This is a genomic window from Klebsiella pneumoniae subsp. pneumoniae HS11286, assembly GCF_000240185.1.
Lineage (GTDB): Bacteria > Pseudomonadota > Gammaproteobacteria > Enterobacterales > Enterobacteriaceae > Klebsiella > Klebsiella pneumoniae.
This window is the reverse complement of record NC_016845.1, coordinates 1426323-1482855: the sequence shown is the minus strand read 5'-3', so window position 1 is coordinate 1482855 and position 56533 is coordinate 1426323. Positions and strand designations below refer to the sequence as shown.

57 protein-coding genes and 3 other annotated features (2 of these 60 only partly in view) are annotated in these 56533 nt (G+C 59.8%); of the genes, 34 read left to right on the top strand and 23 right to left on the bottom strand.

All coding sequences use genetic code 11. The features are described from left to right. The 7 genes from KPHS_14310 to KPHS_14250 all read left to right on the top strand — a co-directional run. Positions 1-451 carry the end of a sugar ABC transporter periplasmic sugar-binding protein gene (locus KPHS_14310; RefSeq protein ID YP_005225731.1) on the top strand. 485 nt of this gene lie to the left of the window's left edge, so only the last 451 of its 936 coding nucleotides appear in the window; its start codon lies beyond the left edge, outside the window; the stop codon is at positions 449-451. Positions 452-494: 43 nt separating this feature from the next. Continuing rightward, positions 495-1115, top strand: a complete 621-nt coding sequence (locus KPHS_14300) for a DUF2291 domain-containing protein (protein ID YP_005225730.1) — start codon at positions 495-497, stop codon at positions 1113-1115. Position 1116: 1 nt separating this feature from the next. Continuing rightward, complete coding sequence (locus KPHS_14290; RefSeq protein ID YP_005225729.1) at positions 1117-2661, top strand: putative ribose ABC transport system ATP-binding component; 1545 nt, start codon at positions 1117-1119, stop codon at positions 2659-2661. A gap of 17 nt (positions 2662-2678) precedes the next feature. Continuing rightward, positions 2679-3461 carry a sugar ABC transporter permease gene (locus KPHS_14280; RefSeq protein ID YP_005225728.1) on the top strand — a complete coding sequence of 261 codons (783 nt, stop codon included), beginning with the start codon at positions 2679-2681 and terminating at the stop codon, positions 3459-3461. Next, positions 2679-3747, top strand: a sequence feature (potential frameshift: common BLAST hit: gi|288936628|ref|YP_003440687.1| inner-membrane translocator). Its footprint overlaps the gene before it by 783 nt. Next, entirely contained in the window at positions 3463-3747 is a 285-nt protein-coding gene (locus KPHS_14270; protein ID YP_005225727.1) for a ribose transport system permease, read from the top strand. It overlaps the preceding feature by 285 nt. A 60-nt stretch (positions 3748-3807) precedes the next feature. Then, a complete protein-coding gene (locus tag KPHS_14260) occupies positions 3808-4605 on the top strand; it encodes a short-chain dehydrogenase/reductase SDR (RefSeq protein ID YP_005225726.1) in 798 nt (265 codons plus the stop codon). A 200-nt stretch (positions 4606-4805) separates the two neighbouring features. Beyond that, the gene (locus KPHS_14250; protein YP_005225725.1) at positions 4806-5591 is read left to right on the top strand and encodes a 3-oxoacyl-(acyl-carrier-protein) reductase; all 786 of its coding nucleotides are present in this window, start codon (positions 4806-4808) and stop codon (positions 5589-5591) included. Between the two features lie 52 nt (positions 5592-5643). Here the strand turns inward: KPHS_14250 and KPHS_14240 are convergent, their stop codons facing one another. Both KPHS_14240 and KPHS_14230 read right to left on the bottom strand, forming a co-directional pair. Continuing rightward, positions 5644-6249, bottom strand: coding sequence for a putative S-transferase (locus KPHS_14240; RefSeq protein ID YP_005225724.1), 606 nt, complete (start codon positions 6247-6249; stop codon positions 5644-5646). 141 nt (positions 6250-6390) lie between these two features. Continuing rightward, positions 6391-6504, bottom strand: a complete 114-nt coding sequence (locus KPHS_14230; RefSeq protein YP_005225723.1) for a hypothetical protein — start codon at positions 6502-6504, stop codon at positions 6391-6393. On the opposite strand from KPHS_14230, the gene KPHS_14220 reads away from it, so the two are divergent. Further along, positions 6503-7396, top strand: coding sequence for a glycine cleavage system transcriptional activator (locus tag KPHS_14220; RefSeq protein YP_005225722.1), 894 nt, complete (start codon positions 6503-6505; stop codon positions 7394-7396). The two genes, KPHS_14230 and KPHS_14220, sit on opposite strands and share 2 nt — an antisense overlap. Here the strand turns inward: KPHS_14220 and KPHS_14210 are convergent. Then, entirely contained in the window at positions 7393-8196 is an 804-nt protein-coding gene (locus KPHS_14210; protein ID YP_005225721.1) for a small-conductance mechanosensitive ion channel MscS, read from the bottom strand. The two genes, KPHS_14220 and KPHS_14210, sit on opposite strands and share 4 nt — an antisense overlap. Further along, positions 7393-8648 (bottom strand) — a sequence feature (potential frameshift: common BLAST hit: gi|152969159|ref|YP_001334268.1| putative transport). It overlaps the preceding gene by 804 nt. Next, positions 8229-8648 (bottom strand): small-conductance mechanosensitive ion channel MscS, encoded by a 420-nt coding sequence (locus tag KPHS_14200; RefSeq protein YP_005225720.1) that lies wholly within the window; start codon positions 8646-8648, stop codon positions 8229-8231. It overlaps the preceding feature by 420 nt. A gap of 224 nt (positions 8649-8872) precedes the next feature. On the opposite strand from KPHS_14200, the gene KPHS_14190 reads away from it, so the two are divergent. After that, a complete protein-coding gene (locus KPHS_14190; protein YP_005225719.1) occupies positions 8873-9319 on the top strand; it encodes an inhibitor of vertebrate lysozyme precursor in 447 nt (148 codons plus the stop codon). Positions 9320-9364: 45 nt separating this feature from the next. Here KPHS_14190 and KPHS_14180 read toward each other — a convergent pair whose 3' ends face one another. Then, positions 9365-11398, bottom strand: a complete 2034-nt coding sequence (locus KPHS_14180; RefSeq protein ID YP_005225718.1) for a choline transport protein BetT — start codon at positions 11396-11398, stop codon at positions 9365-9367. A gap of 128 nt (positions 11399-11526) precedes the next feature. Between KPHS_14180 and KPHS_14170 the strand changes: the two genes are divergently transcribed. The 3 genes from KPHS_14170 to KPHS_14150 are packed head-to-tail and all read left to right on the top strand — an operon-like array spanning position 11527 to position 15278. Then, positions 11527-12114 (top strand): transcriptional regulator BetI, encoded by a 588-nt coding sequence (locus KPHS_14170; protein YP_005225717.1) that lies wholly within the window; start codon positions 11527-11529, stop codon positions 12112-12114. 13 nt (positions 12115-12127) lie between these two features. Beyond that, the gene (locus KPHS_14160) at positions 12128-13600 is read left to right on the top strand and encodes an NAD+-dependent betaine aldehyde dehydrogenase (protein YP_005225716.1); all 1473 of its coding nucleotides are present in this window, start codon (positions 12128-12130) and stop codon (positions 13598-13600) included. Positions 13601-13613: 13 nt separating this feature from the next. Beyond that, positions 13614-15278, top strand: a complete 1665-nt coding sequence (locus KPHS_14150; protein YP_005225715.1) for a choline dehydrogenase — start codon at positions 13614-13616, stop codon at positions 15276-15278. A 120-nt stretch (positions 15279-15398) separates the two neighbouring features. Here the strand turns inward: KPHS_14150 and KPHS_14140 are convergent, their stop codons facing one another. Continuing rightward, the gene (locus KPHS_14140) at positions 15399-16094 is read right to left on the bottom strand and encodes a putative GCN5-related N-acetyltransferase (RefSeq protein ID YP_005225714.1); all 696 of its coding nucleotides are present in this window, start codon (positions 16092-16094) and stop codon (positions 15399-15401) included. Between the two features lie 205 nt (positions 16095-16299). Between KPHS_14140 and KPHS_14130 the strand changes: the two genes are divergently transcribed. The 6 genes from KPHS_14130 to KPHS_14080 all read left to right on the top strand — a co-directional run bounded on the left by KPHS_14130 (position 16300) and on the right by KPHS_14080 (position 21646). After that, positions 16300-17868 (top strand): putative ABC transport system periplasmic dipeptide binding component, encoded by a 1569-nt coding sequence (locus KPHS_14130; protein YP_005225713.1) that lies wholly within the window; start codon positions 16300-16302, stop codon positions 17866-17868. A gap of 119 nt (positions 17869-17987) precedes the next feature. After that, entirely contained in the window at positions 17988-19010 is a 1023-nt protein-coding gene (locus KPHS_14120) for a putative ABC transporter permease (protein YP_005225712.1), read from the top strand. After that, entirely contained in the window at positions 19010-19843 is an 834-nt protein-coding gene (locus KPHS_14110; RefSeq protein YP_005225711.1) for a putative ABC transport system permease, read from the top strand. Before KPHS_14120 ends, KPHS_14110 begins: the two co-directional genes overlap by 1 nt. Further along, entirely contained in the window at positions 19836-20672 is an 837-nt protein-coding gene (locus tag KPHS_14100) for a putative ABC transport system oligopeptide translocator (protein ID YP_005225710.1), read from the top strand. Before KPHS_14110 ends, KPHS_14100 begins: the two co-directional genes overlap by 8 nt. Then, positions 20659-21363 (top strand): peptide/opine/nickel ABC superfamily ATP binding cassette transporter, ABC protein, encoded by a 705-nt coding sequence (locus KPHS_14090; protein YP_005225709.1) that lies wholly within the window; start codon positions 20659-20661, stop codon positions 21361-21363. Before KPHS_14100 ends, KPHS_14090 begins: the two co-directional genes overlap by 14 nt. Before the next feature lie 145 nt (positions 21364-21508). Then, positions 21509-21646 (top strand): hypothetical protein, encoded by a 138-nt coding sequence (locus KPHS_14080; RefSeq protein ID YP_005225708.1) that lies wholly within the window; start codon positions 21509-21511, stop codon positions 21644-21646. 452 nt (positions 21647-22098) lie between these two features. Here KPHS_14080 and KPHS_14070 read toward each other — a convergent pair whose 3' ends face one another. After that, positions 22099-23436, bottom strand: coding sequence for an aspartate aminotransferase family protein (locus KPHS_14070; protein YP_005225707.1), 1338 nt, complete (start codon positions 23434-23436; stop codon positions 22099-22101). Between the two features lie 180 nt (positions 23437-23616). Here KPHS_14070 and KPHS_14060 point away from each other — a divergent pair, with 180 nt between their 5' ends. Next, on the top strand, positions 23617-24381 hold the full coding sequence (locus KPHS_14060; RefSeq protein YP_005225706.1) for a putative oxidoreductase: 765 nt from the start codon (positions 23617-23619) through the stop codon (positions 24379-24381). 53 nt (positions 24382-24434) lie between these two features. Here KPHS_14060 and KPHS_14050 read toward each other — a convergent pair whose 3' ends face one another. The 4 genes from KPHS_14050 to KPHS_14020 are packed head-to-tail and all read right to left on the bottom strand — an operon-like array spanning position 24435 to position 27409. After that, positions 24435-25196: a putative ABC transporter gene (locus KPHS_14050; RefSeq protein YP_005225705.1), complete on the bottom strand. Its 762-nt coding sequence runs from the start codon at positions 25194-25196 to the stop codon at positions 24435-24437. Beyond that, positions 25189-25854, bottom strand: a complete 666-nt coding sequence (locus KPHS_14040; protein YP_005225704.1) for a putative binding-protein-dependent transport systems inner membrane component — start codon at positions 25852-25854, stop codon at positions 25189-25191. The genes KPHS_14050 and KPHS_14040 overlap by 8 nt, the downstream gene beginning before the upstream one ends. Before the next feature lie 14 nt (positions 25855-25868). Then, the gene (locus KPHS_14030) at positions 25869-26510 is read right to left on the bottom strand and encodes a putative binding-protein-dependent transport systems inner membrane component (protein ID YP_005225703.1); all 642 of its coding nucleotides are present in this window, start codon (positions 26508-26510) and stop codon (positions 25869-25871) included. A 47-nt stretch (positions 26511-26557) separates the two neighbouring features. Next, positions 26558-27409, bottom strand: coding sequence for an amino acid ABC transporter substrate-binding protein (locus tag KPHS_14020; RefSeq protein ID YP_005225702.1), 852 nt, complete (start codon positions 27407-27409; stop codon positions 26558-26560). Between the two features lie 241 nt (positions 27410-27650). Between KPHS_14020 and KPHS_14010 the strand changes: the two genes are divergently transcribed. Continuing rightward, positions 27651-29114, top strand: a complete 1464-nt coding sequence (locus KPHS_14010; RefSeq protein YP_005225701.1) for a GntR family transcriptional regulator — start codon at positions 27651-27653, stop codon at positions 29112-29114. On the opposite strand, the gene KPHS_14000 is transcribed toward KPHS_14010, so the two are convergent. Continuing rightward, positions 29111-30445, bottom strand: coding sequence for a putative aminotransferase (locus KPHS_14000; protein ID YP_005225700.1), 1335 nt, complete (start codon positions 30443-30445; stop codon positions 29111-29113). The genes KPHS_14010 and KPHS_14000 overlap by 4 nt on opposite strands. Positions 30446-30569: 124 nt before the next feature. Here KPHS_14000 and KPHS_13990 point away from each other — a divergent pair, with 124 nt between their 5' ends. The 3 genes from KPHS_13990 to KPHS_13970 all read left to right on the top strand — a co-directional run bounded on the left by KPHS_13990 (position 30570) and on the right by KPHS_13970 (position 33482). Then, on the top strand, positions 30570-31478 hold the full coding sequence (locus KPHS_13990; RefSeq protein YP_005225699.1) for a DMT family transporter: 909 nt from the start codon (positions 30570-30572) through the stop codon (positions 31476-31478). A gap of 121 nt (positions 31479-31599) precedes the next feature. Further along, complete coding sequence (locus tag KPHS_13980) at positions 31600-32715, top strand: carboxylate-amine ligase (protein ID YP_005225698.1); 1116 nt, start codon at positions 31600-31602, stop codon at positions 32713-32715. A gap of 47 nt (positions 32716-32762) precedes the next feature. Continuing rightward, positions 32763-33482 (top strand): phosphodiester glycosidase family protein, encoded by a 720-nt coding sequence (locus tag KPHS_13970; protein YP_005225697.1) that lies wholly within the window; start codon positions 32763-32765, stop codon positions 33480-33482. Between the two features lie 138 nt (positions 33483-33620). Here the strand turns inward: KPHS_13970 and KPHS_13960 are convergent, their stop codons facing one another. The 5 genes from KPHS_13960 to KPHS_13920 form a co-directional block, all read right to left on the bottom strand. After that, positions 33621-34406 (bottom strand): IS3 family transposase, encoded by a 786-nt coding sequence (locus tag KPHS_13960; RefSeq protein ID YP_005225696.1) that lies wholly within the window; start codon positions 34404-34406, stop codon positions 33621-33623. A 56-nt stretch (positions 34407-34462) separates the two neighbouring features. Next, entirely contained in the window at positions 34463-34984 is a 522-nt protein-coding gene (locus tag KPHS_13950) for an IS3 family transposase (protein ID YP_005225695.1), read from the bottom strand. 295 nt (positions 34985-35279) lie between these two features. After that, a complete protein-coding gene (locus KPHS_13940; RefSeq protein YP_005225694.1) occupies positions 35280-38372 on the bottom strand; it encodes a putative acridine efflux pump in 3093 nt (1030 codons plus the stop codon). Between the two features lie 13 nt (positions 38373-38385). Next, positions 38386-39465, bottom strand: a complete 1080-nt coding sequence (locus KPHS_13930) for a putative secretion protein HlyD (RefSeq protein ID YP_005225693.1) — start codon at positions 39463-39465, stop codon at positions 38386-38388. A gap of 52 nt (positions 39466-39517) precedes the next feature. After that, the gene (locus tag KPHS_13920) at positions 39518-42241 is read right to left on the bottom strand and encodes an Mg2+ transport ATPase, P-type 1 (RefSeq protein ID YP_005225692.1); all 2724 of its coding nucleotides are present in this window, start codon (positions 42239-42241) and stop codon (positions 39518-39520) included. Here KPHS_13920 and KPHS_13910 point away from each other — a divergent pair. Both KPHS_13910 and KPHS_13900 read left to right on the top strand, forming a co-directional pair. Continuing rightward, complete coding sequence (locus tag KPHS_13910) at positions 42234-42368, top strand: aldo/keto reductase (protein YP_005225691.1); 135 nt, start codon at positions 42234-42236, stop codon at positions 42366-42368. The genes KPHS_13920 and KPHS_13910 overlap by 8 nt on opposite strands. Before the next feature lie 375 nt (positions 42369-42743). Then, positions 42744-42992, top strand: coding sequence for a putative inner membrane protein (locus tag KPHS_13900; protein ID YP_005225690.1), 249 nt, complete (start codon positions 42744-42746; stop codon positions 42990-42992). A gap of 17 nt (positions 42993-43009) precedes the next feature. Here the strand turns inward: KPHS_13900 and KPHS_13890 are convergent, their stop codons facing one another. Both KPHS_13890 and KPHS_13880 read right to left on the bottom strand, forming a co-directional pair. After that, on the bottom strand, positions 43010-43351 hold the full coding sequence (locus KPHS_13890) for a putative regulatory protein (protein ID YP_005225689.1): 342 nt from the start codon (positions 43349-43351) through the stop codon (positions 43010-43012). A gap of 30 nt (positions 43352-43381) precedes the next feature. Beyond that, the gene (locus KPHS_13880; RefSeq protein ID YP_005225688.1) at positions 43382-44497 is read right to left on the bottom strand and encodes a beta-lactamase; all 1116 of its coding nucleotides are present in this window, start codon (positions 44495-44497) and stop codon (positions 43382-43384) included. Between the two features lie 179 nt (positions 44498-44676). Between KPHS_13880 and KPHS_13870 the strand changes: the two genes are divergently transcribed. From KPHS_13870 to KPHS_13790, 9 genes are all read left to right on the top strand, one after another. Then, complete coding sequence (locus KPHS_13870) at positions 44677-45261, top strand: TetR/AcrR family transcriptional regulator (protein YP_005225687.1); 585 nt, start codon at positions 44677-44679, stop codon at positions 45259-45261. After that, positions 45258-45626: an MmcQ/YjbR family DNA-binding protein gene (locus tag KPHS_13860; RefSeq protein YP_005225686.1), complete on the top strand. Its 369-nt coding sequence runs from the start codon at positions 45258-45260 to the stop codon at positions 45624-45626. The genes KPHS_13870 and KPHS_13860 overlap by 4 nt, the downstream gene beginning before the upstream one ends. Positions 45627-45745: 119 nt before the next feature. Then, complete coding sequence (locus KPHS_13850) at positions 45746-46399, top strand: dihydropteridine reductase/oxygen-insensitive NAD(P)H nitroreductase (protein ID YP_005225685.1); 654 nt, start codon at positions 45746-45748, stop codon at positions 46397-46399. Positions 46400-46646: 247 nt separating this feature from the next. Next, entirely contained in the window at positions 46647-47081 is a 435-nt protein-coding gene (locus KPHS_13840; protein ID YP_005225684.1) for a putative transport protein, PTS system, read from the top strand. Continuing rightward, positions 47074-47544 (top strand): putative transport protein, PTS system, encoded by a 471-nt coding sequence (locus KPHS_13830; RefSeq protein ID YP_005225683.1) that lies wholly within the window; start codon positions 47074-47076, stop codon positions 47542-47544. Before KPHS_13840 ends, KPHS_13830 begins: the two co-directional genes overlap by 8 nt. A gap of 14 nt (positions 47545-47558) precedes the next feature. Continuing rightward, entirely contained in the window at positions 47559-48302 is a 744-nt protein-coding gene (locus tag KPHS_13820) for a putative inner membrane protein (RefSeq protein ID YP_005225682.1), read from the top strand. A gap of 2 nt (positions 48303-48304) precedes the next feature. Continuing rightward, the gene (locus tag KPHS_13810; protein YP_005225681.1) at positions 48305-49159 is read left to right on the top strand and encodes a putative transport protein, PTS system; all 855 of its coding nucleotides are present in this window, start codon (positions 48305-48307) and stop codon (positions 49157-49159) included. Positions 49160-49176: 17 nt separating this feature from the next. Beyond that, a complete protein-coding gene (locus KPHS_13800) occupies positions 49177-50238 on the top strand; it encodes a putative inner membrane protein (protein YP_005225680.1) in 1062 nt (353 codons plus the stop codon). Between the two features lie 64 nt (positions 50239-50302). After that, positions 50303-51289 (top strand): putative phosphosugar isomerase, encoded by a 987-nt coding sequence (locus KPHS_13790; protein ID YP_005225679.1) that lies wholly within the window; start codon positions 50303-50305, stop codon positions 51287-51289. Between the two features lie 52 nt (positions 51290-51341). On the opposite strand, the gene KPHS_13780 is transcribed toward KPHS_13790, so the two are convergent. The 4 genes from KPHS_13780 to KPHS_13750 form a co-directional block, all read right to left on the bottom strand. Then, positions 51342-53453 carry a putative inner membrane protein gene (locus KPHS_13780; protein YP_005225678.1) on the bottom strand — a complete coding sequence of 704 codons (2112 nt, stop codon included), beginning with the start codon at positions 53451-53453 and terminating at the stop codon, positions 51342-51344. Further along, positions 51342-54070, bottom strand: a sequence feature (potential frameshift: common BLAST hit: gi|152969117|ref|YP_001334226.1| putative inner membrane protein). It overlaps the preceding gene by 2112 nt. Then, positions 53645-54070, bottom strand: a complete 426-nt coding sequence (locus KPHS_13770) for a putative inner membrane protein (RefSeq protein ID YP_005225677.1) — start codon at positions 54068-54070, stop codon at positions 53645-53647. It overlaps the preceding feature by 426 nt. Positions 54071-54166: 96 nt before the next feature. Then, positions 54167-55201 (bottom strand): putative permease, encoded by a 1035-nt coding sequence (locus tag KPHS_13760; RefSeq protein ID YP_005225676.1) that lies wholly within the window; start codon positions 55199-55201, stop codon positions 54167-54169. A 665-nt stretch (positions 55202-55866) separates the two neighbouring features. After that, positions 55867-56533, bottom strand: partial view of a helix-turn-helix domain-containing protein gene (locus KPHS_13750; protein ID YP_005225675.1) — the 3' portion only. 200 nt of this gene lie beyond the right edge of the window; only the last 667 of its 867 coding nucleotides appear in the window; its start codon lies beyond the right edge, outside the window; its stop codon occupies positions 55867-55869.

Below are 56533 nucleotides of genomic sequence, written 5' to 3'. Positions count from 1 at the left end.
CTGCGTCACCCGTTCTAAATCTTTCCATCAGGTCATTGACCAATATCCGGATATGGTCAGCGTGGCGAAACAGGATGCCAAAGGCACCCTGATCGACGGCAAACGCATCATGGACAGCATCCTGCAGGCGCACCCCGACGTGAAAGGCGTCATCTGTGGCAACGGGCCGGTAGCCCTTGGCGCGATTGCGGCGCTGAAAGCGGCCAACCGTAGCGATGTGATCGTCGTCGGCATCGACGGCAGCAACGATGAGCGCGACGCCGTGAAAGCCGGCACCCTGCAGGCAACCGTGATGCTGCAGGCGCAGGCCATCGCCGCTCAGGGCGTCACCGATCTGGATAACTACCTGCAAAAAGGCGAGAAGCCGGCGAAGCAGCGCGTGATGTTCCGCGGCATTCTGATTACTCAGGATAACGCCGATAAAGTCCAGGATTTCAACATTAAGTCCTGAGTTCGGGTGGTTGCGCCCCTGCGGGGGCGCAGAGGAGAGCATTATGTTTAAGAAAACCTGTCTGACGCTGGCCGTACTGGCGCTAGGGGGCTGTCGCATCGTCTCGCAGCAGGAGCTGGCAGACCTGAAATCCCCGCCCAACCCGCATATGGCGAATATGGATAAAACCTGGCAGCAGAGCATCGTACCGCAGGTGGTGACGAAAGCGCGTCCGGCGGCGGAACTGATGAGCGCGCTCAAGGCGGCAAAAGACATTGATAGCGCCTGTAAAACCCTCGGCTACCGTGCGCAGGATGAAAACCCCTGCATCTTCTACGTCAAGGTTTCAGGTACCGTCAGCAAACTCGATACCGCCTCGCGCAGCGGCAAAATGACCTTGACCGACGCCAGCGTCGGGAAGGTGACGGTGCAGATTGGCCCTACCCTGCGCGGCACCCAGCTGCGCGACGGCTACAGCGGCGCCAGCTATCAGGACTTTAATGACCAGGTGCTGTTCGGCGAGTACAGCAAGAATATCAACAGTCAGGCGGTCAAAATGATTCAGACAGCCAACGTCAAAACCGGCGACAGCGTGGAGGTGTACGGCGTCTTCTCGGCCTGGGATATTCCACAAACTCTCCCGGAAATTACCCCGGCGAAAATCATTCATGCAGGGGGACAATAATATGGCGCCGCACGATCTCGTCGCTCCCCAGCCCGTTGAGTCCGAAGTGATTATCGAAACCCGCGGCCTGTCGCGCGTCTATCCCGGCGTAACCGCCCTGGATAATGTCAATTACCGGGTCTATCGAAATAAGGTCAACGTGCTAATCGGAGAAAATGGTGCGGGTAAATCCACCATGATGAAAATGCTTGCCGGTGTGGAAACGCCCTCCTCCGGGCAAATTATCCTCGATGGTGAAGCAGTTTCATTACAGTCGACGCATCAGGCAGAAAAACTGGGCATCAGTATTATTTTTCAGGAACTGAATTTATTTCCCAATATGAATGTGATGGACAACATCTTCATGGCGAATGAATTCTTTCAGAAAGGACGCATTAACGAAAAATACCAGTACGCGCTGGCCAAATCGCTGCTGGAACGGCTGGAGCTGGATGTCGATCCTTACGCTCCGCTGGGTGAACTCGGTATCGGCCACCAGCAGTTAGTCGAGATTGCCCGCGCCCTGTCGAAAGACACCCGCGTGCTGATCATGGACGAGCCCACCTCGGCGCTGAGCCAGTCTGAGGTCAAAGTGCTGTTCAAGGTGATCGCGCAGCTTAAGCGGCGCGGCGTGACCATCATCTATATCTCGCATCGCCTCGAAGAGCTGATGGAGATTGGCGACAACATCACCATTTTCCGCGACGGTCGCTTTATCAGCGAGCGTCACGTCAGCGACGCCAGCGTACCGTGGATCATCGAGCAGATGGTCGGTGATAAGAAAAAACACTTTGATTATCAACCGGCGCCAAAAGGCGACGCAGTGCTTGACGTCAAAGGGCTGACCGCGCTGCATCCCAGCGGCGGTTACAAGCTCAATGACGTCACCTTCACCCTCAGCAAAGGCGAAGTGATCGGTATTTACGGCCTGCTGGGCGCCGGGCGCACCGAGCTGTTTAAAGGCCTGGTCGGCTTGATGCCCTGCCAGCGCGGCGAGGTGCATCTTAACGGCGAAAGCATCGGCAAATCTCGCTTTCAACAGCGCCTGAAAAAGGGGCTGGCGCTGGTGCCGGAGGACCGTCAGGGCGAAGGCGTGGTGCAGATGATGTCGATTCAGGCCAACATGACGCTCTCTGATTTCAGCCTGCAGGGGTTCCGCCGCGCCTGGCGCTGGTTGAACCCGCAAAAAGAAGAGTCCTGCGTGAAAGAGATGATCCAGCAGCTGGCGATCAAGGTCAGCGACGCCACATTGCCCATCACCTCGCTGAGCGGCGGCAATCAACAAAAAGTGGTGCTGGGTAAAGCGCTGATGACCCAGCCGCAGGTGGTGTTCCTCGACGAACCGACGCGCGGCATCGACGTCGGCGCGAAAACCGACGTCTATCACCTGATCGGCAAAATGGCTCAGCAGGGGCTGGCGGTGATGTTCTCATCTTCGGAACTGGATGAGGTGATGGCCCTGGCCGACCGCATCCTGGTGATGGCCGATGGCCGCATTACCGCCGATTTACCGCGCCATGCGGTGACCCGCGAACAGTTAATCGCGGCTTCAACACCTCAAGATTAATCAGGCTGGAATCCATCATGAACCAGAAATATATGATTTATATGTACCTGCTGAAGGCCCGCACCTTTATCGCCCTCCTGCTGGTGATCGCGTTCTTCAGCGTGATGGTACCCAACTTCCTGACCGCCTCTAACCTGCTGATCATGACCCAGCACGTGGCGATCACCGGCCTGCTGGCCATCGGCATGACGCTGGTCATTCTCACCGGCGGCATTGATTTGTCCGTCGGTGCGGTAGCGGGGATCTGCGGCATGGTGGCGGGCGCGCTGCTGACCAACGGCCTGCCGCTGTGGAACGGCGATATCCTCTTCTTTAATGTCCCGGAGGTGATCCTCTGCGTGGCGATCTTCGGCGTGCTGGTCGGCCTGGTCAACGGCGCGGTGATCACCCGCTTCGGCGTGGCGCCGTTTATCTGCACCTTAGGCATGATGTACGTCGCCCGCGGCTCCGCGCTGCTGTTTAACGACGGGAGCACCTACCCGAATCTCAATGGCATGGAAGCGCTGGGCAACACCGGTTTCGCCACCCTCGGATCCGGCACCCTGCTCGGCGTCTATCTGCCGATCTGGCTGATGATCGGCTTCCTCGTGCTGGGCTACTGGCTGACCACTAAAACGCCGCTTGGCCGCTACATCTACGCCATCGGCGGCAATGAGTCTGCCGCCCGCCTCGCCGGCGTGCCGATCGTGAAAGCGAAAATATTCGTCTATGCCTTCTCCGGCCTGTGCGCGGCGTTTGTCGGCCTGATCGTCGCATCACAGCTGCAAACCGCGCACCCGATGACCGGCAACATGTTTTGAGATGGACGCCATCGGCGCCACCGTGCTCGGCGGTACCGCGCTGGCCGGCGGCCGCGGCCGGGTGACCGGGTCAATTATCGGCGCCTTCGTCATCGTCTTCCTTGCCGACGGCATGGTGATGATGGGCGTCAGCGACTTCTGGCAGATGGTGATTAAAGGCGTGGTGATTGTCACCGCTGTGGTCGTCGACCAGTTCCAGCAGAAGCTGCAGAGCAAGGTCATCCTGATGCGCCGCCACGAGGAAAAACTGGCCGCCATCCCCCCCAACGGCGCCACCTCCAGCTAACCGGCAACGATTCACATCTTCCGCCGGGCCTGGTGCCCGGCTCAGCGAAAGGGAAAAAATATGCAACGAGATTTCCAGAACAAAACGGTGGTGATCACCGGCGCCTGCCGCGGCATCGGCGCAGGCATTGCCGAGCGCTTTGCCCGCGACGGCGCGAATCTGGTGATGGTCTCCAACGCCGAGCGCGTTCACGAGACCGCCGAAACCCTGCGTCAGCGCTATCAGGCGGATATTTTATCGCTGCAGGTCGATGTCACCGATGAAGCCCAGGTTCAGGGGCTATATGAGCAGGCCGCCGCGCGCTTCGGCACCATCGACGTCTCCATTCAGAACGCCGGGGTGATCACCATCGATTACTACGACCGGATGCCAAAAGCCGATTTCGAAAAAGTGCTGGCGGTCAACACCACCGGCGTGTGGCTGTGCTGCCGCGAGGCGGCCAAATATATGGTGAAACAGAATCACGGCAGCCTGATCAACACCTCTTCCGGCCAGGGGCGACAGGGGTTTATCTACACGCCGCACTACGCCGCCAGCAAAATGGGCGTGATCGGCATTACCCAAAGCCTGGCGCACGAGCTGGCACCGTGGAATATCACCGTCAACGCCTTCTGCCCCGGCATCATTGAGAGCGAGATGTGGGATTACAACGACCGCGTGTGGGGCGAAATTCTCAGCACCGAGCAGAAGCGCTACGGCAAGGGCGAACTGATGGCGGAATGGGTCGAAGGGATCCCAATGAAACGCGCCGGTAAGCCGGAAGACGTGGCCGGGCTGGTGGCCTTCCTCGCCTCCGACGACGCGCGCTATCTCACCGGGCAGACCATCAATATCGATGGCGGTTTGATTATGTCGTAATCCCCGCGGGTTAGCGGGCCCCATCGCCCGAATAAGGCGTCCCGAATTGGCGCTACCACTCCGGGACGGCCCCCCGGTGGCGCTACGCTTACCGGGGCTACGTAACACCGCCGAAAGGTAGCCCGGATAAGGCGCGGCGCACCACCATCCGGGAAGCCAGGCTCCCGACGTTCGACACTATATTGAAGAGAATAAACATTATGATCGGTAAAGACTTTGCACAACACCTATTTAGCCTGCGGGATCGCGTCGCCTTCGTCACCGGCGCCGGCAGCGGCATCGGACAGACCATCGCCTGCAGCCTCGCCAGCGCGGGTGCACGGGTAGTCTGTTTTGATCTTCGCGACGACGGCGGGCTGGCGGAAACGGTCAGCCATATTGAATCCATCGGCGGTCAGGCTTGCTCTTATAACGGCGATGTCCGCCAGATTGCCGACCTGCGCGCCGCCGTCGCGCTGGCCAAAAGCCGCTATGGCCGCCTCGATATCGCCGTTAACGCCGCCGGGATCGCCAACGCCAATCCGGCCCTGGAGATGGAGAGCGAGCAATGGCAGCGGGTGATCGATATCAATCTCACTGGCGTATGGAACTCCTGCAAAGCGGAAGCGGAACTGATGCTGGAGTCCGGCGGCGGGTCGATTATCAATATCGCCTCGATGTCGGGGATTATTGTTAACCGCGGCCTCGACCAGGCGCATTACAACTGCTCCAAAGCCGGCGTGATCCATCTGTCGAAAAGCCTGGCGATGGAGTGGGTGGGCAAAGGGATCCGCGTCAATTCCATCAGTCCGGGATATACCGCCACGCCGATGAATACCCGTCCGGAGATGGTGCACCAGACCCGCGAGTTTGAAAGCCAGACGCCGATGCAGCGGATGGCGAAGGTGGAAGAGATGGCCGGCCCGGCGCTGTTCCTCGCCAGCGACGCCGCCTCGTTCTGCACCGGCGTAGACCTGGTGGTCGACGGCGGGTTTGTCTGCTGGTGATCCTCTCCTGCTTCAGGGCGCCACGCTGCGGCGCCCCTCTCCACCCCTGCCGTTAACCCAGCGGATACTGTTGAAACGCCGGCAGCGCCTCCCCTTTCTCCGCCAGCGCGCGAATATGCGGAAACGCCGCGGCCGACACCACCGCCGGGATCATCAACTGGATAAAGGACCAGACCACCGTGCTGGTGACCAGCACCTGATCCGGCTGCGCGGCGGCGGCGCGGTCTGCCAGCCGGGCGTCCCACTCCCGACAGGCGGCCAGCAGCTGGCCGGTCACCCGGGCTATCCACGGCTGATGCTGCTTCTCTTCCGGCCGCAGACGGTGCTCATAAACATGCTGGACCGCTTTTTCACAGGCGGCGAGGATCACCCCCAGCAGGTGCAGATCGCGGGCCAGCGCCTCGGGATGCACGGGAAGCAGCCGGCGCCCGGCCGGATTGGTCGTTTCGAAATAGTGGAGGATCAGCGTGGAGTCCATCAGCTGCGTCCCGTTATCGAGCACCACCGTCGGCGCCTTGACCACCGGATTAATGCGGGAAAATTCGTCAAAGCCGCTAAAGACCGATAGCGGCAGGCTCTCGAATTCCACGCCATAGAGCGCCAGAGAAACCGCCACGCGTCTTACATAAGGTGAATCCATCATACCAATGAGTTTCATCGTCACTCCTGCCTGCGATAAAGGGGTTGCGGCTTTACCTTACTGGAAAACCGATGCCGCGAATATCACGGGATACTTACCGCAATGGTTAGTCAAACTAACAGATTGGAGATTCGCGGTAGCCCTCCAGTTCCCCTTGTGCTATACCGACTGAGGCGGCATTTGGCTCCTTTTCAGCTTGTTTGCAGCGGCTTTAAAAGCCGCTAACCCGGTAGTAACGTTAACGTATCGACTCACTGACAGAGAAACCACCATGGCAGATTTTCCCCCTGTCGCCAGCCTGCGCAGCTTTGAAGCGGTGGCGCGCCTCGGCAGCGTAACGCAGGCCGCCCACGAGTTGAGCGTGACCCATTCGGCGGTCAGCCAGCACATCAAACAGCTGGAAGCCCTGGTCGGCGTCACGCTCTTTATCCGCCACGGCCGCGGAGTGCGCATCACGGAAGAAGGACGGCTCTATGCCCTGCAAATCCGCGAGGCGTTACAGCACATCGCCGACGCCACGCGCATGGTGCAGATCAAACCCCGCACCCTGGAAGTGACCCTGGCGACGCTCCCCTCCTTTGGCTGCCACTGGCTGCTGCCTCGGCTGGCGCGCTTTCAGACGCGGCATCCGCAGATCGCGGTGCGCCTGCTGACCAGCCTGGCGGTGGTTAACCTGCAACAGGAGGGTATCGATCTGGCCATTCGCATGGGGCAAGGCGATTGGGAGGGAATGGAAAGCCGGCATCTGTTTGCCGATGAACAGCTGGTGGTCGCCGCCCCCGGCTATCGCGGCGGTAACCTGCCGACCACCCCGCAGGCGATCGCCGCCAGCGATATCATTTTTTCCATGGAGTCCTGGAACGCCTGGTGCAGCCAGGCGGGGCTGGAAAAGCCGATCGTCCCCGCGGGCCTGCGCCTGAACGACTCCAATCTGGTGCTGGAGGCGGTCCGCCTGGGGGCCGGCGTGGCGCTGGAGCGGCGCTCCCTGGTGGCGGGGGCGATAGCCCGCGGCGAGCTGGTGCAGCTCACCGCCGTCACCGTCCCCTACCCCTGGCACTACTGGCTAACCGTCTCCCCGCAGGCGGAGAACCGGCCGGAAGTCGCCCGGTTCATCGCCTGGCTGGAGGAGGAGATCGCCCTCTGGCGCCAGCAGATCAGCGTTTAGCCTTCGGCCGACGGCGGCAGGCCCGTCCGGGCGGCGTGCTCCTGGGAGAGACGCCAGAAATCGTGCCCGGCGGGATACTGATAGAGGCGCAGGGAAAACTGTCCGGCCACCGCGGTAATGTACTCAAATATCGCCGACTGGGTGTTTTCGTAGTCTTTCCATAGCGTTGAGGTGGTGAAGCAGTAAATCTCCAGCGGGATGCCCGACGGCGAAGGTTTCAGCGTTCTCGCCACAATGTACATCTCCTTAATAATATCCGGCCGCTCGGCGAGATAGTGCATCAGATAGTGGCGAAACAGGGTCAGGTTGGTCAGCCCGTTATCGATAAACCAGCGGTCGGCCACGCCGCCGGGATCCCGGCCGTCAAGCAGCGTCGCCAGAGGCTCACTCACCCCGCGGATGGTCAGCATCGAGGAGAGCATCTCCTGGTCGAGAAAACGCACCGAGTGTTGATCGATGGCGATACTGCGCATGATCCGCCGCGCCCCGGAGGAGAACATCGCCTGCCAGTTGGTATAGGTCTCGGTGAGGAAATTCTTGGTCGGGATACGGGAGATGGTATTGTCCCAGTTACGGATGGTAATGGTGTGCAGCGCGATATCCGTCACCTCACCGCTGAGGTTCTTGTCAGGCATTTCAATCCAGTCCCCCAGCTGGAGCACGTCGTTGGACGACAGCTGAACGTTCGCCACCAGCGACAGCAGAGTATGCTGGAACACGATCATCAGTACCGCCGCCACGGCCCCCAGGCTGGAGATAATAATGATCGGCGATTTGTTCGACATCACGGCGAGGATCATAATCGCCGCCAGGATGTGGACTAAGATTTTGCCTATCTGGATATAGCCCTTAATGGAATGATTTTTACGTTTGGTCTTTCGCAGATAGGAGCTGTTGACAATATCCAGCATCTCGTTGAAAAACACCGACATAAAAATAAAAACAAGATCCCGCAGATAGTATTAATCGCCGTCACCAGCGATGCCGGCATCGCCGGCATAAACTGCAGAACGTAATAGACGATAATAACCGGAATGAAATTGGACAGCTTTTCGGCGATGCGTCGATCCTTCTCCAGCGGCACATCCTGTTTGTGGCTACTAAAGAAGACCTTACGCACCACTTTAATCAGCAAGAACTTGCATAAAAGATGGGCAAATATGCCGGAGAGCAGCAGCAGAATAAGATTAAACCCCACCGCCAGCGCCGGATTACTCTCAATAAACGTCAGTAGATGATTCACATACGCCATGCTTTATCGCCTGAATAACTATGCCACTTCGCTAACTGCTTTATCCCAAGGGCATATATTTGGAAAATAAATCAATCCGCATCATGGCATATCGCTTAGCGTAACGTCCATGCGCGCACCGCTTCTAATCATTCACAGAAAATATGTCAGAGTTTGCATTAATCATTCTCTACGCTCACTATAAAGAGGCTTGTTATGAGGACGGAATAAGTCCAGGAGGAAACATGTTTAAAGCTCTTACCGCTATCGTCGCCTTAGCCGCCTCCGCCAGCGTTATGGCGCAAGGCGATGTCACGCTGAACAGTCTGGCTCACGATGCCGCCACCCGGACGTCGTTTAACCAGATGGTCAAAGGCCATCAGCTGCCCGCCTGGGTGACCACCGGCGGCACCGGTTCGCCCGCGCAGACGGTGAAACTGGGTAGCGAATCCTGGCAGGTGTTAAGCGCCTGCAAACCCCACGACTGCGGCCATGAACGTATCGCGGTGATCTGGTCGGAAAAAAGCAAACAGATGTCCGGCGTTTACTCGGTGGTCGATGAAAAAACCGACCAGGAGAGGCTGACCTGGCTTAACGTCAGCGATGCCCTGTCCATCGATGGCAAAACCGTGCTGTTTGCCGCCCTCAGCGGCAGCCTCGACAACCATCCGGACGCCTTTAACTACCAGTAACGACCTTCGCCCCCGTCAGCCTTTCCCCGACGGGGGCTTCCCTGATTAGCCATCCGGGAACATCACGCTGTTCCCCGGCGCTTCCCGATGCAGATGGATAAAGTTCAGGTGCCGCTCGTACTGGTCGAGAATATCGGTGATCACCTGCTCTTTGCTGTAGTCCATCAGGTCGTTACCCTGACTGCCCTCCAGCAGGAAGGTCTCCAGCCGGTAATAGGTGGATTTCCCGCTGCGCGCCCGATAGGTAAAGCCCGGCACCGAGTACTGCTGCGGCCAGATCTTGTAGATAAAATTCTGCTCGTCGCCCATGTGCACCAGCAGATCGAGGTGGCCAAGGTTCTCACCCTCTTCCGGCGGCAGGCTCTTCAGTTCCACCGCGGCGCCGCGCAGCCGCAGCTCCTGGGCCACCTCCTCCATCGCCGGGTAGCACACCGTCTCCATCATCAGTTTGGTATAGCGCGTGCCGGGGTAATTCATCAGCCGCGACAGGCGCTTCTTCCAGCTCAGACGATCCTGGAGGCCCATCGGGCGCGGGGCGGTGTCGCGGCTGGCGCTGACCCGGCGGTAATCTTCCACTTTCAGAGATTTATACAGTCCGGCCATCACGAAGAAAATCACAAAGCTGAACGGCAGCCCCATGATCACCGTGGTGTTCTGCAGCGCCGAGATGCCGTTGGTCATCAGCATCCCGAGGGTCAACAGACCGATGGCCACCGACCAGAAGATGCGCAGCCAGTTCGGGGCGTCGCTGTTGATGTCCTTCAGCTTCGAGGTGAAATTCCCCAGCACCAGCGCGCCGGAGTCGGCGGAGGTAACGTAAAACAGCAGACCGGTGATGGTCGCCACCGACGCGCTAAAGGTAAACGCCGGATACTGCGCCAGCAGGCTGTAGAAGCCGCGCTCCGGGTGGGCCATCGCCTCCTGGGCAAAGGCCGCGTCGCCGTGGATGATCTCATACAGCGCGCTGTTGCCGAACACCGACAGCCACAGCAGGGTAAAGGTGAAGGGAATAATCAGGGTGCCCATCACAAACTGGCGGATGGTGCGCCCGCGCGAAATGCGCGCCAGGAACAGGCCCACAAACGGCGACCAGGCCACCCACCACGCCCAGAAAAAGAGCGTCCAGTTGTTCATCCATTCTACCGGCCGGTCGAAGGCGAAGCTGTTCAGCGTCATGCCCATAAAGCGATTGACGTAGTCGCCGACGTTGAGCACTAACGCATTGAGCAGGAAGGAGGTATCGCCCATGAACAGCACGAACAGGATCAGCCCCAGCGCGAGGGCGACGTTCAGTTCGGAGAGCACGCGGATGCCCTTGTCCACCCCGGAGGTGACCGAGATGGTGGCGATGATCACCGACAGCGCAATCAGGGCCGCTTTCGCCGCCAGCGAGTCCGGAATATCGAACAGCACGCTCAGACCGTAGTTGAGCTGCACGACGCCGATACCGAGGGTGGTGGCGATGCCGAAGATGGTGCCGATCACCGCCGCAATATCGACGCTGTGGCCGATGGGCCCATTGATCCGTTTGCCAAAAATCGGGTACAGCGCCGAGCGGATGGTGAGCGGCAAATTATAACGATAGCTAAAGTATCCCAGCGCCATGCCCATCAGGGCATACATTGACCATCCGGTTAAGCCATAGTGAAACAGGGTCCAGACCATCGCCTGGCGCGCCGCCTCGATGGTCTGCCCCGCCCCTTCCGGCGGCTGCATATATTGCGTCACCGGCTCGGCGACTGAGAAGAACATCAGGTCGATGCCGATGCCGGCGGCGAACAGCATCGCCGCCCAGCTCAGCAGGCTGAACTCGGGCTTTGACTGCTCCGGCCCGAGCTTCACTGAGCCGAAGCGCGAGCAGGCAATGCAGACGACGAAGACGATATACAGCGTCGCCGCCAGCAGATAGTACCAGCCGAAGGTTTTCGACACCCAGTCCAGGGTGCGCCCAATCCACTCGGCAGAAAAATCGCGAAAAAAGATCGTCATCAGGGAAAACAACAAAATCAGTCCGGCCGAGGTATAAAAAACCACCGGATTGATTTTGTCCTTTTCTCTGCTTTGCGAAAGATCTGTCATCCAGTATCCCCACTGTTTTTGTAACTATTAAAATCCAAATCCGCAACAATTAAGACACATTTTATATTGAACGTCCAATCAAAAACCGCTTTAATAGTTAACCAACGCTGATGAATGGAGTGGCAAAAATGCCCAAACTGGGGATGCAGCCGATCCGGCGCAGGCAGCTGATCGACGCCACGCTGGACGCAATAAATGAAGTCGGAATGCACGACGCGACCATCGCGCAGATTGCCCGGCGGGCGGGCGTATCGACGGGGATCATCAGTCACTATTTCAAAGACAAAAATGGTCTGCTGGAGGCGACCATGCGCGACATCACCAGCCAGCTGCGCGACGCGGTGCTCAACCGTCTGCACGCTCTGCCGGACGGCAGCGCCAGCCAGCGCCTGCAGGCGATTGTCGGCGGCAACTTTGATGAGACGCAGATCAGCAGCGCGGCGATGAAGGCCTGGCTGGCCTTTTGGGCCAGCAGCATGCACCAGCCGATGCTTTATCGGTTACAGCAGGTCAGCAGCCGTCGCCTGCTGTCGAATCTGGTGTACGAATTCCGCCGCGAGCTGCCGCGCGAGCAGGCGCAGGAGGCCGGCTACGGGCTGGCGGCGCTGATAGACGGCCTGTGGCTGCGGGCGGCGCTCAGCGGCAAACCGCTGGATAAAACGCTGGCGCAGTCGCTGACCAGCCACTTTATTCGTCAGCATTTACCGAACCCATAACCGAGGAGGCGTTATGTCCCGAATGGCAGAACAGCAGCTTTATATTAATGGTGGTTATACATCGGCCACCAGCGGTCGCACCTTCGAGACCATCAACCCTGCCACTGGCGAGGTGCTGGCGACCGTTCAGGCTGCCGGACGCGAGGATGTCGACCGCGCCGTCGAGAGCGCGCAGCGTGGGCAAAAAATCTGGGCGGCGATGACCGCCATGGAACGCTCGCGCATCCTGCGTCGCGCCGTCGACCTTCTGCGCCAGCGCAACGACGAGCTGGCGCGACTGGAGACCCTGGATACCGGGAAACCCCTCAGCGAAACCGCCGCCGTTGATATCGTCACCGGCGCCGACGTGCTGGAATATTACGCCGGATTGATCCCGGCGCTGGAAGGCAGCCAGATCCCGCTGCGCGACAGTTCCTTCGTCTACACCCGTCGCGAACCGCTGGGGGTGGTAGCCGGGATCGGCGCGTGGAACTACCCGATCCAGATCGCCCTGTGGAAATCGGCGCCAGCGCTGGCCGCTGGCAATGCGATGATTTTCAAACCGAGCGAAGTCACCCCGCTGACCGCCCTCAAGCTGGCGGAAATTTACAGCGAAGCGGGCCTGCCGGACGGGGTGTTTAACGTCCTGCCAGGGATCGGCGCGGAAACCGGCCAGTATCTGACCGAGCATCCGGACATCGCCAAAATCTCCTTCACCGGCGGCGTCGCCAGCGGCAAAAAAGTGATGGCCAACTCGGCCGCTTCATCACTGAAAGAGGTCACCATGGAGCTGGGCGGCAAATCGCCGCTGATTATCGCCGATGATGCCGACCTCGACCTCGCCGCCGATATTGCCATGATGGCCAACTTCTACAGCTCCGGTCAGGTGTGCACCAACGGCACCCGGGTGTTTGTCCCGGCGAAACAGAAGGCGGAATTCGAGCACAAGATCCTCGAGCGGGTGGCCCGCATCCGCCCCGGCGATCTGTTTGCCGATGACACCAACTTCGGCCCGCTGGTCAGCTTCCCCCATCGCGACAACGTTCTGCGCTATATCGAGAGCGGCAAACGCGAAGGCGCGCGCCTGCTGTGCGGCGGCGAGGCGCTGAAAGGCGACGGTTTCGATAACGGCGCGTGGGTCGCCCCGACGGTGTTTACCGATTGCAGCGACGAGATGACCATCGTGCGCGAAGAGATCTTCGGCCCGGTGATGTCGATCCTCAGCTATGCCGACGAAGCGGAGGTCATTCGCCGCGCCAACGCCACCGAATACGGCCTCGCCGCCGGCGTGGTGACGCCCAACCTCAACCGCGCTCACCGAATTATCCACCAGCTGGAAGCCGGCATCTGCTGGATCAACAGCTGGGGGGAATCCCCGGCGGAAATGCCGGTTGGCGGCTACAAACACTCCGGCATTGGCCGCGAGAACGGCGTGATGACGCTGCAGAGTTACACCCAGGTGAAGTCCATCCAGGTTGAGATGGGTAAATTCCAGTCCATATTTTAACCGGGAGGTTTTTTTGCAATTTGACTACATCATTATTGGTGCCGGCTCCGCCGGCAACGTTCTGGCAACACGACTGACTGAAGATCCAAACACCACCGTCCTGCTGCTGGAAGCCGGCGGCCCTGACTACCGGTTCGATTTCCGCACCCAGATGCCCGCCGCGCTGGCTTATCCGCTGCAGGGCAAGCGCTACAACTGGGCCTACGAAACCGAACCGGAGCCGTACATGAACAATCGCCGCATGGAGTGCGGACGCGGCAAAGGGCTCGGCGGCTCCTCGCTGATCAACGGCATGTGCTACATTCGCGGTAACGCGATGGATCTGGACAACTGGGCCAAAGAGCCGGGTCTGGAACACTGGAGCTATCTCGACTGCCTGCCCTACTACCGGAAAGCGGAAACCCGCGATATCGGGCCTAACGACTACCACGGCGGCGATGGCCCGGTGAGCGTGACGACGCCGAAGCCGGGCAATAATCCGCTCTTCGAGGCGATGGTTGAAGCCGGGGTGCAGGCGGGCTATCCGCGTACCGACGATCTCAACGGCTACCAGCAGGAAGGCTTTGGCCCGATGGACCGCACCGTGACGCCGCAGGGCCGTCGCGCCAGCACCGCCCGCGGCTATCTCGACCAGGCGCGCGGTCGCCCGAACCTGACCATCCGCACCCATGCGCTGACCGATCACATTATTTTTGCCGGCAAGCGCGCGGTGGGCGTCGAGTGGCTGGAGGGAGAGAGCACGATCCCGTCAAAAGCGACGGCCAACAAAGAGGTGCTGCTGTGCGCCGGGGCGATTGCCTCGCCGCAGATCCTGCAGCGCTCCGGCGTGGGTAACCCGGAGCTGCTCAGGCAGTTCGATATCCCGGTGGTGCACGATCTCCCCGGCGTGGGTGAGAACCTGCAGGACCATCTGGAGATGTATCTGCAGTACGAGTGCAAAGAGCCGGTATCGCTCTACCCGGCGCTACAGTGGTGGAACCAGCCGAAGATCGGCGCCGAGTGGCTGTTCGGCGGCACCGGCATCGGCGCCAGCAACCAGTTCGAAGCGGGCGGTTTTATCCGCAGCCGCGCAGAATTCGCCTGGCCGAACATTCAGTACCACTTCCTGCCGGTGGCGATTAACTACAATGGCTCCAACGCGGTGAAAGAGCACGGCTTCCAGTGCCACGTCGGCTCGATGCGTTCGCCCAGCCGCGGCCACGTGCGCCTGAAGTCGCGCGACCCGCACGCCCATCCGGCGATCCTGTTTAACTATATGTCCCATGAGCAGGACTGGCAGGAGTTCCGCGACGCCATCCGCATTACCCGGGAGATCATGAACCAGCCGGCGCTGGATAAGTATCGCGGCCGCGAAATCAGTCCGGGAATAGAATGCCAGAGCGATGCCGAACTGGATGAGTTTGTGCGCAACCACGCCGAGACCGCGTTCCACCCGTGCGGGACCTGTAAGATGGGTTACGACGAGATGGCGGTGGTCGATGGCGAGGGCCGCGTCCACGGTCTGGAAGGATTGCGGGTGGTCGACGCCTCGATCATGCCGCAGATCATCACCGGCAACCTCAACGCCACCACCATTATGATCGGCGAGAAGATGGCCGACGCCATTCGCGGCCGCCAGCCGCTGCCGCGCAGCACCGCGACGTATTATGTCGCTGGCGACGCGCCGGTTCGCCGCTAACAGGTCAATGCCGGGCGGCGACTACGCCTTGCCCGGCCTACCCTGAGGCGATGTAACGTAGCCCCGGTAAGCGCAGCGCGACCGGGGTGCCGTTCCGGGTTTTGACCCCATAGGTTGATGTTAGCGAAACGCCTCCAGGCGCTTAATCTGCTGACCGTCGGCAGTAAAGTTCTCCGCCGCCAGCCACGCCCGCAGCGCCGCATCGCGCGCAGGCCACTCGCCGTCGATGATGGACAGCATATCGCTGTCGCGCGTCCGCCCTTTACGCACCAGCCTCTGCCGCAGACGTCCTTCCCAGCTAAAGCCCAGCCGCTCGGCGGCGCGGCGCGAGGCGACATTCATCGAATCGCATTTCCACTCCAGCCGACGATAGCCATGGTCAAAGCCGTTTTTGAGCAGCAGCCAGACCGCTTCGGTACCCAGCGGGGTGTTTTTCATCCGTCGCGACCAGGTGACATGGCCGATCTCAACCGTGCCCATTTCCCGCTCGATCGCCATATAGCTGACGATGCCCACCGCCTGCTCGCTACGCAGGTCAACCACCGCATACGGCACCAGGGCATCATCATTCACCTTGCCCGCGATCCAGTGGGCGGTCGCCGCCACGCTCTCCGGCCGCGTAGACGCCAGCCACGTCCAGTCGCTGTTGTCGCCGAGCGCATAGGCGGCAAACAGATCCGCCGCATGACGGTCAACGTCCAGCGGCTCCAGGCGGCAAAAACGGCCATTTAACGCCGTCCGCCGCAGGACTTGCGCCCCCTGCCAGCCAGGGACCAGGTCGTTCACCTGCTGGCCATACTCATTAATTTCCGGCACACCCACCTCCTCGCAATAGACAATGCGTTATAGCAAGAACCCCGCAGCGGAGAAAGGCGCTTCTGCGCGACCGGCAATAACCTGTCGTTCTTGAATATGCGTTTTTAGCATAAGGATATCCTTATTTTGACTTTACGCCTTATGGCAAGCGGCCTAACGTAGCGAGGCATAAAACAATAAAATAACCATTCTTCAGGGATTGCACATGACCAAAAAACTGTTGCCTTTACTGCTACTATCGGCGTTCTCCGCCGCCGCGCATGCCGCCACGCCGCCCAACACGCTGGTGGTCGCCCAGGGTCTCGACGATATCGTCAGCCTCGACCCGGCGGAAGCTAACGAACTCTCCAGCATTCAGACGGTCCCCAGCCTCTATCAGCGTCTGGTGCAGCCGGACCGCAACAACCCTGAAAAAATCGTACCGATCCTCGCCGAAAGCTGGCAGGCCGATCCGGCGGCGAAAACCCTGACCATTAAACTGAAGCCGGATGCCAAATTCGCCTCCGGTAATCCGCTGCGCCCGGAAGATGTGATTTTCTCTTACACCCGCGCGGTGACGCTGAATAAATCGCCGGCGTTTATTCTCAACGTGCTCGGCTGGCAGCCGGACAACATCGCCAGCCAGCTGAAAAAGGTTGATGACCATACCCTGACGCTGCACTGGACCGCCGACGTCAGCCCGGCGGTGGCGCTGAATATTCTCTCCACCCCCATCGCCTCTATCGTGGATGAAAAACAGGTGGCGCCGAACGCGAAAAATAACGACTTCGGCAACGACTGGCTGAAGATGCACTCGGCGGGCAGCGGGGCCTATAAAATGCGCGTCTACCAGCCGCATCAGGCCATCGTGCTGGAGGCCAACGCCAGCTCCCCAACCGGCGCGCCGAAGATCAAGAGCATCATTATTAAAAACGTCCCCGACCCGGCTTCCCGCCGCCTGCTGATCCAGCAGGGCGATGCCGACGTGGCGCGCGATCTCGGCGCTGACCAGATTGCCGCTCTGCAGGATAAACCCGGCGTGAAGGTGCTGAGCATCCCGTCCGCCGAGCAGAACTACCTGGTGTTTAATACCGCCAACAGCGCCAACCCGCTGCTCAATAACCCGGCCTTCTGGGAGGCGGCGCGCTGGCTGGTTGATTATGAGGGCATCACCAAAAATCTGCTGAAAGGCCAGTACTTTATTCACCAAAGCTTCCTGCCGGCCGGCCTGCCGGGGGCGCTGGAGACTAATCCGTTCACCTTTGACCCGCAAAAAGCTAAGGCTATCCTTGATAAAGCGGGCATTAAGGATGCCCACTTCACCCTCGATGTGGAGAACAAACCGCCCTTTATCACCATCGCCCAATCGCTGCAGGCCAGCTTTGCCCAGGGCGGGGTGAAGGTGGATCTGCTACCCGCCGCCGGCAGCCAGGTCTATGCCCGGGTGCGCGCGAAGCAGCACCAGGCGGCGATCCGCCTGTGGATCCCAGACTACTTTGATGCCCACTCCAATGCCAGCGCCTTTGCCTGGAACGATGGTAAATCCAGCACCGTGGCCGGGCTCAACGGCTGGCAGATCCCTGAGCTGAATAAAGCCACCCTCGCCGCGGTGGCGGAGCCGGACCCGGCGAAACGCCTCGACCTGTACAAAACGATGCAGGAAACCCTGCTCCAGCATTCGCCGTACGTCTTTATTGACCAGGGGAAAACCCAGATCGTGGTGCGTGACAACGTGAAGGGCTATCAGCAGGGACTGAACGCCGACATGGTCTGGTACGATAACGTGACCAAGTAAGCGGGTTTTGTCACCGGGTACGGCGGCCTTGTCTGCCCGGATGACCGACTCCTCACCCGGGCCCGGTCGGCATCGCGCCGCCGGGTACAATGCTGATATACCAGGAATTTCCATTCTCCATGCCATCGTTTTCCACTCACCTTACCCGCCTGCTGCAGGGGCTGTTTACGCTGCTGCTCACGCTGTTCGGGCTGTTGCTGGTCACCTTCTCGCTCTCCGCGCTGTCGCCCGTCGACCGCGTACTGCAGATCGTCGGCGACCATGCCAGCCAGTCGACCTATGACCAGGTTCGCCATCAGCTGGGTCTCGACCAGCCGCTGCCGGTGCAGTTCTGGCACTACCTGGTCAACCTGGCCCATGGCGATCTTGGCATCGCCAGCGCTACCGGCCAGCCGGTGCTCCACGACCTGCTGGCGGTCTTTCCGGCGACCCTTGAGCTGGCGACCCTGGCGCTGATCGTCGGCGCGGTACTGGGCATCGTCGCCGGGGTGCTGTGCGCCCGTTACGCCGGTTCGCCGTGGGATCTGGCGGTTCGCACCTTTACCCTGTTGGGCAACTCGGTGCCCATTTTCTGGCTCGGCCTGCTGATGCTGGCCCTGTTTTACGCCCGGCTGCAGTGGGCGCTGGGCCCGGGTCGCCTCGACGATATTTATCAGTACACCGTCGAGCCACGCAGCGGTTTTGCGCTGATCGACACCTGGCTCTCCGGCGATACCGCGGCGTTTAAAAATGCGATCGGCCATCTGGCGCTGCCGGTGCTGGTGCTGGCCTATTACTCGCTGGCGAGCATCACCCGCCTGACCCGCTCCGCCTGCCTGAGCGAGATGAACAAAGAGTACATTCTGCTGGCGCGGGCCAAAGGGGCCGGAGAGATGACGATTCTGCTGCGCCACGTCCTGCCCAATATCCGCGGCACTCTGCTGACGGTGACCGCTCTCGCCTGGACCTCCATGCTCGAAGGGGCGGTGCTCACCGAAACCGTCTTCTCGTGGCCGGGGATCGGCCGCTATCTCACCACGGCGCTGTTCGCCGGGGATACCACGGCGATCATGGGCGGCACGCTGCTGATCGGCGTGAGTTTTGTGCTGATCAATAACCTGACCGATCTGCTGGTACGGTTAACCGATCCGAGGGTGCGCTGATGCCGACTTATCTGTTTTTACGCCGTCTGCGCCGCTCACCCGCCGCCTTCAGCGGCCTGACCCTGGTGATCCTGCTGGTACTGACCGCGCTGTTTGCCCCGTGGCTGGCGCCGCACGATCCCAACTGGCAGGATGCCGCCGCTCGTCTGCAGGGGCCCGGGGCGGGACACTGGCTCGGCACAGACAGCTACGGCCGCGACCTGCTGTCGCGCTTGCTCTACGGCGCCCGCCCGGCGCTGGGTCTGGTGGCGCTGGTGACCGCCATTACCCTGCCCGTCGGGCTGCTGGTAGGTATCCTCTCCGGTTACTATGGCGGGTGGCTGGAGCGGATACTGATGCGCTTTACCGACGTGGTGATGTCGATGCCGCGCCTGATCCTCGCCTTCGCGTTCGTGGCGATGCTCGGCCCGGGGCTGGTCAATGGCGCGCTGGCGTTAGCCCTGACCACCTGGCCGGCCTACGCCCGTCAGGCGCGCAGCGAAATTCAGCGCCTGCGCCATAGCGACTACCTCGCCGCGGCGGAGATGCTGGGCATCCGCGGCGGGCGGCTGCTGATCGGCCATATTCTGCCGCTGTGTCTGCCGTCGGCGATTGTTCGGCTGGCGCTCGATCTGGCGGGTATTATCCTTGCCGCCGCCGGGCTCGGTTTTCTCGGCCTGGGCGCCCGCCCGCCGATGGCGGAGTGGGGAGCGATGATTGCCGACGGGATGCAGGTGATTTTCGACCAATGGTGGATCGCCGCCATCCCCGGCGCGGCGATCCTGCTCGCCAGCCTGGCGTTTAACCTGCTGGGCGATGGCCTGCGCGATATTCTGGAGCCGCAACATGACTGACATCCGACTGACCGTCCAGGGACTCGCCGTCGACTATCCCACCGCCCGGGTGGTGGACAACGTCAGCTTCACCCTCGGCAACGAGCGGCTGGCGCTGGTGGGCGAATCTGGCTCCGGCAAATCGATGACCGCCCGGGCGCTGATGGGCCTGGTGCGCAAGCCCGGGGTGGTGAGCGCCGAACGGCTGGAGGTGCTGGGGCGCGATGTGCTGACCCTCAGCGCTCGCGGCTGGCGCGAACTGCGCGGCAACGATATCGCCATGGTGCTGCAGGATCCGCGCTATGCGCTGAATCCGGTGCAGTCCATTCAGACGCAGCTGGAAGAGGCGTTAACCCTGCATCAGCGTCTGAGCCGCCGCGCGCGCGCCGAGGCGGTCAAAGACGCCATCGCCGCCGTCGGTCTGGATCTGCCGGTCCTCAGCCGCTATCCCGGCGAACTCTCCGGCGGGATGGGACAGCGGGTGATGATCGCCCTCGCGCTGCTCAATAACCCGAAGGTGCTGATAGCCGACGAGCCAACTTCGGCCCTCGACGCCCGCCTGCGCAACCAGATCCTCGAGCTGCTGGTGGAGCAGTGCGCGCAGCGGCAGATGGCCATGTTACTGATCAGCCACGATCTACCGCTGGTAGCCGCGCATTGCGATCGCGTGCTGGTGATGTACCAGGGAAGACAGGTCGACGAGATGCCGGCGCGGGCGCTGCCGAGCGCGACGCACCCTTACACCCGCACCCTGTGGACCTGCCGGCCAAGTGCGCATACCTACGGCCAGATGCTGCCGACCCTCGACAGAACCCAGGACTTTACGGAGACAGCCCATGGCGATCGTTAATCTTCAGGATTTACAGGTTACATTCGGCGCGAAGACGGCGGTCTCCGCCGCCAGTTTCCGTGTCGACGCCGGGGAAACCTTCAGCCTGATCGGCGCCTCGGGCTGCGGCAAATCGACGATTTTGCGCGTGCTGGCCGGATTGCAGCGCGAATGGCGCGGCAGCGTGGATCTGCTCGGCCAGGCCATTATGCCGGGCGCCCGCTTTCAGGGCGATCTGCGGCGCAACGTGCAGATGGTGTTTCAGGATCCGTACGCCTCGCTGCATCCCAACCATACCCTGTGGCGCACCCTGGCGGAGCCGCTGCAGATCCACGGCATCCGCGACGTTGCCCCGCGAGTAACCACCGCCCTTGAGCAGGTGGGGCTGGCCGCCGACGCCGTCCGCCGCTATCCACACCAGCTCTCCGGCGGGCAACGGCAGCGCGTGGCCATTGCCCGCGCCCTGCTGCTGCGCCCGCAGATCCTGCTGCTGGATGAGCCGACCTCGGCGCTGGATATGTCGGTGCAGGCGGAAATTCTCAATTTGCTTAATCACCTGAAACAGGAGCACGGCATGACCTATCTGCTGGTCAGCCACGATGCCGACGTCATCGCCCATATGTCCGATCGGGCGGCGTTTATGGCGGAGGGCGTGATCCAGCGCTTTTTCGATCGCGAAGCGTTGGTCAACGGAGAGCACCGGATGAGGTGAGGCCAGCGGATGCGCGGTTGTTTTGTCGGGTGGCGCTTCGCTTATCCGACCTACAGGATCCACTCACAGGCTCACACCCCGTAGGCCCGTGCAAGCGCAGCGCCGCCGGGCAAGATATCAGGCACGGTATCCTTGATTTCGCCGGGTGGCGGCTGCGCCTTACCCGGCCTACAGCCCCAAATCACCACTGGCGCTGGGGCTGCTGAAACTGCCGGGGCTGGCGGCCTCAACATCGCTGAGACGTTCCCGGAAGGCCGGGGCAGCCCGCATGGATGCGGGCTGAGGGCCGTGTTTTGCACGGACGCTGCCTCGGCCCGACCCGAAGCCTGCAGGGATAAGTCGAAGGCACCGCGCAGCGGCGATGTTGCTGGCCGGAGCCCGGGGGTACAGGGGGCGGCGGCGACTGGCCGCCCCCTGTGCCGCTCCCTGCGCCAGGAGTGACATAACGCAGGCGATTAACCGGGAGCGCAAACTACGCTGAAGCCACCGATAACATAAACAACCACACTGCAGTGCTTCCCCTCACCCTGGCCCTCTCCCGGAGGGAGAGGGAACCGTCCGGCTGGCGTTTAAGCCCGTGCAAGCGCAGCGCCGCCGGGCAAGATATCAGGCACGGTATCCTTGATTTCGCCGGGTGGCGGCTGCGCCTTACCCGGCCTACAGGATCCACTCACAGGCTCACACCCCGTAGGCCCGGCAAGCGCGCCGCCGGGCAACAGTATCCGGCCCCCTCCCCTACTTCGCCAGACTGGCAAAGCGAGCGAAGACCGCATCAAAAATCGCCAGCCCTTGCGCCACCTGCTCAGCAGTAATGGTGCACGGCGGCACCACGTGAATGCGGTTCTCCACCACAAAGGCCAGCAGCCCGGCTTCGGTCAGGGCCCCTTTGATCGCGGCCATGTCGGCGGCGGTCAGCGGCGTTTTTTGTTCACGGCTGCTCACCAGCTCCAGCGCCTGGAACAGGCCGCGACCGCGCACCTCGCCGATAATGGCGTGCTTCTCCGCCAGCGCCTCGAGACCGGGGCGCAGCACCTCGTTGCCGATAGAGGCCGCGTTCTCAACCACCTTCTCCTCTTTCATCGCGTCGATGGTGGCGACAATCGCCGCCATCGCCAGCGGATGGCCGGAGTAGGTCAGCCCCCCGGCAAAGAAGTGGTCGTCAAAGTAGCGGGCAATCGGCTCGCTAATCAGCACCCCGCCCGCCGGCACGTAGCCGGCGTTAACCCCCTTGGCAAAGGTCACCAGATCCGGCACCACGCCATCCTGCTCGAAGGCGAACCAGCTGCCGGTGCGGCCAAAGCCGGCCATCACCTCATCGAGGATCAGCACGATGCCAAACTCGTCGGCCAGGGCGCGCACGCTCTGCATATAGCCTGCCGGCGGCACGAGGATCCCGGCGGTGCCGGGGATGGACTCCAGCAGGATCGCCGCGATGGCCGTCGGCCCCTCGCATTCAATGATCCGCCGCAGATGCGCCAGCGCGCGCTGGCACTCCTCTTCCTCAGTCGCGGCGTTGAACTCGCTGCGGTAAAGGTAGGGGTTGAAGAAGTGAACGTGGCCGCGGGAGAACTCATTCGGCACCCGGCGCCAGTCGCCGGTAGCGGCGATCGCGCTGCCGGTGTTGCCATGATAGGAACGATAGGCCGACAGCACCTTGTCGCGCCCGGTATAGAGCCGCGCCATGCGAATCGCGTTCTCATTGGCATCCGCCCCGGCGTTAGTGAAGAACACCTTACTGAAGCCCGCCGGCGCCAGGTCGACGATGCGCTTCGCCGCTTCTCCGCGGGCAAGGTTGGCGGTGGCGGGCGCGATGGTGACCAGGGTCTCCAGCTGCGCCTTCATGGCCGCCAGTACCCGGGGGTGCTGATAGCCAATGTTGACGTTCACCAGCTGGCTGCTGAAATCGAGCCAGGTGTTCCCCTCATAATCCCATAGCTCGCAGCCTTGCGCCCCGGCGATGACCAGCGGGTTGAGATTGCCCTGCATCGACCATGAATGAAACACATAGGCGCGATCTAATTGCCGAACTTCGTCATTGCTTACCGCGACCTCGTTGTGAATTGCCAGCTTCATACCCTGCCCTCTCTCATGTCGTAGTGGTTGGCTTCATCATTGGCCTTGGCCGCGCAAATCGGATAGAGCCAGTGCGCGCATAACGATGTGACACGGTGTCACATCCCCGCCCGTCGTCTGGCCCTGTGCCTTGTCGTCCGGCGTTTTTATAGTGAAGGGACAACCGCACAGGAGAATGAGATGGCAACGAGCAACGTAGTGTTTATCACCGGGGCGACCTCGGGTTTTGGCGAAGCGGCAGCGCAGGTGTTTGCCGACGCGGGCTGGTCGCTGGTGCTGAGCGGGCGCCGCTATCCGCGACTGAAGGCCTTGCAGGACAGACTCGCCGCCAGGGTGCCGGTGCATATTATTGAGCTTGACGTTCGTGACAGCGAGGCGGTGGCTGCCGCCGTGGCGTCGCTGCCCGCCGATTTCGCCGATATCACCACCCTGATCAACAACGCCGGGCTGGCGCTGTCGCCGCTGCCGGCGCAGGAGGTGGCGCTGGAGGACTGGAAAACGATGATCGACACCAACGTCACCGGTCTGGTGACAGTCACTCACGCCCTGCTGCCGACGCTGATCCGCCATGGCGCCGGGGCGAGTATTATCAATATCGGCTCGATCGCCGGGCAGTGGCCCTATCCCGGCAGCCATGTGTATGGCGCCAGCAAGGCGTTTGTGAAGCAGTTCAGCTATAACCTGCGCTGCGATCTGCTTGGCACCGGCGTGCGGGTCACCGATCTGGCGCCGGGGATTGCCGAGACCGAATTTACCCTGGTGCGAACCAAAGGCGACCAGGCGGCATCGGATAAGCTCTATCGCGGCACCACGCCGCTGAGCGCGAGCGATATCGCCGAGCAGATGTTTTATATCGCCACGCTGCCGGCGCATATGAACATTAACCGGGTGGAGGTGATGCCGGTGCGTCAGGCGTGGCAGCCGTTCGCTATCGACCGGGATTAAGCGAAACCCGACGCATCCCCTGTCGGCGATACCGGCAGGGGATGCAGGCCGGACTAACGGCTGCTTTGCAGAAACTGCCTGACGCGTTCGGAGTCAGGCTGAGTGAAGAACTTCTCCGGCGGCGCCTTCTCAATCAGCAGTCCCTTCTCCAGAAACACCACCTCATTGGACACCTGGCGGGCAAAATCCATCTCGTGGGTCACCACCACCATGGTGTAGCCCTCGGCGGCAAGGGCTTTCATTACCCCCAACACCTCATTAACCAGCTCCGGATCCAGCGCCGAGGTCGGTTCATCGAAGAGGATAACTTCCGGCGACATCGCCAGCGAACGGGCGATCGCCACCCGCTGCTTCTGCCCGCCGGAGAGAGTGATCGGGTAGACATCGGCTTTGTGCGCCATGCCGACTTTCTCCAGCTGCTGCATGGCCATGGCCTTCGCCTCGTCTCGTTTCATGCCCTTAACGCGCAGCAGCGCCTCGCTGACGTTCTGCTGCACGGTCAGGTGCGGCCACAGGTTAAAACTCTGAAAGACCATCCCCACCCGCTCGCGGATTTTGGCCAGCTGGCGGTGCGACATCGCCCGGCCGCGCTGTTCATCAATCCCCAGCCGCTGACCGCCGATATGAATTTCACCGCGGTCCGGCTGTTCCAGCCAGTTCATACAGCGCAGCAGGGTGGATTTTCCCGACCCGGACGAGCCGAGAATACTCACCACGGTCCCCTTCTCCACCGTCAGGTTAATATCCCGCAGGACTTCCACATTATCGAACTGTTTGGAGACGTTTTTGACGCTTACGGCAATAGACTCAGGCATGGCTCATTCCTCTTTTGGCTCCCCAGGCGGTCAGGCGCTTAATCAGCAGCTCCAGCAGAATGCTGATCGCCCAGTAAAGCCCAATGGCGACGATAAAGGCGTTAAACGGAATAAAATAGGTCGCCTGGACGCTGTTGGCGGCGGCGGTGATCTCCTGAACGGTAATAATGCTCAGGAAAGCGGTGTCCTTCAGGCAAATAATCAGCTGATTGCCGATCAGCGGTAAGGCGGAAGAGACGATATTGGGTAAAATAATCCGCCGAAAAATGGCATAGCGAGAAAAGCCCTGAGCAATCGCCGCTTCAATATATCCGCCGGAAAATACCCGCCGCTGGCTGCGCAATATTTCAAAGAAATAGGCGCCATGATAAATAATCAGGGCCAGTAAACCGGCGGTCCACGGCTCCATGCTAATACCGAGCTGCGGCAGTCCGTAATACAGAAGATAAGCGAGGATCAAAAAAGGGATCGCGCGCATCAGGCTGACGAAACCAATAATAATCCGGTTAATCACTTTCTTTTGATATTCGCTAAAATAACACAGCGCAATACCGATAATCAGCGCCGCCAGGGCGGCGGTAATAAACAGTTCGAGGGTCGCGAATAACCCGGCAATAAAGCTATCGCGAACCGACCAGATAACGCCCCACTGATTCATAATGCCTCCCGTTCCTAGCGCGCCAGACGCCTGGCTTTACGTTCCGCGATACCCTGCAGCTTCAACAAACAGCCGATGATCGCCACATACAGCAGGCCGGCGGCGAGGATCGGCGACAGCGGCTCGTAGGTGACCGAGGAGATACGGTTGGTGACCCGGGTGAGATCCACCACGCCAATCACGGCGATCGCGGGGCTACCTTTGATCAAAAAGGACATCTCATTGACCAGCGCCGGCAGGCTCTCGATCCACATCTGCGGCAGCATGATGTAGCGGAAGTAGGTCCAGCGGCGCATCCCTACCGACTCCGCCGCCTCCCGCTGTTCGCGCGGAAAGGTGCGGAAGGCATTGCGCCAGATCTCAGCGTTAAACGCCGACGTGTTAAGCGTCAGCGCCACGATGGCGGCCACGTTCTTGTCGAGGTTAATGCCCATCGTGGGCAAGGAAAGGAACAGAAATAGCACCAGCGTCACCAGCGGCGTCGCACGGGCCAGACTGATATAGACCACCAGCAGCTGGTCGATCACCGGCAGGCGCAGCATCCGTACCAGGGCGATCAGCAGGCCAGCCACCACCCCGAAGGCGATAGCGATGGCCGAAATCCAGAGGGTCGTCCATGCGCCTTCGATTAATAACTGCCAGGAAATTGCATCCATGAGGCCCTCCTTCTCAACAACAGGCGGCGGTCGCCCGCCGCGGAATATTACAGTCCGGCGAGTTTGTGAAACTGTTCCGGGCTGGTGATCGCCTCGGTCGGCAGGTTGTCATAGGTTTCGCCGAACCATTTTTTCTGCAGCTCGGCGAGCTTGCCGGTCTCCTTCATGTGGTTCATAAACTTGGTCATATAGGCCAGCAGCTGCGGCGAGTTTTTCGGGATCGGCCACGCCATATACCCCGGTCCGGAGACGGCCAGCCCTTTGGCGAAGACCTTCGGTTTGGCTTTCGCCAGGTCGTTTACCGAGATCACCACGTTAATCACGTAATCCAGTCGCTTGTTCGCCAGGTCGGCGTAGGCTTCCGGATAGGAGGGATACTCCACCACCGGTCCCAGCTTGCCGCCGGTCTTCTCCAGCATCGCCTTCAGCTCCGGCAAACGCGCCAGCAGCGCGCTCCCGGCCTGTAACCCCACTTTTTTGCCGCTGAGATCGGCAATGGTATTTAGCGAGGTATCGCCAGCGCGTTTGACGAAATAGTGCTGTGCGGAGGCCCACGGTGGGGTGAAATCAAAGACCTTCAGCCGCTCATCGGTAATAACCGCCCCGGTTAAGGCCATATCGTATTGCCCGGTGGAGACAGCCGCTAATAATCCGGTCCACGGTAATATGCTCTGGTCGACATGGAATTTGGCGTACTTACGTAATTCCTCAAGCATATCTTTGTTAAAGCCATCAGCCTGGCCATTATTCATAAAGTTAAACGGCGCATAATCATCTTCCGTCGCCACTTTCAGGGTGCCGGACTTTTCTATTTCCGGAAGATCGGCCGCGACGGCGTGATAAGAAAAAGCGACCGTTAATACAGCGCTCAGACACATTGATGCCAATGATTTTTTCATTATTTCACCCCTGATGGATTGGCCAGACGGGTTCATTCCAGAACGCGAAAAGGTTTCTGCAAAATAGTGGCCGGGGACGTTCCGGTCCACGGCGGCTGAATACGTTTTTAATGTGGGAGCGTTTTTCAATTCCGTATAGAGCCAGATGGGCCGCATCGCTGTGTCAGATGGCGGCAGGGTGGTATGGAATTTGCTGAGTGTAACGGGTGGTCGCAATGCGTTATTGCCAGAGGAGCCCCGTATGATCCGTCACCTGTTACACGTTGATTTTCAGCCTGGCCGCGGTTTGCAGGAACAGGTGCGAGAGACGCTGGTGAATGCCATTCTCAGCGGGATCTTCGCCGCCGACACCCCGCTGCCCTCCTGTCGCCAGCTGGCCAGCCAGCTTCGCGTCTCGCGTAACACCAGCGCGCTGGTGTTCGAAAGTCTGGTCAACGAGGGCTACCTGATTAGCCGCCCACGCAGCGGTTACTACCTGCATCCCGACTATCATGAAGCTTCGCCTGCCGCCGTCGAGAGTGCACCGCAGCGCGAAGCGGCTGCACCACGCTGGGGCGACCGGCTGCAGATGACCCCCAGCCAGCAGGAGTCGATCCTCAAACCGGCGGGCTGGATGCACTACCGCTACCCGTTTATCTACGGCCAGCCCGATACCCGGCAATTCCCGCTGGCCACCTGGCGCTCGGCGGCGAACTGGCTGCACGGCGGGGTGCGCGACCCGGCGTGGGTCATCGACCATATTGACCAGGATGTGCCGATGCTGATCGAGCAGATCCGCACCCGGGTGCTGCCCAAGCGGGGCATTGTCGCCGCGCCGGATGAAATTCTCATCACCCTTGGCTCGCAAAATGCCCTCTACCTGCTGACCCGACTGCTGCTCTCTTCCACCACCCGCATTGGCGTCGAAAACCCCTGCTTCCGCGAAGCCATCAACACCTTTCTGCTCGCCGACGCCGAGGTGGTGCCGCACCCGGTGGATGAAGAGGGGATCGTGCTTAATGAGCGTCCCTGCGATTACTACTATGTCACTCCAGGTCATCAGGTGCCCACCGGGGTGACCATGAGCAGTGCGCGGCGTCGCCAGTTGCTGGAGCATGCCGCCCGCCATGACGCGGTCATTATTGAAGATGATTATGACTCGGAGAGTAACTTTACCCTCAACCCGCTGCCGGCGCTGAAGGCCAGCGATCGCAGCGGCCGGGTGGTGTATGTCAGCAGCCTGTCAAAAGCGCTGTCACCGGGGCTGCGGTTGGGGTTTATGGTCGCCGACCCGGACCTGATCGACGAGGCGCGCGCCCTGCGCCGGCTGGTCTATCGCCATCCGCCGACCAACATTCAGTACCAGATGGCCCACTTCCTTGCACAGGGCCATTATGAGACCCATCTGCGGCGCTACCACTATGACTCCGCCCAGCGCTGGGAGCGTCTGCACGCCGCCCTGCAGCGCTATCTGCCGTCGTGTCGCGCGCTGGCGGGGAGCGAACATGCTAACGCCTTCTGGCTGCAGACCCCGGCGCAGATCAACACCCAGCAGCTCACCTGGCGCGCCGCCCACGCCGGCGTGCTGATTGAGCCCGGGGCGCGCCATTTTCTTAACGCCGCGCCGCCGGATAACTATTTTCGCATGGGATTCCACGCCATTAACCCTGACGCCATCGCCCAGGGGGTGGAGGTCCTGCGCGGCCAGCTGGAGCAGATGGGTTAGCGGTATTGTTCATACTCAACGGCGTCGCGCACGCTGAGCAGCGCCGGGCGCAGGCTGTCGAAAGGCACCGATCCGAGCGCAATGCGCAGCGCCTGCGGGATCGTGGCGGAGACGCAGAACGGCTCGGCGGTCGATACCGAAATGCGGCGTTCCATCAGCGCATTCGCCAGCCGATCGGCCCGGCTCTCTTCACCCAGCGGCAGCCAGACGAAGTACGAATCGGGATGACTGACGACGGGAAGCCCACAAAGCACCTCGCGGGCCACCTGCTGCCGCTGTCGCGCATCCTGGCGTTTCTGCGTTTCAAAGCGCGCCACCGTGCCATCTTCAATCCAGGCGCAGATCAGCGAACTTGTCAGCGTCGGCGTATTCCACGTCGTGGCCCGGATGGCGCGCTCAATCTCCGGGCGATAGCGCGGCGGAGAAATCACCACCCCCACGCGCAGTCCGGTGGCGATATTTTTTGAAAATCCGGTGACATACACCGTTCTTTCCGGCGCATAGCTGACCACCGGCGGCGGCGGACGGCTCACCAGCCGGGCATAGGCGGCATCTTCAATAATCAGCAGATCGTGCTGGCGCGCAAGATCGGCCAGCGCCTGCCGCTGACCGGTGTTGAGCACCCAGCCCAGCGGATTGTGCAGCGTCGGCATGGTATACACCGCCCGCACCCGCCGCTGCTGGCACAGCGTCTGAAGCGCCCGCAGGTCCGGTCCCTCCGGCCGACAGGGGATCGCCGCCAGCTCCAGATGATACAGCGCCGCCAGAATTTTGAAGCCCGAATAGGTCAGCGCATCCACCGCCACCACATCCCCCGGACGTAACAGCCCCATGACGGTCACCGCCAGCCCGTGCTGTGCGCCGTTGACGATCAGGACATTTTCCGCGTCCGGCGCAAAGTGCTGGCAGGTCAAATGGCGGACGATAATGTCCCGCTCGGCGAGCCGCCCTGCATGAGGCTGATAGCGCAGATGCGAGTCAATATCGCCCGCCATCGCCAGCTGCCTGAGCGCCTCGCGCAGCGCATCGCCCTGCTCCGGCAGCGAAGGGTAGTTGAAATTGAGATCCACGACATCGGCGGCGACCACCTGCTGATCGACCCCGTGCCCCGGAGGCAGCGAGAGGTCGCGCACGAAGGTGCCGCGGCCGGTTTCGCCGCTGACCAGCCCCATCTCTTCCAGTTCACGGTAGACGCGCGTGGCGGTGGCCAGCGAGATGCGCTCCCCGGCGGCAAGGGTACGGTGCGTCGGCAGACGGCTGCCGGCGGGCAGCTGCCCGCTGCGGATCGCCTGCGCATATCGGTCGACAACGGCTTTATATCGGGCTTTCATCGTGAAATGTATCTATGACAATAATTTGATTGTATTAGATTGGCCACATTACCATCGCCGCTGACGATGCTCAAGCGGGCGCAGCCCAATCAGATAACGCGAGGTTAACGTGGTAGATTCAGCAATGGATAAATCGGCGCCCGGTCCCTGGTCCGGATGGCTTCATGGTTTACTGGGGGTGATCATTTTCAGCGGTTCGCTGCCCGCGACGCGGCTGGCGGTGCAGGATATGGATCCGTTGTTATTGACCTTTCTGCGCGCCTCTATCGCCGGGCTGCTTGCCATCGCGCTGCTGGTGGGCTTTCGCCAGAAACGCCCGCGCCTGGCGCAGCTTGTGTCCCTGATCATCGTCTCATCCGGGGTGGTGCTCGGCTTTCCGCTACTCACGGCGCTGGCCCTGCAGCGCATCACCTCGGCGCATTCGATTGTGTTTATTGGCCTGCTGCCGCTGATGACCGCCCTCTTTGGCGTACTGCGCGGCGGCGAACGCCCGCGGCGGGCTTTCTGGATCTTTTCGCTGCTGGGCAGCCTGCTGGTGGTGGGATTCGCCCTGACGCAAAATGCGGCGGCCTCACTCAGCGGCGATCTGCTGATGCTGGCGGCGGTTATCGTCTGCGGCCTCGGCTATGCGGAAGGGGCGAAGCTGACGCGGGAGCTCGGCGGCTGGCAGGTGATCTGCTGGGCGCTGGTGATTGCCCTGCCGTTGATGCTCCCCGCCTCGCTGCTGGTTCAGCCCGCCTCCTGGCATGCCATCTCGGCCTCCTCCTGGGCGGCGCTCGGCTATGTGTCGCTGTTCAGCATGCTGATCGGTTTCATCTTTTGGTACAAAGGGCTGGCCGCGGGCGGGATCGCCGCCGTCGGCCAGCTCCAGCTATTGCAGCCGTTCTTCGGACTAGGCCTGTCGGCGGCGCTGTTGCACGAAACCGTCAGCCCCTTGATGCTGGCGGTCACGCTGGGCGTGGTGCTGTGCGTGGTGGGCTCGCGCAAATTTGCCCGCCAGCGGGTTGGCGAAGAGAACGGGGGCAACAATTGACCTGACGCGTCGCCTAATATCGCGGGATGCGGCGCGAGGCGAATGGATAAGCTGCGTAGCAAAGCCAACGTAAATGTGTGACGGGTATATACTTCAGGGAACACATCGACCGGGAGAGACTATGCCTTTAGCCGATTTTCACCGCTCCGATCCTTTTACCCTCGGTATCGAACTGGAGCTGCAGGTGGTGAACCCGCCGGGTTACGATCTCAGCCAGGATGCCTCGACGCTGATTGCCGACGTCCAGCATGAGCTGACCGTGGGAGAAGCCAAACACGACATCACCGAGAGCATGCTGGAGATCGCCACCGGGGTGTGCCGCGACATCAGCCATGCGCAAATCCAGCTCAGCGCCATCCAGCAGGCGGTCCAGCGCGCGGCGCTGCGCCATCATCTGCAGATCTGCGGCGGCGGTTCCCACCCCTTTCATGCCTGGCAGCGCCAGCAAATCAGCGATAACCCGCGCTATGTCAAAACCGTCGAGCATTTTGGCTATCTGGCACAGCAGGCGACGGTCTTTGGCCAGCATGTGCACGTCGGCTGCCAGAGCGGTGACGACGCCATCTATCTGCTGCATGGCCTGTCGCGCTTTGTACCGCACTTCATCGCCCTTAACGCCGCCTCACCGTGGTTTGACAGCACCGACAGCCGCTTCGCCTGTTCACGCCTGAACCGCTTCTCCTCCTATCCCGACAACGGTCCGATGCCGTGGGTGGCCGACTGGCAGGGGTTTCGTCGCCTGTTCCGCCAGCTGAGCTACACCAGCATGATCGATAGCATGAAGGATCTGCACTGGGATATTCGCCCCAGCCCGCAGTTTGGTACCGTCGAGGTGCGGGTGATGGACACCCCCTTGACCCTTGCCCAGGCGATCCACATCGCCGGCTTTATTCAGACCCTGGCCTGCTGGCTGTTGACGGAGCGTCCTTTTAAGCACCAGCCTGATGATTATCTGCTGTACCCCTTTAACCGCTATCAGGCCTGCCGCTACGGGCTGGACGGGACCCTCACCGACGTGCGCAGCGGGGAGCAGCGCAGCATCCGCCAGGAGATCCTGCAGCTCGCCGACCGGCTGGCCCCTTTCGCCCATCAGCTGAAGGCGACGGCAGCGCTGGAGGCGGTGGTTCGCCAGGCGAAATCGCCGCAAAGCGAGGCGCAGCAGATGCGCGACTTTATCGCCAACGGCGGTTCGCTTTCCGGGCTGGTGCAAAAACACTGTGAGATTTGGGCGGCATAAGGCAGCGAGGCGGGTATACTCGGCGCAGACTATAGAAAGGACTGCCCATGTTATTACGTTGCCTGCTCCCTCTGGCGCTGCTGCCCCTGGCCGCCGTCGCCAGCGCCGCCTGTACCCTCACCGACCCGACGCTGACCCTGCAGAGCTATCGGGTGGATGCGCAGAAAGAGCGCATTGCGATGTACTGGCAGGATCGGCACGGCAAAGCCTGGGGTTCCCTGCGTTCGCTGCTGGCGGGTATCGATGGCGACGGCCGGGTGCAGATGGCGATGAACGGCGGCATTTACGATAAGGCCTACGCGCCGCTGGGGCTGTATATCGAAGACGGCAAACGGCTGACGCCGGTAAACCGCTCCGCCGGCGGCGGGAACTTCTTTATCCGCCCCGGCGGCGTATTCCTGGTGGAAAACGGCCGGGCGAAAATCGTGCCGCTGCCGGCGTACAAACCCTCTCCCGCCATCCGCTATGCGGTGCAGTCCGGCCCGATGCTGATTGAAAATGGCGCCATCAACTGGCGACTGAAGCCCTCCGCCAGTTCGCGCAAGCTGCGCAACGGGGTTGGTATCGATAAGCAGGGCCGGGTGGTGTTTATGCTCAGCGATCGCGAGACCAACTTTTACGATTTTGCCTGCTATGCGCAGTCAAAGCTTGGCGTGCGGCAGATGCTTTATCTCGACGGCACCCTGTCGAAGATGTACCGCAAAGGCGGCAGCGTGCCGTGGCAGTATCATCCGTTCGTGACCATGATAACGGTGGAGAGAAAATAGCGGGCGCGTTTGGGGGCGGCCATTCCAGCCAGGAGAGTGAATAAATTAACGACAGGCCGGGCAAGGTATTGCCGCCGTGCCCGATGTCCTTGCCCGGTGGCGCTGCTGGACTGACCCCATAAAGTTGGATGGTTCATATTAAGCGGCTCTCAGAGCCTGGGTTCGGTACTCTACCGGACTCAGGCCTTTTAATTTCAGGCTTATCCGCTCGTTGTTGTAGTAATGGATATAGTCCTCTACGGCTTTTCTTAGCGCACTGACACTCCTGAACTCCCTCAGATAAAAACACTCCGATTTCAGGGTCCCGAAGAAGTTTTCCATCACTGCATTATCCAGGCAGTTTCCTTTACGCGACATACTCTGCGTCATCCCATGCGCCTTTAAACGTTCCTGATAGCTCCTCATCCTGTAATGCCAGCCCTGATCCGAGTGCAGCAGCGGAGCATCTCCCGGTCTGAGCTTCGGGAACGCACCGTCCAGCATCGTATTCACCATCTCCATCACCGGCCTTTCCGACAGGCTGTAGGCGATAACCTCCCGGTTAAACAGATCGAGAACTGACGACAGGTAAAGCTTTTTTCCCTGTACCGGGAACTCTGTCACATCTGTTACCCATTTTTCGTTGGCTTTTGACGCACCGAAGTTCCGGCTCAGGATATTGGGCGCGGCCTCGCCCGTTCTCCCTTTCCAGGCACGATATTTTTTCGCCCTTATCACAGACCGGAGTGACAGTTCTGCCATCAGCCGCTGCACTGTTTTATGGTTTATCCGCAGCCCCTGTTTTCTCAGTGCGAGCGTGATCCTGCGGTAGCCATAACGACCTTTGTGATAGTGGTATATCTTCCTGATGTTCTCTTTAAGACCCGCATACCTGTCCCCTTGCTTCAGTGCATTCATATTGTAATACCACGTGCTACGGGACATACCGGCCGCCCGCAGAAGGTCCCGCAGAGCGTGTTCATGCCTTAGTTCACTGATTATCAGGGCTTTTTGCCATTTTTTTCGCTCTGAACCAAGGCTTTCAACTTTTTTAGATAGGCATTCTCTGCCCGCAGATAACGCAGTTCGGCCCTGAGTTCTTCGGGGGAGAGTTTTTCCAGCTCTTTATCTGTTAGTGGTGGGATATTTTTTGGCTTTGTCATTTTTCCGGGCCGTCCGCATTGTATGTTTAAAAGACCTTCCGCTCCGGCATCGTTGTACACGTCGAGCCAGCGCCGGACAAGTATTTCTGCGGAGAGATTAAACCGGGCAGCCGCTTCACGCATCGTCAGGCGGTCACTGATAACCGCCCGGACGACCACGAGTTTAAATTCATCGGAATAATGATTATTTTTTGCAGTCAGGCCTTCTGCACCGTGGAACTGCCATGCCCTGACCCAGCGACGGACAGATGTTCTTTCAATACCAAAAAGGTCGGCTGTACTCTGTTCTCCGTCTTTACCGGACAAATAATGATTAACCACAGCCAGTTTTGTTTCAGGGGAATACTTTGGTTTAGCCATAAAATTGCACCTTACTCAGTTGGGTGTCCAACTTTTGGGGTGCAGTCCACTGCGCTTACCGGGCCTACAGAGTCTGTTCGCTATGGTGTGGCTCCTGAAATCTACGGGCGTGCAGCAGGGCTGATTCCCGCTGAAATCGGCGAACCGAAGGTCGGCAGATAAGGCGGGGCTCACGCCCAAACGCAACGTGAACGCAAAACCCACCCTCACCCTACCCCTCTCCGAAAGGGAGAGGGGACCGCCCGGTAGTCGTTGCAGCCTGGAGTATCCCCGTTACCGACCGGTAGCGCCGCGCTTACCCCCGCCGATGCGCCCACTCGCGCATACGTTGAAACAGTACATACAGCGACGGGATAAACAGGATGCCAACCATCGTCGCCACCAGCATCCCGCTGAATACCGTGGTGCCGATGATCCGCCGGCTCTGCGCCCCGGCGCCGGTGGCGAGCATCATCGGCATGATGCCGATAATAAACGACACCGCGGTCATCATTACCGCGCGGAAGCGGCGGGTAGCCCCCTCGCGCGCAGCGTCGACTATCGACAGCCCCTCCTCGCGCCGGCTGCGGGCGAACTCAACGATCAGAATCGCATTCTTCGCCGCCAGGGCGATCAGCAGCACCAGCCCTATCTGAACATACACATCGTTGGCATAGCCCGCGGTCCACAGCCAGAGCAGCGCTCCGCCGATGGCGAACAGCACCGAGAGCATGACGCTCGCCGGCAGCGTCCAGCTCTCATACTGCGCCACCAGGAACAGCCACGCCATCGCCACCGCCGCCAGCACGATCCACACCGCCTGATTACCGGTCTGCTGCTCCTGCCAGGAGATCCCGCTCCAGGCATAGTCATATCCCGGCGGTAGATGGGCCTGCAAAATCTGCTCCATGGCCGCCATCGCCGTGCGGCTGCTGACCCCCTCGGCCGCTGAACCGCTCACCGACACGGACGGGAACTGATTGTACTGCTGAATAAACGGCGCCCCCACCGTCGGCGTAATGGTGACCAGATTGCTCAGCCGCACCCGCTCGCCGTCGCGGCTGCGGACGTACAGCTCGCTAATCTGCTCAGCCCGCTCGCGCCACTGCATCTCATTTTGCATCACCACATGATAGACACGATTGTTACGGCTGAAATCGCCGGCGCGCGTGCCGCCGAACGCCGTCTGCAGGCTGCTGAAGATCTGCGCCACCGGCACATCCAGCAGCGCCGCCCGGTCGCGGTCAACCGTCAGGGTCAGCTGCGGCACGTTGCTGCTCCAGGTGGTAAACACCCGGCTCAGCTGCGAATGCTGGTTCGCCAGTTGGAGGATCTCCCGCGTCACCTGCTCCAGCTCCGCCGACGACTGACCGGCCTGCGCCAGGATGCGCAGATCAAACCCCGAGGCATTGCCCAGGCCCGGCAGGGTCGGCGGTGCGAAGGTCATGATCGTCGCCTCCGGTAGCGACAGCAGCTGGCGCTGAATATCCGCCATCACCGCATCCAGCGGCGGCCGCTGATGCCAGTCCTTGAGCATTACCGAGATAAACCCGCCGTTAGAGGCGCTGGTGCCGTTGAGAATGTTGAACCCGGACACCTGAATCACATCCTCCACCGCCGGGTTAGCCATCAGCAGCTTGCGCGCCTGGGCCATCACCGCTTCGGTACGCTCCAGCGACGCCGCCTCCGGCAGCTGCACGCTGGCAAACAGGTAACCCTGATCTTCCTGCGGCAGGAAGCCTTTCGGCATCGAGGTGAAGCTGAACGCCACCAGCGCGCCTGCCGCCACCGTCGCCGCCAGCGCCAGCCAGGGACGGCGGTTCATCCTGCCTACCAGCCGGCCATAGCCGTCGCGGGTGCCGTCGAGAAGACGGTTAAACGCCCGCCACACCGCCGCCGGCCGGGCAGGACGCGGGCGCAGCAGCAGCGCGCAGAGGGCCGGCGTCAGGGTTAGCGCCACCAGGCTCGACAGGGCCACCGCGGTGGAGAGCGTCACGGCAAACTGCCGGTACAGCTCGCCGACGATCCCCGGGAGCAGCGCCACCGGCACAAACACCGCCAGCAGCACCAGGGTCGTGGCGATTACCGGCCCGGCGATCTGCCGCAGCGCCTGGGCGGTGGCCTGCAGGCGATCCAGCCCTTCCGCCATTTTGGTTTCCACATTCTCCACCACCACAATGGCGTCATCCACCACCATCGTCAGGGCGAGAATGATCGCGAACAGGCTGAGGGTGTTGGCGCTGTAGCCCAGCAGATAGAGCACCGCAAAGGTGCCGATCAGTGACACCGGGATCGCCAGCACTACGATCAGCGTCGCCCGCCAGCTCTGCAGAAACAGCGACACCACCACGACCACCGCCAGCAGGGTCAGCGCCAGCGAGACGCCGATCTCTTTGATCGTCGCCGCCACAAAGCGGGTGGTATCGAACTTCACCTCCCAGGTGAGATCCGCCGGAAAGCGAGTGTGCAGGCGGTTAAGCTCCGCACGCACTGCGCTGGCGACCTGCAGGGCGTTGGCGGTGGGCGTCGGATAGATCCCCAGATAGGCCGACGCTTTACCGTTCAGCTGGGCGCCGGAGCTGTAGCTGCGGGCGCCCAGCTCAATGGTCGCCACGTCGGCGAGGCGCACCAGCTGCCCCTGCGCGCCGCGGCGGATAATAATCTCGCCAAAGCTGGCCGCCTCGTTCAGACGCCCCAGCCCGTTGATGGTCAGCGTCTGCTGCTGGCCGTTAAATACCGGCGGGGTGCCCACCTGCCCCGCCGCGCCCTGCACATTTTGCTCGCGCAGCGCCTGGGCGACATCATCCGTGGTGATGTTGAGCGCGTTCATGCGGTCCGGGCGCAGCCAGATACGCATGCTGTAATCCCGGGCGCCAAACATCTGCACCTCGCCGACGCCGGGCAGGCGGGCCAGCGCCTCGCGCACCTGGGTGCTGGCGTAGTTGCTGACAAACAGCGGCGTCAGTGTGCCCAGCGGCGAGTAGAGGCTTACCCCCATAAGCAGATTGCTGGCGCGCTTGCGCACCTGGACGCCATTCTGCTGCACCTCCGCCGGGAGCTGCGCCAGCGCCTGCGCCACCCGGTTTTGCACGTCGATCGCCGCCAGGTCGGCATCGGTGCCCGCCGCGAAGGTTATGCTCAGGCGGTACGTCCCCTCATCCGAGCTGGTGGACTCCATATACAGCATATGATCGACGCCGTTGAGCTGGGTCTCCAGCGGGGCGGCGATGGCTTCCGCCACGTCTGACGCGCTGGCGCCCGGCCAGCTGGCGCTGACGTTCACCACCGGGGGGGTGATCGCCGGGTACTGCTCCACCGGGATCAGCTTCAGCGACACCGCGCCGACAAAGGTCAGCAGCAGCGCGATCACCATGGCAAATCGCGGACGACGGATAAAAAAGGTCAGCATCCCTTCTCCTTAGCTAGTTCAGCACCTGCACCGCGGCGCCTTCGCGCAACCGCTGCGCGCCGTCGGTGATCACCTGCTCGCCCGCCTGCAGCCCTTTCTCGACCGCAAACTGCTGCCCCTGCTGCCCCGCGAGGGTCAGACGACGCTGCCCGGCGGTGTGGTCCGGCTTCAGCACCCAGCTGAAAAAGCCCTGCGGATCCTGCTGCACGGCGGCGGCCGGGACCATCACTCGCGACGGCAGTTCCTGCGGACGGAACAGGATCGTCACGCTGCCGCCCGGCAGCAGACGGTGCTGCGGATTGGCGAACTCGGCCCGCACCGCTACGCTGCCGGTGCGGGCGTCGATCCGGTTATCGATAGAGGTCAACACCCCGTCGCGCCGTTTACCATCAACCTCAATCTGCGCCAGCCACGCCTGCTTCAGAGCGTGGATATCGGCGTGCTGGCCGGTTTTGCTGAAAAACGCGGCTTCGTCGAGGGCGAACGAGACCCGCACCGGATCCAACTGCACAATGTCCACCAGCACGCCGCTGGACGAATTGACCAGCGTCCCGACGTGAAAGGCGCTATGGCCCACGCGACCGGTCACCAGCGCCGCAATCTGAGTGTAGCTGAGCACAATCTGCTGGGCCTCGACGCGGGCTTTGGCCTGCTGTACGGCAGCGGCGGCGACGTCGCGCTGCATCCGGGCCGTATCGACGTCGTTGCGGCTGATGGAGTGATTGTTGATAAGCCGCTCGTAGCGAGTGAGCAACTGCTGCGACTGACGTAATGAGGCTTCGGCGCTTTTCAGCTCGGCCTGCGCCAGAGCCAGCGCCGCGCGGGGCTGCGCGTCGTCGAGGGTAAACAGCAGGTCGCCTTCGGTAACATACTGCCCGTCCTGGAAGTGGCGCTGAACAATCACCCCTTCGGTGCGCGCGCGAATGTCGACGGCGCGGATCGCCTCGACCCGCCCGGGGATAGCGCGTTCTTCAGCATGAGGAGCCAGTTCAACCGTGGCGACGCGGACCGGCACCGCCGGCGCGGCGGTCGCCGTCAGGGCGCCGCCGACCAGACCGCAGGCCAGCAGAGCAAAGCGGAAGGTTTTAATCATAGAGGATCCTTGCGACAGTAACGCGCGCCTGCAGCGAGGCGCGCGAGATTGTTCAGGCCGTTTTGCGGAACCGGCGCGTCAGACGCTTCTCGACTTCCACCACCAGGAACATGGCGACGCCGATGACCAGAGTGACAAACCAGTAGCGCAGCGGCAGCGCTTCCGTACCAAACATGCTCTGCATCAGCGGGACATAGATAATGACCAGCTGCATCAGCAGCAGGACGCCGGTCACCAGCCAGATGCCTTTGTTGCGCAGCAGGCCCATGCTCAGGGAGAAGCTGTCGCTGCTGCGGCAGTTGATCATGTAGACCCACTGCGCCGTCACCAGCATCTGCAGCAGCACGGTGCGGATAAACTCCGGACTGTGGCCGCGCGGCGCCAGCCAGGCCTCAAGGATAAAGGCGGCAATCGCGATCATCGACCCGACGAAAGCCACTCGCCACACGGCGAAACCATCCATCACATGCTGGCCGGTTTTACGCGGCGGACGGTTCATCACGTTGCGCTCTGCGGCCTCAAAGGCCAGGCCGAAGGAGAGCGTCGCCGACGTCGCCATGTTCATCCACAGGATCAGCACCGGGGTCAGCGGAATAATGTTCCCCGCCAGCAGGGCGATGATGATCAGCAACCCCTGCGCCAGGTTGGTCGGCATGATGAAGAGGATGGTCTTCTTCAGGTTGTCATAGACCCGACGGCCCTCTTTTACCGAGCTGGCGATGGTCGCGAAGTTATCATCGGTCAACACCATGTCGGCCGCCTCTTTGGTGACTTCGGTGCCTTTGATACCCATGGCGATACCCACGTCGGCCTGGCGCAGCGCCGGCGCGTCGTTAACGCCGTCGCCGGTCATGCCGACCACTTCGCCGTTATCCTGCAGGGCTTTAACCAGGCGCAGCTTATGCTCCGGGCTGGTACGGGCAAAGATGTCGTACTCCACCGCCGCCTTCGCCAGCGCCGCATCGTCCATGTGCTCCAGCTGGTAGCCGGTCATGGCCTGGCTGCTATTGGTGATCCCCAGCATCTGGCCGATGCTCATCGCCGTCTGCGGGTGGTCGCCGGTGATCATTTTCACGCGGATGCCGGCGGTCTGGCAGGCGTGGATGGCGTCAATGGCTTCCGGACGCGGGGGATCCATCATCCCGGCGATGCCGAGGAAAATCAGTCCCTCCTGCAGGTCCTCATGGTTGAGGGTGGTGGCATCAAGGCTGGCCGGCTTACAGGCCGCCGCCACCATCCGCAGTCCCTGACGGGCGAAGCGCGCCATCTCCTCTTCCCAGTACTGCGCCTCGAACGGCACCGCGCCGTGGCGGCTCATCTGCTCGCGGCACATGGCGAAGATAACGTCCGGCGCACCGGTGATCAGCACCCGGGCATTGCCATCGATGTGCTGCAGGGTCGACATATATTTGTACTGCGAGTCAAAGGGGATCTTGGCCACCAGACGGGCCTCCACCGCCGGGAGCTGCGCTTTCGCCGCCAGCACTTTAAGCGCCCCTTCGGTCGGCCCGCCGGTGATCCCCCACAGACCGCGCTCATCCTGGGTAAGCTGGCTGTCGTTACACAGGTCGATGGTGCGCAGCCAGGTCTCCAGCACGGTGCCGGGCTGAACCTGCACGGGCTCATCGCTCCCCTCGAGGAAGATCCGCCCCTGCGGCTCGTAGCTGTCGCCTTCCACCCGATAGCAGCAGTCGGCGGTGATGATCGCTTTGACGGTCATTTCGTTCATCGTCAGGGTGCCGGTTTTATCCGAGCAGACCACGGTCATGGCGCCGAGGGTTTCCACGGTCGGCAGCTTACGAATAATCGCCCGCTTGCGCGCCATCGTCTGCACGCCGAGCGACAGAATAATCGAGATGATCGCCGGGAGTCCTTCCGGTACCGCGGCTACCGCCAGGCTAATCAGCGACAGCAGCAGCTCGCCCATCGGGATATCCCGCAGCGCGAGGCTGAAAATAAACAGCGCCACCATCATGGCGAGAATAATGGCGAAAATCGCTTTGCCGAGCTTATCCATCTGCACCAGCAGCGGGGTACGGTGCTTCTCAATACCCGCCATCATCTGGTTGATATGGCCGAGTTCGGTCTGCGCGCCGGTGGCGGTCACCACGCCGACGCCGCCGCCGGCGCTGACGGTGGTCCCGGAGAAGACCATGTTCACCCGGTCGCCCAGCGGCAGATCGCCCTCCAGCGCGTCGGTGATTTTATCCACCACCGTCGACTCGCCGGTGAGGATCGCCTCTTCCACCCGCAGGTTGTGGGTTTCAATCAGGCGCATATCCGCCGGCACGCGGTCGCCGGCGCGCAGGATAACGATATCCCCCGGAACCAGGTCGCGCGTCGGGATAGTCTCATGCTTGCCGTTACGCTGGACGCGGGCATCGCTGGAGAGCATGTTGCGGATCCCCTGCAGCGATTTTTCGGCGTTGCTCTCCTGAATATGGCCGATCAGGGCGTTAATCACCGTCACGCCGAGGATCACCAGGGTATCGACCCAGTGACCCATGATGGCGGTCAGCGCCGCGGCGGCCAGCAGCACGTAAATCAGTACGTCGTTAAAGTGGGCGAGAAAGCGCAGCCAGCCCGGTTTGCCTTTCTTTTCCGGCAGCGCATTCGGCCCACAGGTATTCAGGCGCTCGGCGGCGTCTGCGGAACTTAACCCAGCGGCCTGGCTTTTGGTCTGCGCCAGCACTGCGTCAACGGTCTGCTGCCAGACCTGCCGTGGCGCGGTGTCGCCCGAGGGCGTCGTAAACTTTGGGTTATTCATCTTGGTCAATTTACATTTTCCTTATAAATTCCGTGAGTCGGAAAGCCTGAAATCATTCCTGGCCAATGAAGTAAAAGAGGGCAAAAATGCCGATAAAAATGTGAACCAATACAAGTCTAAATTTTTCGCAAAATAAAAATTTTGTGATAAGTTAATTCCACAAACCAACTATTACAGAATATTAATAAACCAAAACTAAACGAGGTAAAATATGTTTGGAATCTACCGCGGGCGCCGTCTGGCGCTGTACATCGCGTTAGCCATTATCATTGCCACGCTGGTGGGATATAGCACTTACAGTTTTGTAAAAGCGCTGGCATAATAATGACGTTAATTTACATCCGGCTGCAATTAACTTAATTACAAATTATTTCAGATTAATTAACATGAGAGCGAAAGGTAGGCGGTAATATTTAAAATAGTCGTGTTATAGCGAGTAAAAAAACAAAGCATATTGCGTTAAGCATTATTTTACCGGACAATATGTTTTTTAACTGATGATTAACATGACATGAAACATCCACTGGAAACGCTGCTCTCCGCCGCCGGGATCTTACTGCTGGCCCTGCTCTCCTGTTTGCTGTTGCCCGCGCCTTCGCTGGGCCTGACGCTGGCGCAAAAGCTGGTTGAGACATTCCATATGATGGATCTCAACCAGCTCTATACGGTGCTGTTTTGTCTGTGGTTCTTAGCGCTGGGCGCCATTGAGTATCTGGTGCTGCGCTGGGTGTGGCGTCGCTGGTTTTCCCTCGAGCGGTAAACCAGGAGAGGCGCGCCTCAGTGGGCGCGACTGTGGTTCTCTTTGCGGTAGGCGCCCGGCGGCTGATTGAAGGTCCGGGTGAAGACGCGGGTAAAGGTCTGTTGCGAATCGAAGCCATACTTCAGGCAGATATCGTAGACCCGCTGATCGGTGTCGCGCAGATCGCGGGCGGCCAGCAGCAGCTTCCTTTCGCGAATATAGCGCCCCAGGCTCTCCCCTTTGTACTGTAAAAACAGCCGTTGCAGATGCCATTTCGAATACCCGGCATGGCGAGCGATATCATCAATACGCAGCGGTTGATGCAGGTTATCATCAATCCACTCGACGATAGTATCAATCACCTGAGCGGAAATCGTCATATGCTCTCTCCTCTGATACTGCACTGGCGCTTAGCGCCACCAGGCGTTAAATGATTGCGTCTTATCGGCGACCCACACCGGCTCGCCCTGCACAGGCGTCAGCAGACGCCAGGCCCTTCCTTCGCTGGCAGCCGCCAGCCGTTGATACGGTTCATCCCAGCTGTGTTTCGCCAAAACGAATCGTCCAGCATGTCCAGGCAGCACCGCGCGAGCGCGCAGGTCGTCGGCAGCCTGAGCCGTTTCATCCGGCATCATGTGGATATATTTCCAGTCCTGGTCATACTGCCCGTTCTCCATGATCGCCAGATCGACCGGACCGAACTCATCGCCTATCGCTTTAAAGTGCGGCCCATACCCGCTGTCGCCGCTGTAATAAATCTTTTGCTGCCGGGTAACGAACAGAAAACTGGCCCACAGCGTCTGGTTACGCTTCAGCCCACGGCCGGAAAAGTGCCGCGCCGGCAGCACGTGGACGGTGAGCTCGTCGCTGGCCGGTACCGCCTGCTGCCAGTCCGCTTCGGTAATCAGCGCCCCGTCCATTCCCCAGTAGCGCAGATGCGATCCGACCCCCAGCGGCGTAATGACCCGCTTAATTTTCGGCAGTAAGGCGCGAATGGTGGCGTAATCCAGATGGTCGTAGTGATCGTGGGAGATGATCAGCAGATCGATCTCCGGCATCCCTTCCGCCCGCCACGGATAGTCGCCGGGGAAGGCTTTATTGATAAAAGAGAACGGCGCCGCGTAATCGCTGAACACCGGGTCGATCAGGATGCGTTTTCCCGCCAGCTGCAGGTACCAGGAGGAGTGGCCGAGCCAGACCATCACGTCCTGCCCGAGGGGCAGCGTCGCCAGATCGGTCTTCACCAGCGGCAGCGGTTGCGCGGGACGGGCGTTTTCCCGTTTGGTCATCAGGAAATCCCACCACGCCGCCAGCATATTTTTCTGCCCGGTGAACCCTGGCGTGGGCAACTGGTTATGGAACTGGCCGTCCCGGTAGTGGGGAGACGCTTCCACCTGGCTAAGCTGTACCCCCTGCGGCGCCTTACCAAAACCGGCATTAAGAACAAACGGCAATGTCGTTGCTGCTGCGAGTAACATGATGGCGACCACGCTGAAAGTGACACGGTTCATATCCTGACCAGACAAAAGCCCCCATCCCGGAGGCTTTATGATATAACTTGATTATGAGTGAGTACGCACTCATTATTAGGAAAGCGATGAAAGTCGTCAAGACGATTTTCAATTTTTGCGTTCCGCCGTTGCAGCGACCTGGTCAGACGTGCCAAGATCGGCGGTTTGTTTAAACCTGCGTGAGGAAAAAAGTAGTGGCTCGTCCAAAGAGTGAAGATAAAAAGCAAGCGTTACTGGAAGCTGCCACCGCGGCTTTCGCCCAGTCCGGCATAGCCGCCTCGACGTCGGCCATCGCCCGCAGCGCCGGTGTGGCCGAGGGAACGCTGTTTCGCTATTTCGCCACCAAGGATGAGTTGCTCAACGAGCTGTACCTCGCGATTAAGCTGCGCCTGGTGCGCACAATGATCGCCGGGCTGGATCCGGACGAGAAGCGCCCGAAAGAGAACGCGCGCAATATCTGGAACAGCTATATCGACTGGGGCGTGCGCAACCCGATGGAGCACAAAGCGATCCGCCGGATGGCGCTCAGCGAGCGCATCACCGACGAAACCCGCCGCCAGGTAAAAGAGAGCTTTCCGGAGCTCAACGAAATGTGCCAGCTGTCGGTGAAAGAGATATTCCTCAGCGAGGCGTACCGCGCCTTTGGCGACGCCCTGTTTCTGTCGCTGGCGGAAACCACCATCGAATTCGCCAGCCACGATCCGCAGCGCGCCCGGGAGATTATCGCCCTCGGCTTTGAAGCCATGTGGCACGCCCTGCATGAGGCGGACGCCAAATGACCCCTGAGATGCTGCATCCCTGCGCTCACCGTATCGCCCTGACCTACCCGTTTACCGAACACTGCTGGCCCTTTGGGCCAGAGTACGACGTGTTTAAGGTCGACGGCCGCATCTTTATGATCACCATGACTATTCGCGGCCGGGCGCTGGTCAATCTCAAAGCCGAGCCGCAGAAGTCGCTGCTGAATCAGCAAATTTATCGCAGTATCGAACCCGGCTACCATATGAACAAGAAACACTGGATCACGGTGGTGCCAGGAGAGGATATTAGCGAGGATCTGCTGGCCGAGCTGATTGACGATTCGTGGCATCAGGTGGTGAACAAGCTGAGTAAAAAGGCCCAGCAGCGCCTGCGTCCGCGCTGATTTTCAGCCAAATGCGATAAGTGTTATCGCATTTTTCACCCTTATCATTTTGCGATCTTCGCTGTACTCTTCCTCTCCTGAACGCACCGGTAAGGTGCTGTAAACTGTGAGGAAGAGTTATGGATATCGTATCGGTCGCTTTGAAGCGCTATTCCACCAAGGCCTTTGACGCCACGAAAAAGCTGACTGCCGGGGAAGCGGAACAGCTGAAAACGCTGCTGCAGTACAGCCCGTCTAGCACCAACTCCCAGCCGTGGCACTTTATTGTCGCCAGCACCGATGAAGGGAAAGCTCGCGTGGCGAAAGCCGCCAGCGGCACCTACGTGTTCAACGAACGTAAAATTCTTGACGCCTCGCACGTGGTGGTGTTCTGCGCGAAAACCGCGATGGACGACGCCTGGCTGCAGCGCGTGGTGGATCAGGAAGAGGCCGATGGCCGTTTCGCCACCCCGGACGCAAAAGCCGCTAACCACAAGGGTCGCACTTTCTTTGCCGATATGCACCGCAAAGAGCTGAAAGATGACGATCAGTGGATGGCAAAGCAGGTGTATCTCAACGTCGGCAATTTCCTGCTGGGCGTAGCGGCGATGGGTCTCGACGCCGTGCCGATTGAAGGGGTCGATTTTGCGATCCTCGATGAGGAATTTGACCTGAAAGCCCAGGGCTACACCAGCCTGGTGGTGGTCCGGGTCGGCCACCATAGCGTAGAAGATTTCAACGCTACCCTGCCGAAGTCGCGTCTGCCGCAGTCGACGACCATTACCGAGATTTAATTCCCTTCTGCCGGGAACGCCCGGGCCATGGCGCAGCAGCGTCTCGCCCGGGACTTTCTTCACCCACTCTTTCCCCCTCTTTTCTGCCGTTTGTGCCAAGTTTCTGGCGCTCATAATCCCGCTTGTGCCAGGAATAACGACTTTAGTGTGAACCAGACGATTTAATTAATTGATAAATAATACTTTTCATTTCTGGCACGCCCTTTGCTCTTAACAGATACCGCTATCTGGATGAAGGAGAAACCGGGTGAAACATATCTATGTGGCCAGCCACGGCCATTTTGCTCGCGGACTGGTGAACAGTTTGTCGCTGCTGATTGGCGACGAACACGGCGTTATCCCGGTCTGCGCCTATGACGAAGATATCGTGACCACCGAACAGCTGGAGCAAACCCTGGAGCATCTCATCGTCCAGGCGAATGGTGATGAAGTGGTGATCTTCACCGACCTGCTTGGCGGCAGTATCAACAATAGCGCCGTGAGCGTCTTGATGCGACATCGCAACGTTTTCGTGGTCGCCGGCATCAATCTGACTCTGCTGCTGGAGTTTCTGCTGTGCGAAGAAGCCACTACCGAGGCCGCGATTATCTACGCCACCAGCGCGGCGCGTGAATCCATTGTTTTCATCAATCCTCTAATAACACAACCATCCTCTGACCCACAGGGAGAATCTCATGATTAAACTCGTGCGCATTGATTATCGGCTGCTGCACGGCCAGGTGGTTTTTGCCTGGACCCGAGCGCTGGATATCGACCATATCATCGTCGCCAACGCCAAAGCCGCGGCGGATGCCTTCATTACGATGTCGCTTAACCTGGCAAAGCCAGCGGGCGTCACGCTGGACATCGCCACCGTTGAACAGGCGGCGGAAAAGCTTAACAGCGGCAAGTTGGATCATAAAAAAGTCATGGTGGTCCTGGGCAATACTGCGGAAACCCTCGCGCTAGTGGAAAAAGTCCCAGGAATTAGCGCAATTAATTACGGCGGTCTGCCACAGAAGGAAGGGGCAAGACAATTCGGCAAGGCCATCTATCTGACCGAAGAGGAAATCGCCCATAGCAGAGTGCTAAAAGAAAAAGGTATTCGGCTGGAGATGCGTCAGGTACCCGCCCACTCGGCTGAACTCCTTAACGACCAACTTTAACTTCGGAGGTCACTATGTTGCTCACCGCAACGTTACTCGGACTGATCGCTGCCCTGGGGATACTTGATGGCCGCCTGCTTGGGGTATCAATGATCGATCGACCGCTGGTGATGTGCGCCCTCACCGGTCTGGTCTGCGGTAATTTACATGAGGGGATTCTGATTGGCGCTACGCTGGAGCTTATTTTCCTCGGCAACGTCGCCATCGGCGCCGCGCACCCGCCAGATATCGTGACCGGCTCCGTATTGGCCACCGCGTTTTCGATCATGTCCGGTCGTGGTCCAGAGGCTGCGCTCACCATCGCCATCCCTGTCTCAATGCTGGCGCAGACGCTGGGAATCCTGGTGCGCGTGGTGAACGCCCGCTTTGGTCATCTGGCGGACCGCTATGCGGCACAGGGTAATACCCGAATGGTCGGCCTGATGCACCTCGCCGGTCCGACGCTACTCTATTTTTTAAACGGATTTCTACCGGTATTTTTTGCCATTCTGCTTGGTTCTTCGGCGGTAAGCTGGTTCCTGGAGGCCATTCCACCGGTGATAACCAATGGATTGATCGTCGCCAGTAAGATCCTGCCAGCGCTCGGCTTCGCCCTGCTGATCAGCATGATGCTCAGCAGCAAACTGATGCCGTACCTCGGTCTGGGATTTCTGATAGCGGCATATACCAAACTGGATATTATCGCCATCGCGCTGTTCGCTGTGGTGTTGGCATTTATCATCAGCCAGTTCCTTAATCTTAATCAGCAGGAGAGCTAATCATGAGCGAAATGACGCAAACTGTGGCTGGCGCTACCCAGCCGCAAAGCGATGATGCAAGCCGCATCACCGCCCGCGATTTACGCAGCGTGTTCTGGCGCTCCTTTACGCTACAGGGCTCCTGGAACTACGAGCGCCAGCAGCATATGGGCTATGCCTTCGCAATGTCGCCAGCCCTGAAGCGCATCTATCAGGACCCAACGGAGCTGGGGCGCGCCCTGCAGCGTCATCTGGTGCTGTTTAACACCACGCCCCATCTCTCGACCTTTATCTTCGGCCTGTCGATTGCCATGGAAGAAGAGAACCAGCGTAACCCAGAATTTAATGAGGAGTCGATAAACGCGATTAAAACCAGCCTGATGGGGCCGCTGGCGGGCATCGGCGACTCCATATTCTGGGGATCATTAAAGGTTATCGCCGCCGGGATGGGTATCTATTTCGCCCAGCAGGGCAGCCTGCTGGGACCGATACTGGCGCTGTTAGTTTATAACCTGCCGCATCTTTTGTGCCGCTGGTATGGCCTGAAGCTCGGCTACCGGGCGGGTACGACCTGGCTGATGAGAATTTACCAAAGCGGCCTTATGGACCGGGTGACCTATATCGCATCAATTGTTGGCCTCATGGTCGTCGGCGCGATGACCGCCAGCATGATAGATATCACCACCCCGCTCAGCTTTACCGCCGGGCAGACCACCATGAAGGCGCAGGAGTTTATTGACAAAATACTTCCTTCGCTGCTGCCGCTGCTTTTCACCCTTGGGATGTACAAGTTGATCCGCAAGGGAGTCAATATTAACTGGATCCTGCTAGGAACCGTCGCGTTTGGCATGGCGGCCAGCGCGCTAGGCCTGCTTTAAGAAGAGGAATATCACCCATGCACGTAGAAGACTATATGAATGAAACACCCGCCTGTCTGCTCGCTATGCTGACGCAGACGCGGGAAGATCTCTGGCAGGCGGCAAAAGCGCTAACGGAGCGCGGCGTCACGCGTATTATCCTGACCGGCTCCGGTACCTCTTATCACGGCGCGCTGACCGCCCGCTCGTTTATGCAGCAGTGGTGCGGGCTACCCGTTGATGTCTACTGGCCTTTTCTGCTGGATGATTCGGCGCTGACCCTCAGCGACAAAGCGCTGGTCATCGGCATTTCTCAGGGAGGCGGCAGCCTCTCTACCCTCGCCGCAATGGAACGCGCCCGGGCAGCCGGGCATCTTACCGCTTCCATGGCCGGGGAAGCGCCAGCCGTTATCGACCGGGCGGCAGATTTGGTCTTAACAGTACCCTGTGGAGAAGAGCGGGCTGGCGCCAAAACCAAAGGGTATCACTGCACCATACTTAATCTGATGCTGCTGGGGCTTGCTGTCGCCAGTCGCCAGCGGCGCCTGAGCGATGAGGAGCGCAAGGCGCTACTCGTCCGCATGGATACCACGTTTAATCATTTGCCTACGCTCATTGAGGCCTCGCAGGCGTGGGTTCTCAATCATGCCCGACCGCTTATCGACAGCGCGGACATTCGCCTGACCGGTCCGGCAAGGCTGTTTGGCACCGTTCAGGAAGGTGCGCTAAAGATGCTTGAAACGCTACGCTGTCCGGTTGCCGGTTACGAATTTGAGGAGTTCATCCACGGGATCTATAACGCCTTCGACGAGCGCTCTACCCTGATCATGCTCGATCCGTTTCCCGATGAGCGTCAGGATCGCCTGGCGGAAATACTTGGCGGCTGGACTCAGCATATTTATCGCATTGGTCCACAAGTCGAAAATAACGGCAAAAATATGCCCTTCGCATTTATTAACGATCCCGACTTTGCGGTCTTTGAATATATTATTCCGTTACAAATGGTTTGTGCCCGACTGCCGCCAGTGAAGGGCATCGATCCCGCAATACCGAAGGATCCGCATTTCCACCAGAAAATGAAAAGTAAACAACTCAATTAATTGACGCATAGTAAAAGTTATCCGCGTTTCAGCGGAGGACCCGTTACATCCCAAGGAGACCAATATGTCTATAGCTCATCAAAACGCACATACTATTATTCGCGATATTTTATCTAAGCAGCACATTGAGCGCGTATGGTTTGTTGGCTGCGGTGGTTCATTAACCGGTTTCTGGCCGGGGAAATATTTTCTCGATTGTGAAGCTAAAAAGCTGGCCGTCGGCTATGTTACCAGTAATGAATTTGTCCATGCGACGCCGAACGCGTTAGGTAAAAACAGCGTAGTGATCCTCGCCTCGCAGCAGGGCAACACCGCTGAAACGGTGGAAGCCGCCCGCATCGCGCGTCAGAAAGGCGCCGCCACTATTGGACTGGTATATACCCCCGGCACGCCGCTGTGCGAACACAGCGATTACACTATTGAATACTGCTGGGCGCGCTATCCCGAAACCGTCGATCCGACGCAGCAAAAAGCGGCATACAGCCTGTGGCTGGCGCTGGAAGTGCTTGCGCAAACTGAGGGATACGCCCATTACGATGAGATGGTCAGCGCCTTTGCCAGTTTTGAATCCGTGGTACGCGGCGCTCAGCAGCAGGTTCAGGCGGATGCGCGCCATTTTGCCGAAGCCTGGAAGAGCGAAAAAGTCATCTACATGATGGGCAGCGGCCCCTCATTCGGCGCCGCGCATCAGGAATCCATCTGTATTCTGTTGGAGATGCAGTGGATTAACTCCGCCAGCATCCACAGCGGCGAGTATTTCCACGGCCCCTTTGAGATTACCGAAACGGGAACGCCGTTTATTTTATTAAAAAGCAGCGGCCGCACCCGCCCGCTGGATGATCGCGCGATCCGCTTTATCGAACGTTACCAGGGAAAACTGCAGATTATTGACGTGGAAAAGGTGGGAATCGACGCACTGCACGCCAGCGTGCGCGAATATTTCTGCGGCCTGCTGCACAACTGCGTACTGGATGTTTACAACCTGGCGCTGGCCACCGCTCGCAACCACCCGCTGACCACCCGCCGCTATATGTGGAAAGTCGAATATTGATTCGCTAACCGCCTGCCAGCCCCGGCGTAATTCTCCGGGGCTGCGTTGAGGATTACCAGCTAAAATCTTCAATACGTAATTCAAAAATATCGTGAATATAGCCAATTTCCGCTACCGGTAGCGCCACGTTATAGAGTATTTTCAGGCGCTGGAACGAGTGATTCACCATGGCAATAAATTCACCATGCTGGCGGGTAAATTGCTCAAGATCTTTATAATGGCTAATTTCATTACGCATTACCAAACGCTCAATCATACAGCTGAGATGCACATATAAACTGATAATTAAGTTATTATTAAAATGAAAACCAAGCGTATTTTGCCACTCAGCGATAATGGTTTCGATATGGCCCATGGTTTTTCCAGCATTCAGTATCGTCAGAGAGTTGACAACGTTATGCAGTGAAAACTCACGAACCATATTTTTATTAATCAGCGCAATTTGCTTTTCATTAAGATAGCCGCTTAAGAGCTGACTCAGATGTCGATGCCCCTGCTCGCCAAGTAGTTCCTCAATGCCAACCCAGGGCACTCCGGCCAGCTGCGGGTCGTGGGTACCCACGACCGCAATAACTTCATACTGGTGGAGCAACGATACCGCCGTACGACTGTTTTTTAAGCGCGTATACTCGCAGGCGATGATGTTAATATCAAAATCGTTGAGCAGGCTCTTCTCCATCAGATTTTTAAATTTAAATGCGGTACCGATACCTGTAATACAGGTCACCAGCAGCACACGCTCTTTTTTTTCTGCGGGCCAGAACACATCCCAACGCGACTGATTAAGCGGCACGATCTCTTCGGCGATTTGTTCGATGTTTTTTCCCAACGCGATCTCGCTGGCAACGTTCAGCGCCATGCGGGTCGTGACGTTATCCACCACTACCAGCGGGCCGTTAATCACCGACAAAAGCGCATCGGCAATCTCCTTGGTGTAGCCCATATCAATAAGCACCATCACACCCGCACGCGTGTCCGTATGCTGGAGATAATCAACCACGGCGCGACTGACATCGTTAAACGCCACCTCCATCGGCATATCCATGGCCTGGTAGATCTTCTCGCCAATCAGGCGGTTGGCAACGCCGGCAATGCTGCTGGCGGTCGAATAACCGTGGGCGATTATCAGCGCTTTCACTTTTCCGCCGCTGGTCGCATCGATAGCATTACTGACAATGGCGGTAATCGCCAGACGGTCAAGCGTATCGATGAGCAGATCGTATTTATTATTGACGACATCCAGTAGTTTCTCCGCGATGCGTTGCGCCAGCCCCGCCGAGGAGTCCAGCCAGCGCTGCATCACCAGACGCACGGGCTCAGCAACGCTGCGCGGCGCCAGAGGGAGGCTGGTGAGGTAGCGGCCGGTAAGATAAGCGAATTCGACATTTAGCTGAAGGTCATAATTGACAGCGATTGCTTTGCCCACATCTTCAATAAAGCGCAGCCGTTTGTCCTGCAGAGAGACCGTACTCTCCTGATTCATCAGCGCATCAAGATAGAGCGTCACGTTCTGATAAATAAGCTTTTCAAAGGTCCGCACGCTAATATTATCCTGAGCCAACTCCTCGCACAGGCTACAAATATTTTCCGTTAGCCGTTGGTATTCATGGTGACGACCAGAAAAAAGAGGCTGCGCGTCGCCATCGCGGTAAATCATAACCCGCTCGCTATTTTGCTGAAGGGTAAAAGGCGCATCCGCCAGTAATCGGTCGGGCAGCAAACCCGCTTTTATATGTAAAAGACCGCTATCACGTTCGCCAAATGTCCAGGCGCTGGCGCAAATATTGCGAATCAAATTTTCCAGCCCACCGACATTTCCTTCAAGCGTTTCACGCATTAGCTGGCTGACGATTTCGCCATCCAGCGCCAGATCGTGGTTCAAACGCTGGGCTTCACGGCGGAAAAAGTGGTGGATAAACGCCAGCCGCTCGAATTGGCCGCGTTCAGCGATCGGCAGAATTTTTACAATCACCGGAATACGGCGAATAAAGGTCGCCAGGAAGTGTTTTTCCAGATCCTCGGTTGAAGCAAAAATTAGCCGCACCGTGGCGCTGCGCTCGTCGGCGCTCTCCCCCAGCCGGCGCCAGCTACCGTTATCCATAAAATGAAACAACTTTTCCTGGCCTTCGGGCGGCAGCCGATGAACCTCATCGATAAACAACACCCCGCCGTTGCTGGTCTCGATAAGACCAGGAACGGCCTTATCGGCGCCGGTAAAGGCCCCCTTCGCATGACCAAATAACTTCGAGGTCAGTAGTTCTGGATTATTCGCGTACTCGGCGCAGTTAAATACGGTAAAAGGCGCATCGGCAGGTAAAATACCTTCATCTATTGCGTAGTGCCAGAGCTGGCGAGCTAGAAAACTTTCCCGGTGCCAGTAGGGCCCCGCAGCAGCAGCGGCAGACCTGCGCCAGGGTAGCTGATGGCAGCCTTGCACTGGCGCAATGCTTCCTGCAGGCTGCCCTGCGCGCCAATCAGCTGCGCCAGACTATCCTGACGATCCGCGCACAGCGCCTGAATGGAGGCGTATTCGCCGTGCCGAACCGCCAGGCGGTGATGATCGCGCAGAACGGTAACGGGTAAAAACAGCACCGGGCGACCGTTCACTTTGACCACCCGCTGCTCGCGATGGAGATTATTCAGATGATGGCTGATGATGCTGCGTTTTTGCTTCAAGCTATCGGCGATGGCCATAGCGTTAAACTCGCCCAGCGCTTCCGCCGTCAGCGCTCGCCCGGCGATCCGTTGTTCTAGTTGGCGAAAAATCGACTCCTTATTCATCTCGCTCCCCTGTCAAAAGCGTAAAATTCGCTTATACGACAATTCGCGCAGGACGTCGCTGCCGCCAGCCACACTTCTTTAAAAACGCTTAATTTTTCATGGCTTAACGTTCCCCGCATGCCAGATGCGCTCGGCATAGCGGCCAATCACCGCCAGCGAGACGGCAAGGATCAGGAAAAACAGCACTTTGTGCATCCCGTTCCAGAAAAACTCAAAGAAACGGGTATAGAGATTGATCGCCAGGAAGGTTAGTCCGAAGCCGCGCAGCATTCCGTCATCGGTTTTCAGGCTGATAAAAATGCAGACGCCGGCCGCTACGGCAAACAGCAGCCCCCACGGCAGGAGTCGCGCCTGGCTCACCTGGTACCAGCTGTCTGCGTCGTAATTGCCGAAAATCGACATGATCCACAGCGCAATAAACAGGTACGTGAGGCCCATCGCCTTGCTGACGGTAAACAGCTGCCGCTGGCGAAGCAGGGATTGCGCGCCGTAGCAGAGCGCCAGCAGCGCGCCGCCGAACAGGACGAAGCGAATCGGGTAGTTCATGCCCAGCCAGTAGGCGCCCCACCCCGAGACGTAGCCGGTTTCCGCGCCGAACCAGTTGCCCAGCGCCAGCAGAAAAAAGAGCCACACCAGCCCGGAGCGGGCAATATAGCCAATGGCACCGTAAATCACGCATCCGGCCAGAAACAGCGGTGCGATATGGCCGCTGCCGTTATCCAGCCGTTCGCCAAGCTGCCATAGCGCCACCGCGGTAAAGACGACGCCCAGAAACAAAATCGCCTCGGTGCTGTAGTGCCACTGCGTCTCCCGCCGCTGGCGGCGAAAACCCCAGCCGTAGCAGACGACTGCCAGCAGCGCAGGCAGCAGGATCCGCATCAGCGCCGAGTGGCTGAACAGGCTCAGCAGCCACGCCACCAGCTCGCTGTCGGCGAACAGACTGCCCAGGGAAATCAGCACGCAGGCCAGCGCGGTCCAGAAGGCATAGCGGCTCAGGCGCCGCCAGTCGAAGGGGGAGACGCGCATCGTTTGCGCCAGCCGCTGGCTGTCCGAGGGGGTTAACTCCCCGCTGGCCTGCCAGGCATTCAGCGCGCGCTGAATAATGCGCTGCTCTTTTCGGGTTACGTTCATAGGCATTCCTTGAGACTGATGACAAACCTGTTTTCGCTAATATGCTCGCCTTTCTGCCGGGCAGCGGCTGTCGCCCTCCCCGGCCTACTTAACCATTTATATATCAGATTGTTACTCCTTACCGTAAGCCCGCGTAAGCGCAGCGCCGCCGAGCATGATATCAGGCACGGAGCCGCTTTATTGCCGGGTGGCGGCTGGCGCCTTACCCGGCCTACGGTCCGTATCAGCCAGCCGTTAACTTACCCACTTGTGCGACTGAAACTGCCGGTGTTGCGGCCTCAACATCGCTGAGACGTTCCCGGCAGGCCGGGGCAGCCCGCATGGATGCGGGCTGAGGGCCGTGTTTTGCATGGACGCTGCCTCGGCCCGACCCGAAGCCTGCAGGGATAAGTCGAAGGCACCGCGCAGCGGCGATGTTGCTGGCCGGAGCCCGGGGGTACAGGGGGCGGCGGCGACTGGTGCCCCCTGTGCGCTCCCTGCGCCATGAGTGACATAACGCAGAAGGCGTATCGGGAGCGCAATGTGTGCTGAAGTCGTAGATCACATACAGGACTTCCCGACAGTGCTTTCCCTCCCCTACTCCCGGAGGGAAAGGGAACCGTCCAGCAGCGCCGGCCGGGCAATACCCGAAGATGGCACATTGCCAGCCATCTGATTCCCTGTGATTAATGTTGGTCCAGCCACGCCAGCGCCTGCTCGCCCGCCTCGTCCATCGGCAGGTAGACCAGCAGGCGCGAGCCGTTGCGCGGCGCCGAATACCAGTACATCTGCTGCAGGCTGAATCGCCCGAGCTGCGGGTGGTTAAAATGTTTAATCTGGTTTTCCACGCCGCGCACCTCGTAGCGCTGATGCCACAGCGCTTCAAACTCCGACGAGGCGGCGAAAAAGCGCGCCAGTTTGTTTTCCCACGCCGGATCGCCGCGGTGCTCGGCCATCGCGGCGCGGAAATAGGAGACGAAGGTCGGCAGCACATCGCGATTTTCGATCCGGCTGCGCCAGGTCTCATGGGTCAGATAGAGATAAATGCAGTTGCGATCTTCTTCCGGGAGGGTGGCGAAATCGATGCCCATCAGGCGGCAGAAGCTGTCGTTCCACGCCACAATATCAAAGTTCGGTTTCTGAATGCTGGCCGGCTGCGGCATCAGGCTGTCCAGCATCCGGCGGGTCCCTGGGCTGATGCCTTCGCACACCGTCACCTGGGTGGCTTCCGGCGGGGTCAGCCCGGCGAGCACGAACAGATGCCGGGTCTCCAGCGGACTGCACTGCAGGGCATTCGCCACCCCCACCAGCACCGCCTCCGACGGATTCACCTCCCGCCCCTGCTCCAGCCAG

Coding starts and splice junctions, on each gene's coding strand:
- KPHS_14300 (YP_005225730.1), top strand. CDS start 495: ATGTTTAAGAAAACCTGTCTGACGCTGGCCGTACTGGCGCTAGGGGGC.
- KPHS_14290 (YP_005225729.1), top strand. CDS start 1,117: ATGGCGCCGCACGATCTCGTCGCTCCCCAGCCCGTTGAGTCCGAAGTG.
- KPHS_14280 (YP_005225728.1), top strand. CDS start 2,679: ATGAACCAGAAATATATGATTTATATGTACCTGCTGAAGGCCCGCACC.
- KPHS_14270 (YP_005225727.1), top strand. CDS start 3,463: ATGGACGCCATCGGCGCCACCGTGCTCGGCGGTACCGCGCTGGCCGGC.
- KPHS_14260 (YP_005225726.1), top strand. CDS start 3,808: ATGCAACGAGATTTCCAGAACAAAACGGTGGTGATCACCGGCGCCTGC.
- KPHS_14250 (YP_005225725.1), top strand. CDS start 4,806: ATGATCGGTAAAGACTTTGCACAACACCTATTTAGCCTGCGGGATCGC.
- KPHS_14240 (YP_005225724.1), bottom strand. CDS start 6,249: ATGAAACTCATTGGTATGATGGATTCACCTTATGTAAGACGCGTGGCG.
- KPHS_14220 (YP_005225722.1), top strand. CDS start 6,503: ATGGCAGATTTTCCCCCTGTCGCCAGCCTGCGCAGCTTTGAAGCGGTG.
- KPHS_14230 (YP_005225723.1), bottom strand. CDS start 6,504: ATGGTGGTTTCTCTGTCAGTGAGTCGATACGTTAACGTTACTACCGGG.
- KPHS_14210 (YP_005225721.1), bottom strand. CDS start 8,196: ATGATCCTCGCCGTGATGTCGAACAAATCGCCGATCATTATTATCTCC.
- KPHS_14200 (YP_005225720.1), bottom strand. CDS start 8,648: ATGGCGTATGTGAATCATCTACTGACGTTTATTGAGAGTAATCCGGCG.
- KPHS_14190 (YP_005225719.1), top strand. CDS start 8,873: ATGTTTAAAGCTCTTACCGCTATCGTCGCCTTAGCCGCCTCCGCCAGC.
- KPHS_14180 (YP_005225718.1), bottom strand. CDS start 11,398: ATGACAGATCTTTCGCAAAGCAGAGAAAAGGACAAAATCAATCCGGTG.
- KPHS_14170 (YP_005225717.1), top strand. CDS start 11,527: ATGCCCAAACTGGGGATGCAGCCGATCCGGCGCAGGCAGCTGATCGAC.
- KPHS_14160 (YP_005225716.1), top strand. CDS start 12,128: ATGTCCCGAATGGCAGAACAGCAGCTTTATATTAATGGTGGTTATACA.
- KPHS_14130 (YP_005225713.1), top strand. CDS start 16,300: ATGACCAAAAAACTGTTGCCTTTACTGCTACTATCGGCGTTCTCCGCC.
- KPHS_14120 (YP_005225712.1), top strand. CDS start 17,988: ATGCCATCGTTTTCCACTCACCTTACCCGCCTGCTGCAGGGGCTGTTT.
- KPHS_14110 (YP_005225711.1), top strand. CDS start 19,010: ATGCCGACTTATCTGTTTTTACGCCGTCTGCGCCGCTCACCCGCCGCC.
- KPHS_14100 (YP_005225710.1), top strand. CDS start 19,836: ATGACTGACATCCGACTGACCGTCCAGGGACTCGCCGTCGACTATCCC.
- KPHS_14090 (YP_005225709.1), top strand. CDS start 20,659: ATGGCGATCGTTAATCTTCAGGATTTACAGGTTACATTCGGCGCGAAG.
- KPHS_14070 (YP_005225707.1), bottom strand. CDS start 23,436: ATGAAGCTGGCAATTCACAACGAGGTCGCGGTAAGCAATGACGAAGTT.
- KPHS_14060 (YP_005225706.1), top strand. CDS start 23,617: ATGGCAACGAGCAACGTAGTGTTTATCACCGGGGCGACCTCGGGTTTT.
- KPHS_14050 (YP_005225705.1), bottom strand. CDS start 25,196: ATGCCTGAGTCTATTGCCGTAAGCGTCAAAAACGTCTCCAAACAGTTC.
- KPHS_14040 (YP_005225704.1), bottom strand. CDS start 25,854: ATGAATCAGTGGGGCGTTATCTGGTCGGTTCGCGATAGCTTTATTGCC.
- KPHS_14030 (YP_005225703.1), bottom strand. CDS start 26,510: ATGGATGCAATTTCCTGGCAGTTATTAATCGAAGGCGCATGGACGACC.
- KPHS_14020 (YP_005225702.1), bottom strand. CDS start 27,409: ATGAAAAAATCATTGGCATCAATGTGTCTGAGCGCTGTATTAACGGTC.
- KPHS_14010 (YP_005225701.1), top strand. CDS start 27,651: ATGATCCGTCACCTGTTACACGTTGATTTTCAGCCTGGCCGCGGTTTG.
- KPHS_14000 (YP_005225700.1), bottom strand. CDS start 30,445: ATGAAAGCCCGATATAAAGCCGTTGTCGACCGATATGCGCAGGCGATC.
- KPHS_13990 (YP_005225699.1), top strand. CDS start 30,570: ATGGATAAATCGGCGCCCGGTCCCTGGTCCGGATGGCTTCATGGTTTA.
- KPHS_13980 (YP_005225698.1), top strand. CDS start 31,600: ATGCCTTTAGCCGATTTTCACCGCTCCGATCCTTTTACCCTCGGTATC.
- KPHS_13970 (YP_005225697.1), top strand. CDS start 32,763: ATGTTATTACGTTGCCTGCTCCCTCTGGCGCTGCTGCCCCTGGCCGCC.
- KPHS_13960 (YP_005225696.1), bottom strand. CDS start 34,406: ATGTCCCGTAGCACGTGGTATTACAATATGAATGCACTGAAGCAAGGG.
- KPHS_13950 (YP_005225695.1), bottom strand. CDS start 34,984: ATGGCTAAACCAAAGTATTCCCCTGAAACAAAACTGGCTGTGGTTAAT.
- KPHS_13940 (YP_005225694.1), bottom strand. CDS start 38,372: ATGCTGACCTTTTTTATCCGTCGTCCGCGATTTGCCATGGTGATCGCG.
- KPHS_13930 (YP_005225693.1), bottom strand. CDS start 39,465: ATGATTAAAACCTTCCGCTTTGCTCTGCTGGCCTGCGGTCTGGTCGGC.
- KPHS_13900 (YP_005225690.1), top strand. CDS start 42,744: ATGAAACATCCACTGGAAACGCTGCTCTCCGCCGCCGGGATCTTACTG.
- KPHS_13890 (YP_005225689.1), bottom strand. CDS start 43,351: ATGACGATTTCCGCTCAGGTGATTGATACTATCGTCGAGTGGATTGAT.
- KPHS_13860 (YP_005225686.1), top strand. CDS start 45,258: ATGACCCCTGAGATGCTGCATCCCTGCGCTCACCGTATCGCCCTGACC.
- KPHS_13850 (YP_005225685.1), top strand. CDS start 45,746: ATGGATATCGTATCGGTCGCTTTGAAGCGCTATTCCACCAAGGCCTTT.
- KPHS_13830 (YP_005225683.1), top strand. CDS start 47,074: ATGATTAAACTCGTGCGCATTGATTATCGGCTGCTGCACGGCCAGGTG.
- KPHS_13820 (YP_005225682.1), top strand. CDS start 47,559: ATGTTGCTCACCGCAACGTTACTCGGACTGATCGCTGCCCTGGGGATA.
- KPHS_13810 (YP_005225681.1), top strand. CDS start 48,305: ATGAGCGAAATGACGCAAACTGTGGCTGGCGCTACCCAGCCGCAAAGC.
- KPHS_13800 (YP_005225680.1), top strand. CDS start 49,177: ATGCACGTAGAAGACTATATGAATGAAACACCCGCCTGTCTGCTCGCT.
- KPHS_13790 (YP_005225679.1), top strand. CDS start 50,303: ATGTCTATAGCTCATCAAAACGCACATACTATTATTCGCGATATTTTA.
- KPHS_13770 (YP_005225677.1), bottom strand. CDS start 54,070: ATGAATAAGGAGTCGATTTTTCGCCAACTAGAACAACGGATCGCCGGG.
- KPHS_13760 (YP_005225676.1), bottom strand. CDS start 55,201: ATGAACGTAACCCGAAAAGAGCAGCGCATTATTCAGCGCGCGCTGAAT.